The following is a 48247-nucleotide window of genomic DNA, read 5'->3' on the forward strand; positions in this document are numbered from 1 at the left end:
CCCCACTGTGTTGGCGCCGGCACTCGGCGCACCCCCGGCAATCGACAACCTGCGCCAGCTCACCGGTGGGGCCAGCCGAACCACCTGGGCGTTCCACGCCGTCATCGGCGAGGCCAGCCGATCGCTGATCCTGCGCACCGGGCCGCCCGACGACCTGCACGCCAGCATGGAACTCGAAGCGCGCGCCCAGGCCGCTGCCGCGGCGGCCGGCACGCCCGTCCCGCATATCCTGGTCGCCGACAATTCGACTGCCGCGCTTGGCAATCCGTTTCTGATCTGCGACGAGATCGCGGGCGAGACCATCGTCCGTCGCATCCAGCGCCAGCTCGACGATCAGGGCCGCGCGAGCCTGCTTCAGCAGTGCGCGCAGGCGCTGGCCGCCATTCACCGTGCCGACGCGCATGAGCTGGACCTGGCCTGCGAAGACCCGCTAAGGCAATGGCGCGAGCGCCTCGATGCGATGGGCGACACCACCGCCACCTTCGAGTTGGGGTTTCGCTGGCTGACCCGCCATCAGCCGCCGCCGTCGGGCCTGGTGCTGGTGCACGGCGACTTCCGGATGGGCAATCTGATCGTCGACGGATCCCGGCTGGCGGCCGTCCTGGATTGGGAGCTGGTACACCTCGGCGCGGCTTACGAAGACCTGGCCTGGTTCTGCATCCGGGCGTGGCGGTTCGGTGCCCCGGCCAGCCAGGGGGCTGGTGGCCTGGGCAGCATCGAGACCTTTCTTCGCGGCTACGAAGACGCCGGCGGCACCGCCGTCGATCGCGCGGCGTTTCGCTGGTGGATGGCGCTGGCCACGCTGCGCTGGGGCGTCATCTGCCGCTTCCAGGCGGAGCGGCACCTGAGCGGGCAGGCTCGCTCGGTGGAGTTGGCGACCATTGGCCGGCGGGTCTGTGAGACTGAGTGGGACCTACTCGACCTGCTGGACGAAGAAATCTCATGAGCCTGGACAGGCACGGCATTCACGGCCGCCCGACGGCTGCCGAGCTGGTCGCGGCGGTCGCCGAGTTCCTCGAAACCGACGTCCGCGAAGCGACCGACGGACAAGTGAACTTTCACGCCAGGGTGGCCGCCAACGCCTTGCGCATGGTCGAGCGTGAGTTGCTCGATGCCGGTGAACCGGCCGCCCGCGCGGCGCTTGCCAGCCTGGGCGCCGATGACCAAGCCCAGCTCGCCGCCGCCATCCGGGCGGGTCAGTTCGACGATCGGCTTCCGGACGTTTTTGCCTGCTTGCGGACTGTGGTGCTACATCGATTGGCGATTGCCCATCCTGGATACGCGCAGGGTTGAGCGACCGGATACTGATCGGGCAGAGAGGAGCAGGGACATGGCGGGGGTCGAGATCAACATCGTCGACGAAGTGGCCGACCGGCTGTTCACCGCCATCGAGAACGGTGACCGAGCGGCGGTGGCTCAACTGTGGGACGACGGCATCGCGGTGTGGCGAGTAGGCACCGCCCGCGATAACGACAAGGCCCGCGCGCTGCGGGTCATCGATTGGTTCATCGGGGTCACCAGCCGGCGCAGCTACCAGATCCTCGACCGGGTGCTGTTCGACGACGGGTCCGTCCGGGGCTTTGTGCAGCAGCACATCCTGCAGGCCACGGGTCATGCCGGCGAGTCGATCTCGCTGCGGGTGTGCATCGTGATCAAGTTGGGCGCAAACGGTCTGATCAGCCGGATCGACGAATATTTCGACCCAGCCGGGATCGCCCCGCTGCTCGAAGGCGGCGATGCCGGCGATGGAGTTTCGACGCGGGCGGTGAGGTGAGCCATGACGACGCTGGAAACATTGCTGAACGATCCCGACGCGGCCGGCGTCTGGAACCTGGTTCCGGACAAGTCGACCGTCGCATTCAAGATCAAGAACATGTGGGGGCTGGTGCCGGTCAAAGGCCGGTTCACCGAGTTCAGCGGCGACGGGCAGCTGACTGCCAAGGGCGCCGTCTTCGGCCGGGTCGACATCCGTGTCGCGTCCTTGCAGACCGGCATCCGCCGGCGCGACCGGCACCTGCTCTCCGCCGACTTCTTCGACGCAGAACGCTTCCCCGAGATCAGCGTTGTCGTCACCGGTCTCCAACCGTCCACCGGCAACGCCGCAGACCTGAGGACAAGCTTCACCATCAAGGGCGCTACCGCCGAGGTGCCGCTGCCGGTCACCGTCACCGAACTCGCCGACGGCTCGATCCGGGTTGCCGGGGAAACCAAGATCGATCGATTCCAGTTCGGCGTCGACTGGGACATGCGCGGCATGATCGGCGCGGAGGCGACGGTACGAACAGAAGCCATCTTCGTGCGGGCGCCCCAGTAGGCCAGGCGCCCCAGTAGGCCAGGCGCCCCAGTAGGCCGGGCGTCGTCCCAGTACGATCTGCACCGTGCCCGCCTCCAACGACACATTGCGGATCCTCGTCTACAGCAACAACGTCCAAACCCGCGAACGCGTGATGCAGGCACTGGGCAAACAGCTGCACCCGGAGCTGCCCGAGTTGAGCTACGTCGAGGTTGCGACCGGCCCGATGGTGCTGCGCACCATGGACGAGGGCGGCATCGACCTGGTCATTCTGGACGGTGAGGCCACCCCGACCGGGGGCATGGGAATCGCCAAGCAGCTCAAAGACGAACTCGAGACATGTCCGCCGATTCTGGTGCTCACCGGCCGGCCCGACGATGCCTGGCTGGCCACCTGGTCGCGCGCCGAGGCAGCGGTGCCCCATCCCATCGATCCGATTGTGCTGGGCCGCACGGTGCTCGGACTGCTGCGCGCTCCCGCGCATTAACGGAACGGTGGCCTTCTGGCCCCACGCCGGCGCCGGTCCGCCCCATCCGTCACATCATTTCCACCAGTCACGGGAAAGGTCGGGTGCATCGGCTCACAGATGTGCTAGCGCCGGCGCTAGCGCTTTCCGGAACCGATTAATAGCGCCCGCGCCGGTGCGGAAGTGACACCTGTGACTACGGCAGTGAAGGCCCATAGCTGCGAGGGCGGCTCACGTTTACGCCCGAGATCAATCAGTCGAATGCTTCCGCGCGCATCTTGACGTCAGGCAATGCGGGCCTGTGTGGCTGATGTGGCCTCGGACGGGGCCCTGCACCGATGAAATCCGGTGCATCGATGCGCAGCCGAGCACCCGCAGCCAAAGCCCCACCCCGGGCACGTGCTCCGAGCGTCGCGACGCTATGTTGAAGGTCACTGTGACGGCTCAAAAACCCGGTCCGTCACAGCAGCCCGGTCACCCGCCCGGCCGCTGCCAAGCGGCCCGTACGACGGATCATGGAGCGAGTTGAACGTCTACATACCCATCCTGGTGCTGGGTGCGATCGCGACCGCGTTTGCCGTGGGCTCGGTTGCGATCGCCAGCCTGGTCGGCCCATCGCGGTACAACCGCTCCAAGCAGGCCGCCTACGAATGCGGGATTGAGCCGACCGACAGCCCGGTCAGCGGCCCGCAGGCGACCAGCGGCCAGCGGTTCCCGGTGAAGTACTACCTGACCGCAATGTTGTTCATCGTCTTCGACATCGAAATCGTGTTCCTTTACCCCTGGGCCGTCAGTTTCGACGCGCTGGGGATGTTCGCGCTGGTCGAGATGGTGATTTTCATGCTGACGGTTTTCGTGGCCTACGCCTACGTGTGGCGGCGCGGGGGCCTGACGTGGGATTGAGGTAAGCATGGGCCTGGAAGAACAGCTGCCCGGTGGGATTCTGCTGTCAACTGTCGAGAAGGTCGCGGGTTACGTCCGCAAGAACTCGTTGTGGCCGGCGACCTTCGGGTTGGCCTGCTGTGCCATCGAGATGATGGCAACCGCGGGACCGCGCTTCGACCTCGCGAGGTTCGGAATGGAGCGGTTCTCCGCCACGCCCCGGCAGGCCGATCTGATGATCGTCGCGGGCCGGGTCAGTCAGAAGATGGCGCCGGTGTTGCGCCAGATCTATGACCAGATGGCCGAGCCGAAGTGGGTGCTGTCGATGGGCGTGTGCGCCTCCTCGGGCGGCATGTTCAACAACTACGCGATCGTGCAGGGCGTGGACCATGTTGTCCCGGTGGACATTTACCTACCTGGCTGCCCTCCGCGCCCGGAGATGTTGCTGTACGCAATCCTCAAGCTGCACGAGAAGATTCAGGAAATGCCGTTGGGCGTCAACCGTGAGCAGGCCATCGCCGAGGCCGAGCAGGCAGCGCTGGCCGCCAGGCCCACCATCGAGATGCACGGGTTGCTGCGATGAGCTCGCCGGATCAGGACCCGCAGGAGGCGACCACCCGCGCCGGATCGACCGCCGAAGTGGTCGACGTTCGCCGCGGCATGTTCGGCGTCCAGGGCACTGGCGACACCTCCGGATACGGACGGCTGGTGCGCGAGGTCGCCCTGCCCGGCGGCAGCCCCCGGCCCTACGGCAGCTATTTCGACGACATCGCCGATCGGCTGGCCGAGGCACTCAAGGGCGACGACCTCGAATTCGACGACGCCATCGAGAAAGTCGTGGTGTACCGCGACGAACTGACCCTGCATGTGCGCCGCGACCTGCTGCCGCAGGTGGCACGGCGGCTGCGCGACGAACCGCAGTTGCGCTTCGAGCTGTGCCTTGGCGTCAGCGGCGTCCACTACCCGCACGAGACCGACCGTGAGCTGCACGCGGTCTACCCGCTGCAGTCGATCACCCACAACCGCCGGCTGCGGCTGGAAGTGGCTGCGCCGGACGGTGATCCACACATCCCGTCGCTGTACGACGTCTACCCGACCAACGACTGGCACGAGCGCGAGACCTACGACTTCTTCGGGATCATCTTCGACGGTCACCCGTCGCTGACCCGAATCGAGATGCCGGATGACTGGCATGGACATCCGCAACGCAAGGACTATCCACTGGGCGGAATTCCGGTGGAATACAAGGGCGCACAGATACCTCCGCCCGACGAGCGCAGAGGCTACAACTGAGATGGAAGCCGAGCAAAGATGACCGAAACCGTCGTGGTCGCCGGCGGGCAGGACTGGAACGAGATCGTCGAGGCCGCCCGCAACGCGGATCCCGGTGAACGCATCGTCGTCAACATGGGCCCCCAGCACCCGTCCACCCACGGCGTGCTGCGCCTGATCCTGGAGATCGAAGGCGAGACGGTCACCGAGGTCCGCTGCGGAATCGGCTACCTGCACACCGGAATCGAGAAGAACCTGGAGTACCGCTACTGGACCCAGGGCGTCACCTTCGTGACCCGGATGGACTATCTGTCACCGCTTTTCAACGAAACCGCCTTCTGCCTGGGCGTGGAGAAGCTACTGGGCATCACCGACGAAATACCGGAGCGCGTCAACGTCATCCGAGTGATGATGATGGAGCTCAACCGGATCTCCTCGCACCTCGTCGCATTGGCCACCGGCGGGATGGAACTGGGCGCGATGACCGCAATGTTCATCGGCTTCCGGGGGCGCGAATACATCCTCAACATCTTCGAATTGATCACTGGTTTGCGGATGAATCACGGCTACATCCGGCCCGGCGGCGTGGCTCAGGACCTGCCGCCCGACGCGGTCAGCAAGATCGCGGATTCCCTCGAGCCGCTGCGGCAAGCACTGCGCGACATGGGTGATCTGCTCAATGAGAACGCCATCTGGAAGGCGCGCACCCAGGACATCGGCTATCTGGACCTCGAAGGATGCATGGCGCTGGGCGTCACCGGCCCGATCCTGCGTTCCACCGGGTTGCCGCACGACCTGCGCAAGAGCGAACCCTATTGCGGCTACGAAAACTACGAATTCGACGTGATCACCGACGAGGGTTGTGATGCCTACGGGCGCTACATCATTCGCGTCAAAGAAATGTCGGAGTCGCTAAAGATCGTCGAGCAATGCCTGGACAAGTTGCGGCCGGGCCCGACCATGATCGAGGACCGCAAGATCGCCTGGCCGGCCGACCTGAAGGTGGGCCCCGACGGCATGGGCAACTCGCCCGAACACATCGCCAAGATCATGGGCAGCTCGATGGAGGCGCTGATCCACCACTTCAAGCTGGTGACCGAGGGCATTCGCGTACCGGCTGGCCAGGTTTACGTGGCGGTCGAATCGCCGCGCGGAGAGCTCGGCGTGCACATGGTCAGCGACGGCGGGACCCGCCCCTACCGGGTGCACTACCGCGATCCCTCGTTCACCAACCTGCAAGCGGTGGCGGCGATGTGCGAGGGCGGGATGGTCGCCGACCTGATCACCGCGGTCGCCAGCATCGACCCGGTCATGGGCGGGGTGGATCGATGACCGGACCGCAAGGCCAGCCGGTGTTCATCCGGCTCGGCCCGCCGCCGGACGAGCCCAACCAGTTCGTCGTCGAGGGCGCCCCGCAGTCCTATCCGCCCGACGTGCGGGCGCGGTTGGAGGTCGACGCCAAAGAGATCATGGGTCGCTACCCCAGCAAGCGGTCGGCGTTGCTGCCGCTGCTGCACCTGGTCCAGTCCGAGGACTCTTACCTGACCCCGGCCGGTTTGGAGTTCTGCTCCGACCTGCTGGGACTGACCGGCGCCGAGGTCTCGGCGGTGGCCAGCTTCTACAGCATGTACCGGCGCGGCCCCACCGGTAACTACCTGGTCGGCGTCTGCACCAACACGCTGTGCGCCGTGATGGGCGGCGACGCCATCTTCGAAAGCCTCAAGGACCATCTGGGCATCGGCAACGACGAGACGACCGACGACGGAACCGTCACCCTGCAGCACATCGAATGCAACGCCGCCTGCGACTACGCACCGGTGGTGATGGTCAACTGGGAATTCTTCGACAACCAGACCCCCGAGTCCGCGCGCGAACTCGTCGACTCGCTGCGCTCCGGCGAGCCCAAGGAGCCCACCCGCGGCGCTCCGCTGTGTGCCTTCCGGGAGACGTCGCGCATCCTGGCCGGCCTACCCGACCCCCGGCCCGACCAGGGCCAGGGCGGCGCCGGCGCGGCCACACTGGCCGGACTGCGGGTCGCGCAAGAAAACGGCATGGAGGCACCGGAGCCACCGACGGCGCCGGAGACCAAGTCGCAGGAGCAGTCATGAGCGGCCAGGCCACCCCGTTGACCCCGGTGATCACCCGCTACTGGGACGACCCCGAGTCGTGGTCGCTGGCGACCTATCAACGCCACGACGGCTATAAGGCCATGGCGAAGGCGCTGGAGATGGAGCCCGACGCAGTACTGGGCACCGTCAAGGATTCCGGGCTGCGCGGGCGTGGCGGCGCGGGATTCTCGACCGGGACGAAGTGGTCGTTCATCCCGCAGGGCGACACCGGCCCGGCCGCCAAGCCGCACTACCTGGTGGTCAACGCCGACGAGTCGGAACCCGGTACGTGCAAAGACATTCCGCTGATGCTGGCCACGCCGCATGTGCTGATCGAAGGCGTCATCATCGCCTCCTACGCCATCCGGGCCAGCCACGCCTTCATCTACGTGCGCGGCGAAGTGCTGCCGGTGCTGCGCCGCCTGCAGAACGCGGTGGCCGAGGCGTATCAGGCCGGCTTCCTGGGCCGCGACATCAACGGTTCGGGTTTCGACCTGGAGCTGGTGGTGCACGCCGGCGCCGGTGCCTACATCTGCGGTGAGGAAACCGCGCTGCTCGACTCGCTGGAGGGCCGGCGCGGCCAGCCGCGGTTGCGGCCGCCCTTCCCCGCCGTGGCCGGCCTTTACGGCTGCCCGACGGTGATCAACAACGTCGAGACGATCGCCAGCGTGCCGCCGATCATTCTCTACGGCGTCGACTGGTTCCGGTCGATGGGCAGCGAGAAATCGCCTGGCTTCACGCTGTATTCGCTGTCCGGACACGTCACCCGACCGGGCCAGTACGAGGCCCCGCTGGGCATCACGTTGCGTGAGCTGCTCGACTACGCCGGCGGCGTGCGCGCGGGGCATCGGCTCAAGTTCTGGACCCCGGGCGGGTCGTCGACGCCGCTGCTCACCGACGAGCACCTCGACGTCCCGCTGGACTACGAGGGCGTCGGCGCGGCCGGCTCGATGCTGGGCACCAAGGCGCTGGAGATCTTCGACGAAACCACCTGCGTGGTGCGCGCGGTGCGCCGCTGGACCGAGTTCTACGCGCACGAGTCCTGCGGTAAATGCACGCCCTGCCGGGAGGGCACCTTCTGGCTGGACAAGATCTACGAGCGGCTGGAAACCGGCAAGGGCACCTACGAGGATCTCGACAAGCTGCTGGACATCTCCGACGCCATTTTGGGAAAGTCGTTCTGCGCCTTGGGCGATGGCGCCGCCAGTCCGGTGATGTCGTCGATCGAGTACTTCCGCGACGAGTACGTCGCGCACGTCGAAGGAGGCGGGTGCCCGTTCGACCCCCGAGACTCCATGCTCACCCCAGACGGAAAGGCATGACACCGAAGATGACCACCACTTCTGGTGCGGCGAAAACCGAATCCGGCGGCGTCAGCCAGCCGGAAATGGTGGCGCTGACCATCGACGGCGTCGAGATCAGCGTTCCCAAAGGGACTTTGGTGATCCGCGCGGCCGAGCTGATGGGCATCCAGATCCCCAGGTTCTGCGACCATCCATTGCTCGACCCGGTCGGGGCGTGCCGGCAGTGCCTGGTCGAGGTCGAGGGCCAGCGCAAGCCGCTGGCGTCGTGCACCACCGTCTGTACCGACGACATGGTGGTGCGCACCCAGCTCACCTCGGAGGCCGCCGACAAGGCCCAGCACGGCGTGATGGAGTTGCTGCTGATCAACCATCCGCTGGACTGCCCGATGTGTGACAAGGGCGGCGAATGCCCGCTGCAGAACCAGGCAATGTCCAACGGCCGCGCCGATTCTCGCTTCACCGACGTCAAGCGCACCTTCGCCAAGCCGATCAACATCTCGTCGCAGGTGCTGCTGGACCGCGAGCGCTGCATTCTGTGCGCCCGGTGCACCCGGTTCTCCGAGCAGATCGCCGGAGACCCGTTCATCGACATGCAGGAACGCGGTGCCCTGCAGCAGGTCGGCATTTACGCCAACGAGCCGTTCGACTCCTATTTCTCCGGCAACACCGTGCAGATCTGCCCGGTGGGGGCGCTGACCGGAACCGCTTACCGGTTCCGGGCCCGCCCGTTCGACCTGGTATCCAGCCCCAGCGTCTGCGAGCACTGCGCCTCCGGTTGCGCGCAACGCACCGACCACCGTCGTGGCAAGGTGCTGCGCCGCCTCGCCGGCGACGACCCCGAAGTCAACGAGGAGTGGAACTGCGACAAGGGCCGGTGGGCTTTCACGTATGCAACCGAGCCCGACGTGATCACCACTCCCCTCATCCGCGAAGCTGACGGTTCGTTGCAACCGGCGTCATGGGCCCACGCCATGGTGGTCGCTGCGCAAGGACTTGCGGCCGCGCGCGGGCGCAGCGGTGTGCTGGTCGGTGGACGGGTCACCTGGGAGGACGCCTACGCCTACGCCAAATTCGCCCGAATCGTGCTGGACACCAACGACATCGACTTCCGCGCCCGTCCACACTCGGCCGAGGAAGCCGACTTCCTTACGGCCCGCATCGCCGGCCGGCCGGTGACCGTCAGCTACGGCGACTTGGAATCGGCCCCGGTGGTACTGCTGGTCGGCTTCGAGCCGGAAGAGGAATCGCCGATCGTGTTCCTGCGGCTGCGCAAGGCCGCCCGCAAGCACAACATGCCGGTGTACGCGGTCGCACCGTTTACGACCCGCTCGCTGACCAAGATGTCCGGGCGGTTGGTCAAGACCGCTCCGGGCGCCGAGCCGTCCACACTGGATGGTTTGGCGAGCGGTGAAATTGGGGAGCTGCTGTCCAAGCCCGGCGCGGTCATCATGGTAGGAGAACGCCTGGCCACGGTGCCCGGCGGACTGTCCGCCGCCGCGCGGCTGGCCGATGCCACTGGAGCCCGGCTGGCGTGGGTGCCGCGGCGGGCCGGTGAGCGGGGTGCGCTGGAGGCCGGCGCGCTGCCCACGCTGCTGCCCGGCGGCCGTCCACTGGCCGACGACGCTGCCCGCGCACAGGTCAGCGCCGCGTGGCACGTCTCCGAATTGCCTTCCGCCGCTGGACGTGACGCCGACGGCATCGTGGCCGCAGCGACTGACGGCAGCCTGGGCGCGCTGCTGGTCGGCGGCGTGGAACCGGCCGACTTCGCCGACCCGGACGCGGTGCTGGCCGCGCTGGACGCGGCGGGCTTCGTGGTCAGCCTGGAGCTGCGGCACAGTGCCGTCACCGAGCGCGCCGACGTGGTATTCCCGGTCGCGCCGACCACTCAGAAGGCCGGCACGTTCCTCAACTGGGAGGGCCGCTACCGCGGCTTCGCCCCCGCCCTGCGTGGCACCACCCAGCAAGCTGCCCAGTCGGACCACCGGGTGCTCGACGCGCTGGCCGACGAAATGGGCGTCTACTTGGGCTTCTCCACCTTCGAGACGGCCCACCAGGAGCTGTCCGCACTCGGCCCCTGGGACGGCGAGCGCCCCGCGAGCCCGCACGTCGCAGCCCCCGAGCCGGCTCGACCCGAGTCCGGCGAGGCAGTTTTGACCGGCTGGCGGCAGCTACTCGACGCCGGCCGCCTACAGGACGGCGAGCCGCATCTGGCCGGTACCGCGCGGGCGCCGATTGTGCGGTTGTCGGCCGACACCGCGGCCGAGATCGGCGCCGCCGACGGAGACGAGGTCACCGTCAGCACGGCCCGCGGCTCGATCACATTGCCGCTGACCATCACCGACATGCCGGATCGGGTGGTGTGGCTGCCGCTGAACTCACCGGGTTCGGCGGTGCACCGGCAACTGGGTGTGACACTGGGCAGCGTCGTGCAGATCGGGGTGGATTCATGAACCTGAACGCCTTTGGACACGACACCTGGTGGCTGGTGCTGGGCAAGTCGCTGGCCATCTTCGTCTTCCTGATGCTGACGGTGCTGGTGGCGATCCTGGCCGAACGCAAGCTGCTGGGCCGGATGCAGCTGCGCCCTGGCCCCAACCGGGTAGGTCCGAAGGGTGCGCTGCAGAGCCTGGCCGACGGGATCAAGCTGGCGCTGAAGGAGAGCATCACTCCGTTCGGCATCGACAAGTTCGTTTATTTTGCGGCACCGGTCATTTCGGTGATTCCCGCATTCACGGCCTTCGCCTTCATCCCGTTCGGTCCCGAAGTGTCGGTGTTCGGGCACCGCACCCCGCTGCAGCTGACCGACCTGCCGGTCGCGGTGCTCTTCATCCTGGGTCTGTCGGCGATCGGGGTGTACGGCATCGTGCTGGGCGGGTGGGCATCTGGTTCCACCTACCCGCTGCTGGGCGGTGTGCGCTCCACCGCCCAGGTCATCTCCTACGAAGTCGCGATGGGGTTGTCGTTCGCAACGGTCTTCCTGTTCGCCGGCACCATGTCGACGTCGAAGCTGGTGTCCGCGCAGAACGGGGTCTGGTACGTCTTCTTGTTGCTGCCGTCGTTCGTGGTCTACCTGGTTTCCATGGTCGGCGAAACCAACCGGGCGCCGTTCGATCTGCCGGAAGCCGAGGGCGAGCTGGTCGCGGGTTTCCACACCGAGTACTCGTCACTGAAGTTCGCGATGTTCATGCTGGCCGAATACGTCAACATGACAACGGTTTCGGCGTTGGCCGCGACCATGTTCCTCGGCGGCTGGCATGCGCCCTGGCCGCTGAACATGTGGGCGGGAGCCAACACCGGCTGGTGGCCATTGCTGTGGTTCGTCGCCAAAGTATGGACCTTCCTGTTCATGTACTTCTGGCTGCGGGCCACCCTGCCCCGGCTGCGTTACGACCAGTTCATGGCGCTGGGCTGGAAGCTGCTGATCCCGGTCTCGCTGGTCTGGGTGATGATCGCCGCGGTCATCCGCACACTGCGCAATCAGGGCTACCAGCATTGGACCCTGCTGCTGGTGATCAGCAGCATCGTCGTGGCCACCGCGCTGGTGTTCTCGCTGCGCAGGCCGTTCAGCGCCCCCAGTCCGCGCGCCCGCGCGCGGGCACAGGCCGAGCAGCGCCGGACCGGTCCCAAAGGCACCGAAAGCGTCAGTACCGCACCGGCATTCCCGACACCGCCACTGCCGGCGCAGCAAGCGAGCAAGGAGACAGTACGTGCCTAAGTTCCTGGACGCCGTAGCAGGCTTCGGCGTGACGTTCGGATCGATGTTCAAAAAGACCATCACCGAGGAGTATCCCGAGAAGCCGGGTCCGGTCGCGCCGCGCTACCACGGCCGTCACCAGCTCAATCGGTACCCCGACGGCCTGGAAAAGTGCATCGGCTGCGAGTTGTGCGCCTGGGCGTGCCCGGCCGACGCCATCTACGTCGAAGGCGCGGATAACACCGAGGAGCAACGGTTTTCCCCGGGCGAACGCTACGGACGGGTGTACCAGATCAACTATCTGCGCTGCATCGGCTGCGGCCTGTGCATCGAGGCCTGCCCGACCCGGGCGCTGACCATGACCAACAACTACGAGATGGCCGACGACAACCGCGCGGACCTGATCTACGAAAAGGACCGGCTGCTGGCCCCGCTGGAGCCGGAGATGACCGCGCCGCCGCACCCCAGAGCGCCGGGCGCCACCGACAAGGACTACTACCTGGGCAACGTGACCGCACACGGCTTGCGCGAGACACAAAGCACCGCAGCCCAAGCCGGAACCCAAGCCGGACCCCAAGCCGGTGAAGCTCAGTGATCGCGACACTCGCGACAGACGTCATCGTCCGCACCTCCACCGGTGAAGCGGTGGCGTTCTGGGTGCTGGGTGCGGTGGCCCTGATCGGGGCGATCGGCGTGGTGCTGTCGGTCAACGCCGTCTACTCGGCGATGTTCTTGGCCATGACGATGATCGTGTTGGCCGTGTTCTACATGATCCAGGACGCGTTGTTCCTGGGCGTGGTTCAGGTCGTCGTCTACACCGGCGCGGTCATGATGCTGTTTCTGTTCGTGCTGATGCTCATCGGCGTGGATTCGGCGGAGTCACTGAAGGAAACGCTGCGTGGACAGCGCGTAGCCGGGGTGCTGACCGGGGTCGGGTTCGGCGTCCTGCTCATCGCCACGATCGGCAACGTGGGCACCGGCGGGTTCGTCGGACTGACCACCGCTAACGCCAACGGAAATGTCGAAGGTCTTGCGGCACTGATCTTTTCGCGTTACCTGTGGGCGTTCGAGTTGACCAGCGCGCTGCTGATCGCCGCGGCGGTGGGCGCGATGGTGCTGGCCCATCGGGAACGCTTCGAGCGCCGCAAGACCCAGCGTGAACTTTCTCAGGAGCGGTTCCGTTCCGGCGGACGGCCCACTCCGCTGCCCAATCCCGGTGTCTACGCGCGCCAGAACGCTGTCGACGTGGCTGCGCTGCTCCCCGACGGCTCCTACTCGGGATTGTCGGTCTCGAAGATCCTGCGGACACGCGGCGCCGACGGCCTGGAAGTGAAGGCGACTCCGCAGGCTGAATCAGACACCGGCGCCGAACCGGATCGCCTACCCGTGCAGGGCGGTGCCTCGTGAATCCGGCCAACTACCTTTACCTTTCGGCGCTGTTGTTCACCATCGGGGCGGCGGGTGTGCTGTTGCGCCGCAACGCCATCGTGATGTTCATGTGTGTCGAGCTGATGCTCAATGCCGTCAACCTGGCGTTCGTCACCTTCGCCCGGATGCACGGGCACCTGGACGGTCAGATGATCGCGTTCTTCACGATGGTGGTCGCCGCCTGCGAGGTCGTCGTCGGCCTGGCCATCATCATGACGATTTTCCGTGCCCGCAAATCGGCGTCCGTCGACGACGCGAACCTACTCAAAGGCTAGAAACGCCACGATGACTGACTACACCTGGCTGCTGGTGGCGCTGCCGCTGGCAGGTGCCGTGATCTTGCTGTTCGGCGGCAGACGCACCGATGCCTGGGGGCATTGGCTGGGTTGCGCCGCGGCCCTGTCGGCATTCGGGGTCGGCGCCACGTTGCTGGCCGGCATGCTCGGCCGCGACGTGCCAAACCGCGCCATCCACCAGAAGGTGTTCAGCTGGATCCCGGTCGGCCAGCTGCAGGTCGACTTCGGACTGCAGATCGACCAGTTGTCAATGTGTTTCGTGCTGTTGATCACCGGCGTCGGCTCGCTGATTCACATCTATTCGGTGGCCTACATGGCTGAAGACCCGGACCGGCGCCGGTTTTTCGGCTATCTCAACCTGTTCCTGGCTTCGATGCTGCTGCTGGTCGTCGCCGACAACTACGTGCTGCTCTATGTCGGCTGGGAAGGCGTCGGCCTGGCGTCCTACCTGCTGATCGGTTTCTGGTACCACAAGCCGTCTGCGGCAACCGCGGCCAAGAAGGCATTCGTGATGAACCGTGTCGGGGATGCCGGTCTTGCACTGGGCATGTTCCTGATGTTCAGCACATTCGGGACTCTGTCGTACGCAGGGGTATTCGCCGGTGCCACGGGTGCTTCCCGTGGCACGCTGACCGCGATGGGTCTGCTGTTGCTGCTGGGCGCGTGCGCCAAGTCCGCGCAGGTTCCGCTGCAAGCCTGGTTGGGCGACGCGATGGAGGGTCCCACCCCGGTGTCGGCACTGATCCACGCGGCCACCATGGTGACCGCCGGCGTGTACCTGATCGTGCGGTCCAACCCCCTCTACAATCTCTCGCCCGACGCGCAGCTGGCCGTGGTCACCGTCGGCGCCATCACGCTGCTGTTCGGGGCGATCATCGGCTGCGCCAAGGACGACATCAAACGCGCGCTGGCGGCGTCGACGATCAGCCAGATCGGCTACATGGTGCTGGCTGCCGGCCTGGGCCCGGCCGGCTACGCGTTCGCGATCATGCACCTGCTCACCCACGGTTTCTTCAAGGCCGGCCTGTTCCTGGGGTCCGGAGCGGTGATCCACGCCATGCACGAAGAACAGGACATGCGACGTTACGGTGGCCTGCGTGCGGCGCTGCCGGTCACGTTCGCCACATTCGGCCTGGGCTACCTGGCGATCATCGGTGTGCCCCCGTTCGCGGGCTTCTGGTCCAAGGACGCCATCATCGAAGCCGCGCTGGGCGCCGGCGACACCCACGGATACGTGCTGGGTGGCGCAGCACTGCTCGGTGCGGGCATCACCGCGTTCTACATGACGCGGGTGATGCTGATGACTTTCTTCGGCGAAAAGCGCTGGGCACCAGGCCTGCATCCACACGAGGCACCCGCATTGATGACGTGGCCGATGATCCTGCTGGCCGTCGGGTCGGTGTTCTCCGGCGGGCTGTTCATGGCCGGCGGCAGCCTGCAGCACTGGCTCGAACCGGTCGTCGGCGTTCATGAAGAGGTCGCCCATGCCGTTCCGCGCCTGGTCACCACCGGGCTTGCGCTGGCCGTCGTCGCCATCGGGATCGTGGTGGCCTACCGGATGTATGGCGGCAAGGTGGAAATCCCCAGGGTGGCCCCGGTCGAAGTCTCGGTGCTGACCACCGCGGCACGCGCCGACCTGTACGGCGATGCCTTCAACGAGGAGGTGTTCATGCGCCCTGGTGGGCAGTTGACCAACGGGCTGGTCGCGGTTGACAACGCGGGCGTTGACGGCTCGGTCAACGCGTTGGCGGGGCTGGTGAGCCTGACCTCGAATCGGCTGCGGCGAATGCAAACCGGCTTCGCGCGCAACTATGCGTTGTCCATGCTGGCCGGAGCGGCCCTGGTGGTCGCTCTCCTGCTGGCGGTGCACCTGTGGTGAGCGGCAACATACCGTGGCTGACGGTGCTGTGGCTGGTGCCGCTGGCCGGTTCCGTGCTGATCATCGTGCTGCCACCGGCATGGCGGGAGCTGGCCAAATGGACCGGCCTGTTCGTCAGTGGGCTCACGCTGGCGGTGGCCATCGTCATCACGGTCGGCTTCGACACCACCGACGGCGCCCCTTACCAGTTCGTCGAAAGCCATAGGTGGATACCGGCATTCGGTGCCGGCTACACCCTCGGTGTAGACGGCATCGCGGTGGTGCTGGTGATACTGACCGCGGTGCTAGTCCCACTGCTGCTGGTGGCCGGCTGGCACGACGGGGGCGAGCGCACCCGCGGCGTACACGCCTACGTCGCCCTGACATTGGCGATCGAGTCGATGGTGCTGATCTCCGTCGTCGCGCTGGACGTATTGCTGTTCTACGTGTTCTTCGAGGCCATGCTCATCCCGATGTATTTCCTCATCGGCGGCTTCGGCCAAGGACCCGGACGGTCACGCGCCGCGGTGAAGTTCTTGCTGTACAACCTGTTCGGTGGGTTGATCATGCTGGCGGCGGTGATCGGGCTGTACGTCGTGACCTCGCAGCACGGCTCCGGCACCTTCGACTTCCAGCAGATCGTGACCGGGTTCCGTATCGGCTACTACCGCGCCGACCCCGCGGTGATCAAGGCGCTCTTCCTGGGCTTCATGTTCGCGTTCGCCATCAAGGCCCCGCTGTGGCCGTTCCACCGCTGGTTGCCCGACGCCGCGGTCGAGTCGACACCGGCCACCGCCGTGCTGATGATGGCGGTGATGGACAAGGTCGGCACCTTTGGCATGCTGCGCTACTGCCTGCAGCTGTTCCCCGGCGCCTCAACGTATTTCCGTCCGCTGATCGTTGGCCTGGCCATCGTCGGGGTGATCTACGGTGCGATCGTCGCTATCGGCCAGACCGACATGATGCGGCTGATCGCCTACACCTCGATCTCCCACTTCGGGTTCATCATCGCGGGCATCTTCGTGATGACGACTCAGGGTCAGAGCGGCTCGACGCTCTATATGCTCAACCACGGCCTTTCCACCGCGGCGGTGTTCCTCATCGCGGGCTTCCTGATAGCCCGGCACGGCAGCCGAACGATCTCCGACTACGGGGGCGTCCAGAAGGTGGCGCCCATCCTGGCCGGTACCTTCCTGGTATCGGCCATGGCCACCCTGTCGTTGCCCGGCCTGGCCCCGTTCATCAGTGAATTCCTGGTGCTGCTGGGCACATTCAACCGCTACTGGCTGGCAGCGGCATTCGGCGTCACCGCGCTGGTCCTGTCGGCCATCTACATGCTGTGGCTCTATCAGCGGATGATGACCGGGCCGGTGGCCAAGGGCAACGAACGGATCCGTGATCTGGTGGGGCGTGAAATGGTCGTCGTGGCACCGCTTATCGCGTTACTCTTCGTGCTCGGGGTCTACCCCAAACCGGTGCTGGACATCATCAACCCCGCGGTTGAGAACACCATGACGACTATCGGCCAGCACGATCCTGCGCCGCGCGTGCCGCCGGGTCAGGCCGCCCCCCGCCCAGCCGAAGGACCGCACCGATGACCCTGCCCAGCCCCAGCGTCGAGTATTTCCTGCTGTGCCCGATGCTCATCGTCTTCGGGGTCGCGGTGGTCGGCGTGCTGGTGGAAGCGTTCGTGCCACGAGGGGCCCGTTACCTCGCGCAGGTCACGCTTGCCCTCGGCGGTTTGATTGCGGCGTTCGTCGCCGTCATCTTCGTGGCCAGGTCGCTGGGGGCATCCGGGCGTTCCGCGGTGCTGGGCGCGGTGGCCGTTGATCGACCGACGTTGTTCCTGCAGGGCACTATCCTGCTCGTCGCGGTAATGGCCGTCATCTTCATGGCCGAGCGCAACGTCCGCATAACCGGGCAGACCAAAGTACCTGTGGCGGCGGGCCATTCGGGCGGTTTGGATTCGTTTACCCCGCAAGCATCCGCGGTGCCTGGCAGCGGCACCGAGCGTGAGGCGGAGCGGGCAGGAGCGGCCCAGACGGAGCTCTTCCCGCTGGCCATGCTGTCCGTCGGCGGCATGATGGTGTTCCCCGCGTCCAACGACCTGTTAACGATGTTCGTTGCGCTGGAAGTTCTTTCGCTGCCGCTGTACCTGATGTGCGGGCTGGCCCGCCACCGCCGCCTGCTGTCGCAGGAAGCGGCGATGAAATACTTCCTGCTGGGCGCGTTCTCGTCCGCCTTTTTCCTCTACGGCGTCGCGCTGCTCTACGGCGCGACCGGCACCCTGACGCTGCCGTTGATCCGCAAAGCTCTTGCGGCGCACGGCGATACCTCGCTGGCCTTGGTCGGCGTCGCGCTGCTGTCGGTCGGCCTGCTGTTCAAGGTCGGCGCGGTGCCCTTCCACTCCTGGATTCCCGACGTCTACCAGGGTGCTCCCACCCCGATCACCGGGTTCATGGCCGCGGCCACCAAGACCGCTGCGTTCGGCGCGCTGCTGCGGGTGGTTTATGTGGCGCTGCCGCCGCTGCACGACCAGTGGCGACCGGTGCTGTGGGCGATTTCGATCCTGACCATGACGGTGGGCACCATCACCGCGGTGAACCAGACCGACGTCAAGCGGATGCTGGCCTATTCGTCGGTCGCTCACGTCGGTTTCATCCTCACCGGCGTGATCGCCGACAACCCCGCGGGACTGTCGTCGACGTTGTTCTACCTGGTTGCTTACAGCTTCAGCACCGTCGGCGCGTTCGCCATCGTCGGCCTGATCCGCAATGCCGACGGAGTAGAGGACGCCGACCTCTCCCACTGGGCCGGGCTCGGGCAGCGCTCCCCGATTGTGGGCGTGATGATGTCGATGTTCTTGCTGGCCTTCGCCGGCATCCCGCTGACCAGTGGATTCGTCAGCAAGTTCGCGGTGTTCAAGGCAGCCGCCGAGGGCGGCGCCGTGCCGCTGGTGGTTATCGGTGTGGTTTCCAGTGGGGTGGCCGCGTACTTCTACGTGCGGGTGATCGTGCTGATGTTCTTCACCGAGGGCTCGGACGACACGCCGCATGTCCACGCGCCGGGTATCCTGAGCAAGGCCGCCATCGCGGTATGTGCCGCGGTCACAGTGGTTTTGGGCATCGTCCCGCAGCCGCTGCTCGACCTGGCCAACCAGGCCGCCCAGTTGCTGCACTGAGTTGACCCATGACCAGCGTTGCCAATCCTATTCCCGCACAAGATCTTTCCGGCATCGTCGGACACCGCTTCATTTACACCTACGCCAACGGCTGGCAGTACGAGATGTACGTCAAGAACGACACGACTATCGACTACCGCATCCACTCTGGACACGTCGGCGGGCGGTGGGTCAAAGACCAGCAGGTCAACCTGGTCCAACTCGACGACGACAGTTTCAAAGTGTCCTGGACCGAACCAACCGGGACCTGCGTGGCCGTCAACATCTTGCCGGCCAAACGTCGAATCCACGGTGTGATCTTCTTCCCGCAGTGGGTCCGCACACACGGTGAGCGCACGGTCTGCTTCCAGAACGAACATCTGGACCAGATGCGCGCCTACCGTGACCAAGGCCCCACCTATCCCATTTACGAGGTCCCCGAATTCGCTCACATCACGCTGTTCGAGTTCGTCGGAATCAACGACGAGACCATCATCGACACCGCGCCTCAGGATCTACCGCCGGGATGGTCCAATCGCACAAACTAGCCCACACCAGGCTTTTCGGCTGAGGGCTCAGCCCAGAAACGGGCGCGTGGCCAATACATAGATCGCCAGCACCGCCAATGGCGCCACCAAAGGCAGCCACGGCAACTGCAACGGGAATGCCGTTGCCACCAGCCCGGCGAAGGTAAAGCCCACGGCCGCAATGATTGTCGGTCCACTGCCCAAAACGGTGCCCACGGGCGTGCCGATGGCGTGCCGGCACACCAGGTAAGCCGCGGCGCACAGTCCGGACACCGCCGCGATCGTCGCAGGCGGACCGGACAGCACGATGGTGCCGACGGTCAGCAGCACCGCAAGCGTTGCGGCCGGACGGTAAGCCAGGCCCACGGCCGCCGCAAGCAGCGCTGCCACTCCGGCGGCAAACGCCGGCCCATGGGATCCGAGCGCGGCCGAACTGACCATGAGGAGCCCGAATGCCGCCGCCAGGGCACGGGCTCCGGGCTGGGTCGTGGTTGTCATGTCAGCGCTATCTCCGTATCCGGCGACGCCGGTCGGGCAACGCACCCATCGACTGCTCCAGGGTGTCCTCGCCGTGCCAGGCGATTACATCGACGCCGAGGGTGGCCATGTCGCGGTACATCGCGGAGCGTTGCAGTGCCCACATCCGGATCACCAGGGGCGCCTGTTCATCCTCGAAGGGCGAGCTGTCCAGAACGTCGACGGCCACCACGACGTGCCCGCGCTTGCGAAGGTCGATCAACGCCAGCGCGAATTCGGTGTCCAGCAGCGTGGAGAACGCGATGACGATCGCACCGGTGGGAATAGCCGCGCGCGGGGCCAGTGTCCCCGTTGTGCTTTCGAACCGGTCGCCCGCGTCGAGCACGGTATCGAGGATCCGATAGAACTGGCGCTGCCCGATGTCGGCGCCAAGCCATCTCGGGCGGTTGCCGCCGAGCGCGACGACCCCCGCGCGGTCGCCGCTTCGCAACGCGGACTGCACCACCTGGGCAGCGCCCCGCACGATTCGTTCGGTCGCCTCGGTCGCCGGGCCCGGCGGCTGCTGATAGGTGTCGATCAGCACCACCACGTCAGCGGCGCGGTCGGTCAATCGCTGCGTCACATGCAGCCGGCCACGGCGCGCGCTCACCGGCCAGTTCACCGCGCGTAGTTGGTCCCCGGGGACGTAGGGGCGGATGTCGGCGTATTCCACACCCGGGCCGATAAAGCGGGTGAGGTGGGTGCCCAAGCGGTCCAGGAGCTCAGTCTGTGGAATCGCCGTCGACTGCGGCGGCGTCAACGGAAACACGATGACGTGCGCGGCGTCAACTGTCCCGGTACCCGTCAGCAACCCCCCGCGCGCGACCACATCCACCCTCGCCCGGATCGGGTAACGGCCCCAGCGTTGCGCCACCGCCACAACAGATTTCCGGTCCGCCTCCTCGGCCACCTCGAGCTGCATTCCCTCGACGGCCAAGACGGTGAGTTCGACTCCCGACACTCCACGGGTTTCCGATGGTGAGCCGGCTTCATCCCTTTGCGGGGTGGCCCAGACGGTCACTCGCGCCGGCTCGGTTTCGAAGAGCCGCTGCGAGTCGGGCTCCCCGTGTACTCGTATCTTCTGCACCGGCCGCTGCCAGGTGATCGAGCACAACACACCGAGCAGAGGCGCCGCGAATGCGATCAGCTGCCAGCGGCCGCCGATAACCGCTGCGGCCAAGGCGAATCCGGCGCAGGTGGCGATTGCGCGGGTCAGTTTTGATGCCCGCCAGCATAACTCGACTTCCTGACTCTCGATCACGCCGGTCCCGCCCGGAGTCTCATTTCGTGCGCGGAACGGGCAAGCGCCGCAATAGTTCCCCGACCACGTCGGCGCCCTGAATCTTTCGCACCCACATCTCGGGCCGCAAGGTGATCCGGTGCGCCACCGCCGCCGTGGCGAGCGCCTTGACGTCTTCGGGGATCACATAGTCGCGGCCCAGCAGCAGGGCCCGGGCACGGGCGAGTTGGACCAGGTCGAGTTCGGCTCTGGGACTTGCGCCCACCGCCACCTGCGGATGATGCCGGGTCGCGTTGGCCAGCGAGACGACATAGTGCAACACGTCCTCGTGCACGGTCACCTGCTCGACCGATTCGCGCATGGCCAGCAGATCGTGGGCGTCCACGACCTGATTCACCGTCGCCTCGGCCGACCCGCGTTCCAGGCGGCGGCGCAGCATCGCGGTCTCGTCACTCTCGGAGAGGTAGCGCAATTCCAGCCGGATCGCGAACCGGTCCAGCTGTGCCTCCGGCAACGGATACGTGCCCTCGTACTCGATCGGGTTGTCGGTGGCCAGGACGATGAAAGGTGTTGACAGTTTATGGGTTTGGCCGTCGATACTTACTTGGCCTTCGGCCATCGCCTCCAGCAACGCGGCCTGGGTCTTGGGCGGTGTGCGGTTGATCTCGTCGGCGAGCAGCAGGTTGGTGAAAATGGGCCCGGCGCGGAATTCGAAATGGCCCGACTGCATGTCGTAGATGGTCGAGCCGAGCAGGTCCGCGGGCAGCAGGTCGGGCGTGAACTGGACCCGGGTGAATTGCAGGCCCAACGCGGAAGCGAAGGATCGGGCGATCAAGGTCTTGCCGAGACCGGGCAGATCTTCGATCAGCACGTGGCCGCGGGCAAGGACCGCGGTGAGGATGAGCGTGAGCGCGGAGCGCTTGCCGACCACGACCCGTTCGATTTCGTCGAGCACCGCCTCGCAATGGGAAGTGGTTTTACTGGGCGCCCAAGCGGCCGGCATAGTCATATCTCGGTGGCGCCTCTCATCACACTTGCTCCAACCTGTGCAGGATCTCTTCGAACGTCGCCCGGCCGGGGCCCGGGGCGCGGTCACCGGTACGAGTGACGTTGTTCGGATTGACCCATTCCCATAATTCGGGGCCGAACAGCATCCGGCCGGTCGCATGAAACGCCGTGGGGTCCTTGGCCTGTCCATGGCCGGTGGCGATCTCGAAGCGCCGGGCCAGCATTGGACGCAAATGCCGGTCCCAGTCCGCGCGGGTGGACTCCGACCACCGGATCGTCGTCTCGGTGGTGGCCAGCCAGCGGCGCAACCCGTCGCCGAGATCGTCGGGATCACCGTCGATTTCGGGTCCGGCCTGGTGTCCCACCAGCCGGCGAACGTTGAGTAGCACCAGGGCCACCGCCGCCCCAGCCCCCGCCAGCACGAACCGACGGTCCTGCAGGATCAGCGCCAGCAACTCGATCCCGATAATCAGGCAAGCCCCTAGGGCGATAAGCCTTTTCATGCGTTACCCCGGATGCCGGTCCGCGGTGCGAGTTCATCGAGAACCAGCCTGAGCACCCGCAGCGCCACCTCGCGGTGGCCTTCGTTCATCACGTGCGGGCTGAACCGGGCCTCCGCGAACAGGTTTACCAGTTGCACTGCGTTATCGACATGCAGCGCATGGTGTTCGACGGCGCGGGCCAGCACCTCGGTGGCGGTGTCGAAGTCCTGAGGGACGGCATCGGGGACATTCGCGAGCTCACGTTCCATCGCCGCATAGCAGGCGATGATCGCCTCTCGCGGTTCGCGGCTGAGGTCGGCGATCTCGGCAAGCCCGACTTCGGCCGCTCGCACCAGGGATTCCGAATCCGGCTGCGGCGCCACTTTTTCGACATAATCGTCGACGACGGTCGCCGGTGTGGCCGCCTGCCGGCGCCGTCGTGACATCAGGATCGCTCCGGCGACGATGATGAGCATCATCGGAAGCGCACCGGCCAGCAGGACTTTGAACATGTCGCCCCCGCCCTGGGGCGAGTTTTGCACTGGCGCCGGCGACGGTGTTGCGGTACCGGTGGCCGGCGCGGAAGCGGTCGGATTCGTGGTACTCACCGAGGAACTGACGTCATGCGGCGCGGATAACCGGGCCAGCAGCAATGCGATCAACAGCCAGGCAACGATCACCGCGAATCCGATCAGCAACACGCGCCAATTCGCTCGTCCCCTGCCGCCGCCGAGCATCTCGGGCAGATTGCGCGTGTGCGGCGCCACCGCCTGTGGATCTCGCAACCGTGCAATGACCGCCATCGCCACCAGCGCCAGCGTCACGCTCAATATCGCCACGATGATCATCAGCGCCGCACGATTGCCGATCAGCTCGTTGCGTGTCGAACGATCATGGGCCGGAAGGTATCCGCGCAAGGCAGCAGCTACGAGCAGCAACAGCACTATCAGGACAACGACGCGCCCCGTGGGCTTCTCAGTCACGAGGCGGCCAATACCGGCTTGCGCGCGAGGATCCGGCGCAGGGTTGGCTTGCAGTTGCGCCGGCGCCGCACCGAGGCAGGCGATCGCCCCATAGCGGAAGGCTAGCGGCGCTGACCCACTCGGGTCTAGTTCGCTTAGGTCGTGGCGGCGGCAGCAGTTGTCGGCGGCGTCGTGTATAGTCGAACACATGTTCGAATCATTGACGTATCTGGATCCCGCCGCCGACGAGGCCGCGTTGATTGCGCGTATCGCCGAACTCGAACACGCCAAGTCCGCGGCCGCCGCGACCCAGGCCCGCGCGGCGGTCCAATTGGAGACGGCGCGACGGGCCGCCGAGGCCGACGCCGGGGTCCCCGCCGCGCGGCGTGGGCGCGGGGTGGCCAGCGAGATCGCGCTGGCCCGCCGCGACTCTCCGGCGCGCGGTGGCCGGCATCTGGGGTTGGCCAAGGCGTTGGTGCACGAGATGCCGCACACCCTCGCCGCGCTGCAATCCGGGATGCTCTCCGAATGGCGGGCCACGTTGATCGTGCGTGAGTCCGCCTGCCTGGAAGTGGACGATCGCCGCGCGCTGGACAAGGAGTTGTGCGCAGACCCCGCCACTCTGGACGGCATGGGGGATGCGCGGATCGCCGCGGCCGCCAAGGCGATCGCCTACCGGCTGGACCCGCACGCCGTGGTCGAGCGCGCCGCCAAAGCCGAGGCCGACCGCACGGTCAGCATCCGCCCAGCCCCGGACACCATGACCTATGTGAGCGCGCTGTTGCCAGTCGCCCAGGGCGTTGGGGTGTATGCGGCGTTGCGCCGCGCCGCCGACACCACCTTCGATGGGCGCTCGCGCGGGCAGGTGATGGCCGACACCCTCATCGAGCGCATCACCGGCGTGGCCGCCGCGGTGCCCGCCCCGATCGCGGTCAATCTGGTGCTCACCGATGAGACCCTATTCGGTGGCGCCAGGACGCCGGCCGAGGTGAGCGGTTATGGGCCCATCCCCGCGGCTGTGGCCCGCACCCTGGTGGCCTCGGCCGTCACTGATCGACGCTCGCGCGCCACGCTTCGACGGCTCTACGCCCACCCACGCAGCGGGGCACTGGTGACGATGGAATCACGGGCACGACGCTTTCCGCGCGGGCTCGCCAAGTTCATCGAGTTACGCGACCAGCGATGCCGCACCCCCTACTGCGACGCCCCGATCCGACACCGCGACCACGCCCGACCCTGGGCCAAAGGCGGACACACCACCGCCGAAAACGGGCTCGGATGCTGCGAGCGCTGCAACTACGCCAAGGAAGCCCCCGGCTGGCAAGTCACGACCAACACCGAAAACCACACCCACACCGCCGAATTCGCCACACCCACCGGCGCACACTACCGATCCACCGCCCCACCACTACCCGGTCATCTCAAAATCGACATCAGCGAAGTCGAAACCGCCATCGGCATCGCGATGATCGACTTACACGCCGCCTGACAATTAATCCAGCGTGAACGGCCGAAAGCTGCCGTCGAGGACCTGGTGATGGCCAATCGTGCGTCCGGTGACCCGGGCCGGATCGACCAGTACCAGTTCCACCGCTGCTTGCGCGAATTCCTCAGCCGGCGCGGTGTCGACGAATTCGCGCGCGTAGTAGGACAAGCCCGGCGTCATGATCGGCTTCGACGGCGACAGCGCATTCACCGCGATGTTGTGATCGGCGAGATCGAACGCCGCGCACTGGGTGAGATGCTCGAGCGCGGCCTTGGAGCCGCCGTAACCCGGCAGCACACCGGCGCTGCGGTCGGGATAGGGCCCATCGCCGGGCATGCGCGATGCGACCGAGGTGATGTTGACGATCGAGCCGCCACCCGCGGCGATCATGTCGGGACAGACCAGCTGCATCAGCTCGTAGGCCGCGAATACGCCGATGTCGAAATGCCGCCGGTATGCGGCCAACGGTGTGCTGACGAACCCCGGCCAGCCAGGTTTGCCGCCGATCGGCTTGGCCGGCTTGGCTTGCCCCTCCGTGCCGCGCGCCGGCCGGCCGGGCGCGGTGAACGCCGCGTTGTTGATCAGAATCGTGATGGGGCCCAACGCATCTCGCGTGGATGCCACCAATCCGGCGACATCGTCGCGGTCGGTCAGGTCGGCCCGCACCGCCACCGCGCGTCCGCCTGCCGCCTCGATGTCCGCAACGGTCTCGCCAATGGTGCCGGGCAATCGGTCGTCCCACACCTGTTCGGTACGGCCGGCGACGGCCACCGCCGCGCCGTCTGCGGCGAGCGCCAGCGCGATCGCGCGGCCCAGCCCGCGGCTGCCGCCGGTGACGATCGCGGCACGGCCCGCGAGCCGCGGGCGCGCCGACGTCATCGGGTCACCCCGTGCACCAGGATCGCGGCAGTCTGTTCCACCCAGGCCTCGTCCAGCTTTTCGTCGGGGCGCAGCAGCATCCGCAGCATCGTCGTTCCCCCAATCAACTCGATCAACCGGTCCGGATCCACATCTGGATGCGCCTCGCCGCGGTCGACGGCTTCGCGCAGTCGCACCCGCACCGCGGTGAACAGGTCCGCGAAGCGCGACATCACCCGGGCGTTGAGCTCGGCATCGGCCGTCATGTCGGCCACCAGTCCCGGCAATGCGGCGCGGACCACCGGGGTGGTGAAGACATCTCGCGTGGCCTCGATCATCATCCGGATGTCCGCGGCGATATCACCGGCCGGAGCCTCCAGCGCCGTGGGCGCGACTGGGAACGCCGCCTCGTGCACCAACTCGGCCTTGCTCGACCATCGCCGGTACAGCGCCGATTTGGTGGTTCCGGCGCGCTCGGCGACGGCGGCCAGACTGAGGTTCGAATATCCGATCTCCACAAGCAGTTCCGCGGTCGCGGCCAAGATAGCCGAGTCGATGCGCGGATCGCGGGGCCGCCCGGCGCCGGGGGCCTTGTCAAGGGAGGACGGGTCTGCTTTCATAACGCTACCTACCGTATCGTAATTACCTCGCGAAGGAAGCACCCGTGCCCAACGAACCCGCTGTCGAAGATGTGGGCCGCATGCAGCGCTCCAGCCGGGACACCACCGCCGTCCCGAGCCTGATGTCGCGATGGCTGTCGACGGTACTGCCCGGCGGCGTGACCCCCGAGGTGACCGTGGAAAGCGGCGTCGACTCCACGGGCATGTCGTCGGAGACCATCATCCTGACCGCCCGCTGGCCGGAGAACGGCCAACCGGTCGAGCAGAAGCTGGTGGCCCGGGTCGCCCCCACCAAAGAAGACGTGCCGGTGTTCCCGACCTACCGCCTCGACCACCAATTCGACGTCATCCGGAAGGTCGGCGAACTGACCGACGTCCCGGTCCCCCGGGTGCGCTGGATCGAGACCACCGGCGAGGTGCTGGGCACGCCGTTCTTCCTGATGGACTACGTCGACGGCGTGGTGCCGCCGGACGTCATGCCGTATACGTTCGGCGGCAACTGGTTTGCCGACGCGCCTGCCGAGCAGCAGCGCAAGCTACAGGACGGCTCTGTCGAGATACTGGCCACCTTGCATTCAATCCCTCATGCAGAGCAGGTATTTGGCTTCTTGACCCAGGGACTGCCCGGTGATACCGCGCTGCGCCGGCACTTCGGCTGGGTGCGGTCGTGGTATGACTTCGCGGTGCCCGACATCGGCCGATCACCGTTGGTGGAGCGCAGTTTGCAATGGCTACAAGACAATTGGCCCGACGAGGCCGCCGCCCGGGAGCCGGTACTGCTGTGGGGTGACGCTCGGGTAGGCAACGTCTTGTACCGCGACTTTGCGCCGGTGGCGGTGCTGGACTGGGAAATGGTGACGCTGGGTCCGCGTGAGCTCGACGTTGCGTGGATGATCTACGCGCACAAGGTGTTCGAGGAACTCGCCGGCTTGGCCGGGCTGCCGGGCCTGCCAGATGTCATGCGTGAAGAAGACGTCCGCGCCACCTACCAGCGGCTCACCGGCGTGGAACTCGGTGACCTGCACTGGTTTTACGTGTACTCCGGCGTCATGTGGGCGTGTGTCTTCATGCGGACCAGCGCGCGCCGCATTCACTTCGGCGAACTGGCCAGGACCGACGACCCAAACTTCGTCGAGTCGCTGTTCTACCACGCCGCCTTGATGAAACGTCTTATCGGAGAGGATCACTGATGCTAGGCCCACTTGACGAGTACCCCGTACATCAGGTCCCCCAGCCGATCGCCTGGCCGGGCTCGTCGGACCGCAACTTCTACGACCGCTCCTACTTCAACGCCCACGACCGCACCGGGGACATCTTCGTGATCAGCGGCATCGGCTACTACCCCAACCTCGGCGTGAAGGACGCGTTCTTTCTTGTCCGCCGCGGAGATACCCAGACGGCGGTGCACCTTTCCGACGCCATCGACCAGGACCGGCTGAATCAGAACGTCAACGGCTACCGTGTTCAGGTCATCGAGCCGCTGCACAAGGTGCGGATCGTTCTCGACGAAACCGAGGGCATTGCGGCCGATCTCACCTGGAACGGCCTGTTCGACGTGGTCCAGGAGCAACCGCACATCCTGCGCTCGGGGAACCGGGTGACGCTGAACGCGCAGCGATTCGCCCAGCTCGGCAGCTGGAGCGGGCGGCTCGTGGTCGACGGCGAGGAGATCACCGTCGATCCCGCGACCTGGATCGGCAGCCGCGACCGGTCCTGGGGCATCCGGCCCATCGGTGAGCCCGAACCGGCGGGCCGGCCCGCCGACCCACCGTTCGAGGGCATGTGGTGGCTCTATGTGCCGATCGCGTTCGACGACTTCGCCATCGTGCTCATCATCCAGGAGGAGCCCAGCGGTTTCCGCTCCCTCAACGACTGCACCCGAGTGTGGCGCGACGGGCGCGTCGAGCAGCTGGGCTGGCCGCGGGTCAAGATCCACTACCGCTCCGGCACCCGCATCCCGACTGGGGCCACCATCGACGCAACCTCCCCCGACGGCACCCCGGTTCACTTCGACGTGGAGTCCAAGCTGCCGGTGCCGATCCATGTCGGCGGCGGCTACGGCGGCGACTCGGACTGGTTACACGGGATGTGGAAGGGCGAGAAGTTCGTCGAGCGGCTGACCTACGACATGACCGACCCGGCGATCATCGCCAGGTCCGGCTTCGGCGTCATCGATCACGTCGGCCGGGCGGTATGCCGCGACGGCGACAACGAACCCGTGGAGGGTTGGGGCCTTTACGAGCACGGCGCGCTGGGCCGCCACGACCCCTCCGGCTTCGCCGACTGGTTGACGGTCGCTCCATAGCAAGGACACGAAAAGGCTTGGCTTAGGCCCGCATTCGGGGCCGTCACCGGAGTTGGTCGATGATCGCGGCCAGCGTCGCCGTGCCGATCGGCGTCGGTTGGTACAGGCAGACCGTGTCGGAGACGCCGTCGACGCGGTCCCGGATGTACGCCGCGATTTCGGCGGGTGTGCCGCATGCCGCCAGGGTCCGCATGATGTCGTCGGAGATCAGACCGCCCATCTCCTGCCAGCGCCCCTGCTTGGACATCGCATTGAGTTCGGGCTGCAGGTCCTCCCAGCCGTGTGCGGCCAGCACCGGCCGGTACGCCGGCGTGGAGCCGTAGAACGCCAGCAACCGCCGGGTCCCCGCGGCGGCCGATTCCTGTTCCTCTTCGGTCTCGCCCGCCGACACGATGATCTCGGGAACGACGGTGAAGTCCTCCGGCCACCGGCCGCGTGCCTGCAACCCGGCACGCACCGCCGGCATCGTGGACTCGCGCAGGAACCGCTTGGACCCGAACGGCATCACCAGGAGACCATCGGCATGCTCGGCGGTGGCGCGGGTCAACTTCGGCCCCAGTGCACCCACGTAGATCGGCGGCGGACCGTAGGGGTTCGGCCCGGGGCTGAAGGTGGGCGTCATCAGCGTGTGCCGATAATAGTCGCCGTGAAAGTCCAAGCGGCCCCCGGAGTTCCATGCTTCGAAGATCGCCCGTAACGCTCCGATAAGTTCGGTCATGCGGGCGACCGGGTTGTCGAATTGAGCCCCGAACCGCTTCTCGATCTGCGGCCGGATCTGGGTACCGAGGCCGAGAAAGAACCGTCCGCCGCTCAGCAGCTGGTGATCGTTGGCCTGATGGGCCAAATGTATCGGGTTACGCGGAAAGGCGATCGCCACATTCGTCAGGAGGTCCAGGCCGCCCACCGTGGCCGCCAGCGTCAGCGGCGCGAACACGTCGTGCGGCCCCTCGAAGGTGGCAACACCGCTGGCACCGGCGTCGCGCAGTTCCCGCGCGCGCTCGGCGGCATCGGTGAGCCCGTACAAAGCGGTGAAGACTTTAACGCGCCCAGGCTACTCAATGGGCCGCTAATCGCGGCCCGATGCCCTTCCCAACCTGATTAAAGGCCACACCAACCGATGAAATGCGGTTCACTATAGGGCGTGACAAACCCGCCGTGGATTGTCGACGTTGCGGTGGTGGGCGCCGGCTTCGCCGGACTAGCCGCGGCCCGCGACCTCAAACAGCAAGGCTACGACGTGCTGGTGTTCGAAGGTCGCGACCGAGTGGGCGGACGCTCCTTCACCGGCAGCGTCGCCGGCTTGCCCGTCGATATGGGTGCCGCCTTCGTTGGCCCGACCCAGGACGCCGTCCTGGCCCTGGCGGCCGACCTGCAGGTCGGCACCACACCGACCTACCACAACGGCAAGAACCTTATCCATTGGCGTGGCTGGGCACGCCCGTATCGCGGGACCATCCCGAATCTTTCGCTGACCGGACTGCTCGACATCGCCCGCTTGCGTTGGCAATTCGATCGAATCTCCCGGACAGTGCCCCGCGCCGCGCCGTGGGATGCGCGCCGCGCCCGCGAGCTGGACGAGCTCTCGCTGGCCGGGTGGTTGCGCTCGGTGCGGGCCACCGCGTCGTCGCGCACGCTGATGGCCATCATGGCTCGGGTGACTTGGGGGTGCGAGCCCGACGAAGTTTCCATGCTGCATGCCGCCCGCTACACGCACGCCGCCGGCGGCCTGGACCGGTTACTCGACGTCGAAAACGGTGCCCAGCAGGACCGGTTCCCGGGCGGCACGCAGCAGATCGCGGAGGCAGCGGCGGCCGAACTCGGCGCAGCCGTGGTGCTCAACGCACCGGTCCGGCGCATCGACCGGCACGGCGCCGGCGTGACGATTACCTCCGACCGGGGTCAGGCCGAAGCCGGATTCGTCATCGTCGCCGTCCCGCCTGCCCACCGCATGTCCATCGAGTTCACTCCGCCGTTGCCCAGCGAGTACGAGCAGCTCGCCACGCACTGGCCACAGGGCCGGCTCAGCAAGGCCTACGCCGCCTACCCGACCCCGTTCTGGCGGGCCAACGGCTTCTCCGGCATGGCACTGTCCGACGAAGGCCCGGTGTTCATCACCTTCGACGTCAGCCCGCACGCCGACGGGCCGGGGATCCTGATGGGCTTCGCCGACGCCCGCGCCTTCGACTCGCTTCCCGACGAGGAGCGCCGCCGCAACTCCCTGCGCTGCTTCGCGTCGTTGTTCGGCGACGACGCGCTCAAGCCCCTCGACTATGTCGATTATCGTTGGGGCGCCGAGGAATTCGCGCCAGGAGGCCCCACCGCCGCGGTGCCGCCGGGATCGTGGACCCGATACGGTCAGTGGTTACGTGAACCGGTCGGACCGATTCACTGGGCCGGCACCGAGACCGCCGAGGAATGGACCGGGTACCTCGACGGCGCCGTCAGGTCCGGCCAGCGTGCGGCCGCCGAGGTGTCTGAACTGCTGTGAGGGCGGCTACGAGCTGATCCGCCGAATGCGCGGGTGCCCGCTCACCGATGCGGCCAGTGTCCTCAGCTGGCGGTTCACCTCGTCGTGCCGTTCCAGCATCGAGCAGTGGCCGCCGGGCAGTTCGACCAGGCCGACGACGTTGGGCGCGGTGCGCGCGATCCGGCGGGACTGGCTGATCGGGGTCAGCCGGTCGCGTTCGCTGCCGATGACCAACGTCGGCACCGTCAGTCCGTCAAGGCTGAGATACCGCGCGCCCAGGGACTCGACGAGCATCCTGGCGCAGCCGCCACGACCCGCGGGCGGCGTCTGCGCGAAAAGCTCGTAGATCACCCTCGCCGCACTGGGATCCGCGTCGGCCGCGACCGCCAGCATGGCCACCACATAGCGGCTGGGCAGCTGGGCCACGCCCGGCAGCGGGAACCCGCCGAAGACGCTGACCAGACCTCGTCCGGCCAGTACCCTCGCCGGCGACAGCTCTCGCGGAACCGACAGGAATCGCACCTTGCGCAACAGATCACCGGTGGTTGTGTTGATCAGCGCGACGGCGTCGGCGCGGCCGCGAACCTTGTCGCGGTAGGTCTGCGACCAGGCGGCGATCGTGATACCGCCCATCGAATGGCCGGCCAGCACCGCCCGCTCGCCCGGAGCCAACGTAGCCTCCAGCACCGAATCGAGATCGGACGCAAGGAGTTCGAGGCTGTAGCCGCCCCGCTTCGGGATACCACTTCGCCCGTGGCCGCGATGGTCGAACGCGATCACCCGGTAGTCGGCGGAAAGGTCAGCGATCTGGTACGCCCAAGCGCGGATGGCACAGGTGATGCCGTGCGTCAGCACAATCGGGTAGCCATCGGGCGGCCCGTACACCTCCGTGTGCAGCGGGGTGCCGTCCGTTGCGCGCACGGTCAGCGTGTGATCAGGGATCAGGGGGCCGGGCACACGGACTTTGGTTGGGGTTGTTATACCACCCCGGGTTGACTGCCGAGCATCCATCGTCGCTCCCCCCTTGAACACGGCCCCGTTGCCCGTTCTCCGGATGTTCGCGAGTTTAACCCCAAATCAACGACAAACTCCGAGAATCACCAGAGAGAACGGTGCGGATTCCGGGACGGCCGTGCAACATGACACTCGTGTCCCCGATTTCTGCCGTTAACGCTCCAAAGCCTTGGCGCAGGCATCGAGGATCGCCAGGAAGCTGGATCGGAGCACCGGGCGGCTGACCGCTTCCAGCAGCTTGCCCCCCGCCCACGCCGGGTGGGTGTAGTTGGTCAGCCAGTCGACGCGGGTGCTGTCGCCGGATGCGGTGAACGTCAGGGTGCCGCCCTCGTGATTGAACGGAGGAAACGAGCGCACGATGAGGTATGTGTAGCTGCGCGGCCGGTCGTAGGCCGTGATGTCTTCCCGGAACCAGGTACCCGCACCGGTCACTTCCCGCACCGAGCCCGCGCCGGGCCCCGACGAGCCTTTGGCATAACCGGCCTTGAAAACCAATGGGGCGGCAGCCAGATTGGCCGGGTCGGCCAGCCAGTCGAAGACCTGTTCTACGGGTGCCGCAATCGTGCGCTCCAAGTGAATTTCGACCATCATTCTCCTGCCCCGTCGGCGTTTACCACGCACATGCTAGACGCACACCAAACTCAGCCGCCCCGGCTGCGCTGTGTCCCTTGGCCATCGGCGGATCACCGGCCCCGTCCCCGAACGCTACCGTTCCGGACGCGGCTGCGACCTGGCCGCCTTTGCCGCCGCGCGCAGACTGCGGTTGGTGGATCGCAAGTCCGCGTTGTCGTCTTCGAGGTCGAGGATGCGGGCGATGCCGGCCAGGTTGATTCCGGCATCGACCAGTTCACTGATGCGTTGCAGCCGGGCCAAGTCGTCGGCACTGTAGCGGCGGGTTCCCCCGTCGCTTCGAGCCGGCGTGAGCAGTCCGTAACGTTCGTACAGGCGCAGCGATTGCACCGGGATGCCGGACAGCTCGGCGGCTACCGAGATGCCGTACACCCCGCGGTCGGAGGCCGGCCCAGCGCTGGCGTCCACACGATCGGTCATCGGGTTTCTCCTGAATCACTCGCAGAAAACCTGTTTATCATACTTGCGCTCTAATGTCGATAATGGTATAAGAAATCTATGTCATTAGACAGAGGTAATGACACCACCACAAGACAGCAGATTGGAGTGAAAGGTGACCGCCATGTTGATGCGTACTGACCCATTCCGTGAGCTGGACCGTTTCGCCCAACAGGTGCTGGGCACGGCCGCCCGCCCGGCAGGCATGCTGATGGACGCCTGGCGTGAAGGAGAGAAGTTCGTTGTCGAGTTCGACCTGCCAGGCATCAATGTCGACTCGCTGGACATCGACATCGAGCGCAACGTGGTGACCGTGCGCGCCGAGCGCCCCGGCCTCGACCCCAACCGGGAAATGCTGGCCACCGAACGGCCGCGCGGCGTGTTCAGCCGCCAGTTGGTGCTCGGTGAGAACCTCGACACCGAGAAGATCCAGGCCGCCTACAACGAAGGTGTCCTGCGGCTGACCATTCCGGTAGCCGAGAAGGCCAAGCCGCGCAAGATTTCTGTCGACCGCGGCAACGGGCACCAGGCGATCGGCGACGCCCAGAAGCGGGAGGTCATAGACGCCTGATCGCGCGGATGGCAACGCGGCGGCCGCGATCGTAAGGACGGTCGTGGCCGCCGCCGCATTCCGAAAGGAACGATCCGCGATGAGCTATGAATTCAACGGTCAGTCGGCCGATGTCGAGCAAGCATTGGCCGGCGGCGCCCCACAGCGAGTCGGCTGGTTCCGGTTCTACTTCGCCGACCAGCGTTGGGAATGGTCCGAGCAGGTGCAGCGGATGCACGGTTACGAACCGGGCAGCGTCATCCCGACCACCGAACTGGTACTGGCACACAAACATCCGGACGACCGAGAGCGGGTCGCCGCCACTATCGACGAAATTCTGCACAGCAACGGCGCATTCAGCACGCGTCATCGCATCATCGACACGCGGGGAAATGTGCATCACGTCGTCGTGGTCGGTGACCCGCTGTATAGCGATCGCGGAGACGATCACCCCGCGAACGATCACCACGCCGACGGCGACCCACCGATTGCCGGGACACAGGGTTTCTATGTCGACGTGTCCTCGTTCCCCGAACAAGCCGACGAGGATCTCGTCACGGCCAGATTGACCGAGATCGCGGCCAACCGGGCCGGCATCGAACAGGCCAAGGGCATGTTGATGCTGATTTACGGCATCGACGACGAATCGGCGTTCAATCTGCTCAGACGGCTGTCGCAGGAGACGAACGTCAGGTTGCGACCGCTCGCCGAACAGATCGCTGAAGACTTTCGCGCGGCCGGCCCGGGCACGATCTCCCGATCGGCGTTCGATCAACTGCTGCTAACCGCCCACTTACGCGCCCGGCGGTGAAAGTCGTTGTCCGTCAACAGCTCTTCGACATGCTGAACGGCTTCGGGAAACCAAATTGACGACGGGTAAGCCGGTAGCGGTGAAGCGGTCATCGTGCCCCGCTGTTTGATCGCACGCAATGCGAAGTGAGCCGCTCATAAATGGTCAGCAATTCGAACGCTGTCCGGTCCCACGTATAGCGGGACGACACGCGATTCCGGCCCGCCGCACCCATGCTCCGGAAGTAAAACTGTTGGGTGGAAAGACTCCTCAGTGCTCCGACCAATTCCGCGGGACGGTTCGGGGACAACACCAACCCTGTAATGGCGTGCACGACGACGTCACTGAGCGCCCCAACGGGCAGCGTGACGACTGCTACTCCACTGGCCATGGCCTGCAAAGCTGTCGTCGCGCGCACCGGCCGGCGTGGTGTGCAGGCAAGCACATCGGTAGATCGCAGTAACCTCGGCAGCTGTTCGCCGGCGACAGTACCCACAAAATGGACCCGGTCGGCCACACCCAAGTTTGCGGCGAGTTGTTCCAACTCGGTTCGCGCCTGGTCGTGAGACTGGTCGGTCACGTCGGTTTCCGCGACAATCAGCTCGGTCCCGGGAACCGCGGGCAGAGCCCGAATCACCATGTCGAATCCGTTGCACGGCAGCGGGTTCGGCGCGAGGCACAAAATGCGATGCAAGTCGCTATGGGCAAGCGCCGGTCCGACGGGACTGTACCGGAGAACGTCGACACCGCCCGCCATGACGGACAGTCGGGCGCGGCTGTGACGCAACCTGGCCAGCACGGCGACATCTGCGTTGCTCTCACCAGTCACCCATGCCGCGTTGCGAGCCAACAACGGCTCGATGCGTTCGCGTTCGGCGTTGTCGTCCGTGACATCGAAAGAGCTTGAGCGCGATGTCGCGGCCAGACTTCGGAAAGTCTGGACGACCGGAAGACCTTGCGGCCGGGCGGCCAGTTGAGCGGCTAAGCCACCCAGCCAGCCATACGCGTGCACGACGTCGGGTTGGTCTGCTGACCACCGTCGTTCGAGGGTGACCGCCCAATCTCCGACCAAGGGCAACAGGTCGCGATACGACTGTTGCCTGCTGGGCCCTCCGTACAACGGGACGATTCGGTAGTTGTGCTTAGCGGTTTTCCGGGTGTGGCGACCAGTTGTTTGCCGGAGGTAGGCGGTGATGTCCTGACTTTGTGCCGCGAGAGCTGTCCATAGCTGCGCGAAATCCTCACCTTGCAAGTTGTCCGCGCTGACGATCGCAATCTTCATTGCCAACTCCCTTCGCGCGTCACCGCGACTTGGCGGCGCAATACCGCGAGAACGCCAGGTGTCGCTTACCCCGGCGTGATATCCCGCGAAACGCGAGAACTTGCCGTTTCGTCTGCTAGCAGGACGCCTCGCCTGGCGGATCGCACGTGCTCCGGTTTGGCCTGGACGAATGGTGGCTACTCGAAGTGGTCGGACAACCGGCATGGCCAGACAACAAGCAGACACACAGGTAAGGGGACGAGCCGTGGGCGCCGACCACACCTCTAATAATCCGAAACACGGGGACGATCCGAAACAGCGGGACTTGGAGCCCTCCCGGGTGCGGCGGGACACCGGATACCTGACCACCCAGCAAGGGGTGCGGGTTGACCACACCGACGATGCGCTGACGGTCGGCGAACGGGGACCGACGCTGCTCGAGGATTTCCACGCTCGCGAGAAGATCACCCACTTCGACCACGAGCGCATCCCGGAGCGCGTCGTTCATGCGCGCGGTGCCGGCGCTTACGGCTTCTTCGAGCCGTACGACGATTGGCTGGCCGAATACACCGCGGCGAGATTTTTGACCACACCGGGCACCCGTACTCCGGTGTTCGTGCGGTTTTCGACCGTCGCCGGATCGCGCGGCTCGGCCGACACCGTGCGCGACGTTCGCGGATTCGCCACCAAGTTCTACACCGAGCAAGGCAATTACGACTTGGTAGGCAACAACTTTCCCGTCTTCTTCATCCAGGACGGCATCAAGTTTCCCGACTTCGTGCACGCCGTGAAGCCCGAGCCGCACAACGAGATCCCGCAGGCGCAGTCGGCGCACGACACGTTGTGGGACTTCGTCTCGCTGCAACCGGAGACGCTGCACGCGATCATGTGGCTGATGTCGGACCGGTCGTTACCGCGCAGCTACCGGATGATGCAGGGCTTCGGTGTCCATACCTTCCGGCTCGTGAACGACCGCGGCGAGGGCACGTTCGTGAAGTTCCATTGGAAGCCGCGGCTGGGAACGCATTCGCTGATCTGGGACGAGGTGCAGAAGATCGCCGGAAAGGACCCCGACTACAACCGGCGCGACCTGTGGGAAGCGATCGAGGCCGGCCAGTATCCGGAATGGGAGCTGGGCGTGCAGCTGGTGGCCGAAGCCGACGAGTTCAACTTCGACTTCGACCTGCTCGACGCGACGAAAATCATTCCAGAAGAACAGGTTCCGGTGCGGCCCGTCGGAAAGATGGTGCTGAACCGCAACCCGGACAACTTCTTCGCCGAGACCGAGCAGGTTGCGTTCCACACCGCGAACGTGGTCCCCGGCATCGACTTCACCAACGATCCGCTGTTGCAGTTCCGCAACTTCTCCTACCTAGACACTCAGTTGATCCGATTGGGTGGCCCCAACTTCGCGCAGTTGCCCGTCAACCGGCCGGTGGCCGAGGTGCGCAACAACCAACAGGACGGGTACGGGCAGCATGCGATCCCGCAGGGGCGATCCAGCTACTTCAAGAACACCATCGGTGGCGGATGTCCGGCGCTGGCCGACGAAAACGTATTCCGCCACTACACGCAGCGGCTCGACGGCGAAACCATGCGCAAGCGCGCCAAGTCTTTCGAAAACCACTACAGCCAGGCGCGGATGTTCTGGAAGAGCATGTCGGCCGTGGAGGCCGAACACATCGTTGCGGCCTTCGCCTTCGAACTCGGCAAGGTCGAGGTGCCCGATATCCGTAAGGCGGTAGTGGCGCAACTCGTTCGCGTGGACCACGATCTGGCCACCCAGGTGGCCGCAAAGCTCGGGTTACCCGAGCCGCCGGAGGAGCCGGTCGATGACTCGGTGCCCGCGTCGCCGGCGCTGTCGCAGATCGCGGTCAGCGACACCATTGAGTCGCGCAAGATTGCCGTGCTGGCTGCTGATGGCGTGGATGTCGTTGGGGTGCAGCGGTTTAAGGAATTGATGGATCAGCGGGGCGCCATCGTCGAGGTGTTGGCGCCGGTTGCCGGTGGCAACTTGAGCGGTGGCTCAGGCGGCGAGCTGCCGGTGGACAGGGCGTTCACGACGATGGCTTCGGTGCTCTACGACGCGGTCGTGGTGGCGTGCGGACCGCAATCGGTGGCCACCCTCGCCGGCGACGGCTACGCTGTGCATTTCGTGACCGAGGCCTACAAGCATCTCAAGCCGATCGGGGCGTTCGGCGCCGGGATCGACCTGCTGCGCGAGGCGCATGTGAATGCCGGCCTCGCCGATGGCACCGAGGTGGTGAGCGACCAATCCGTCGTCACGACGGGGGCCGCGGCGGACACCTTGCCGGACGAGTTCGTCGACCGATTCGCCGCCGCCCTGGCCGAGCACCGCTGCTGGGAGCGGCGCACGGACCCGGTACCGGCCTAAGAGTTGCCGCGTCGCGGGTTTGACCCCCTCCGGGCCCGGGCACCCTGGCACCGTTGTCCCATCACAGGAGGTGACGATGCCCAACTCGTCGATCAAGAACGAGAAGATGTACCGGGAGCTGCGCAAGAAAGGCGATTCGAAAGAGAAGGCCGCGCGGATTTCCAATGCGACCGCGTCGCGCGGGAAATCCTCGGTGGGCCGCAAAGGCGGCAAGGCCGGGTCCTACGCGGACTGGACTGTCCCGCAACTGAAGAAGCGGGCCAAAGAGCTTGGGATGTCAGGCTATTCATCGCTGACTAAAGACAAGCTGATCACCAAACTCCGTAATCACTGAGCGGTGATGCCGAGCCGCTGCGCCAATACCAGAAAGGCGACGGCGTAGTCGTTGTCGGCGGTCTGGGCACTGACCAGATCCCAGTCCACCCGTTCGCGGATGGCCCGCACGGCCGGCAGCAGCTTGGCGAAGTCGCAATGGTGCTCGCCCAGCGAACGCAGCTTTTGGATCAGCACCGTGGTCGGCGGCAGCACCGGCATACCGATCGCCAGTACGTCGCGCTGCTCGGCGCTGTCCAAGGTGGCTCGATCGACGGGCACGCCGTTGACCCGGTAAAGCACGTCGACCACCGTGTCACCGGTGCGCGCCTTGAAAAGCCAGTCCTCCGGCGGGTGCTCGACGGAGAATCCAGCATCGCTGAGCGTGGCCTCGGCGGCGGTGACGTCCGACTCCGCGACCACCAGATCGACATCGTGACAGGGTTCGGGCGCGCCGTAGGCCCACAGCGCGTAGCTGCCGGCGAGCGCGAAATGTGGTCCGTGCTCTTTCAATGCCGACGCGGCACCACGTAACGCCTCGCGCAACGGGGCGCAGTACGCCGGCGAATCGGTGCGCGTCTCGACAGTTGCCATCGTGGATAGGTCATACCCCGGCGCCGGGTTGGGCAACCTGGCCGACCGTTTCCCCGCTGTTCAACTCGTTTCCCTGCTGTTTAAGCGGTTGCGGAACGGGCAATCCGCAGCTATGTCGGCCCCAGCCATCCGGATCTGCTTACCGGGCGGAGGACGAACACATTCACGGCGCCGACATGGGTTTCAGCGCGCGGGCATATTGGCTGGTCGGCGGACTTTCCGCGCGCCCGGGCCCGGGACCCGCCCCGTTTCGCCCACCAGCTGGCGAACCGGGGCGAACAGCGACGGGAGGTAGCGTGTGACCGCCGGTCTGGTACGGCACTGGCTGGAATCGGGGCGACTGGAGTTGCCTCTGCCCGCTTCCGGGCGCACCGCAGAGCGCTGGCAGCGGCTGGCGCTGCTGGCCGAGGAGGACATCGTGGCGGCCCGAATCGCCGAGGCCCATGTCGATGCCGTTGCCATCCTCGACGAATTGGGCGGCAAGCCACCGGAGCCGGGTCAGCTGTGGGCGGTGTGGGCGACCGAGTCTCCCGATGCGGTTCTGAACGCCACCGAGATCGCCGGGGGTACGTTCGCACTCAACGGGACAAAGGTGTGGTGCGCCGGCGCCGGCTTTTGCACCCATGCGCTGGTGACCGCCCGGATCGAGAATGGGCAATACGGCCTGTTCGCCGTCACGATCACCGATCCGGCCGTCAAACCCTTGCCGAGCACCTGGTGGAATGCCGGAATGGCCGGCAGCGACACCCGGCCGGTCCAGTTCAGCAACGCCCATGCGGTCGCCGTCGGCGACCCCGGTGACTACCTGAGCCGTCCCGGCTTCTGGCATGGCGCAATCGGCGTGGCGGCTTGCTGGCTGGGCGGTGCCCGCCGCGTCGCCAATCCGCTGTACCGTTGCGCCAGTAGCGAATCGGCCGACGCCTACTCGCTCGCTCACCTGGGCGCCGTGGACGCCGCACTTGCCGCCGGCGAGGCGATTCTGGGCTCCGCGGCGGCGCAGATCGACTCCGATCCATTCGACCGGGCCGGCATCGCTCAGCTGGTGGCCCGTCGCGCCCGAACCGTGGTGGAACATGCGGTCGACGAAGCCATCACCCGCACCGGCCGCGCACTGGGGCCGGGCCCGCTGTGTCAGGACGGCCGGCACGCCCAGCGGGTGGCCGACCTCACCATCTACGTCCGCCAAAGCCACGCGGAGCGGGATCTGGCCGAGCTTGGACGACTGGCCGGGCGGCCGTGCTGATGACGGCTCGAGCATGGTTAGCACTCAGTCCAAACGATGAATTGAATTGTACTGGACGACAAGGCTTTTGGTGCCACTGATGCGGAACCGGCGGAGCCTGCGCCGTCCTGAGGTACTCTGGGAACCAGCCCATTCGGTGCCTCCGAGTGGGCGCTGAACGTAAACGCCATGCCGCGCAATGCTTTAGCATCCTGGCGCTCGTGCTGCAGCGACTGCTCGCGATGAGAGAGGTGATATTCCGATGGGCAGCCGACTACCCGACACCTACTTCGACCGGATATACGCCGGCGACGCCGACCCGTGGCACTCGACATCGCGCTGGTACGAAAAGCGCAAGTACGCGATCACCATGGCGATGCTGCCAAATCGCCGCTACCGGCACGCTTTCGAGCCTGGGTGCTCAATTGGGACACTGACCGCCATGCTGGCGTTGCGCTGTGATCACATCACGGCGGTGGATGTGGCCGGTGCTGCCGTCAGCGTCGCCAATGAGCGGCTGCGCGCTGCCAGGTTGCGCGGCCAGGTGACCTTGGCGAGGGCCTCGCTGGACGCAGAGTGGCCCCCCGGACCGTTCGACCTGGTGGTGCTCAGCGAGGTCGCCTACTACCTGGACGCGGACACATTGGCCGCGGTGTTGCGGCGGGAGTGCCCCCGGCTGCTGCCCGGAGCCACCGTCATCGCCGCGCACTGGCGGCGCGCCGTACCCGGCTATCCGCTCACCGGGGACAAGGCCCACACCATCATCGCGGCCACACCCGGATTGACCCCGCTGGGGTGTTACCGCGACAGCGATGTCGTCATCGAGGTTTTCGATACCGGCGACGGGCTTTCGGTGGCCGCCCGCGACGGAGTGCCGGGGGCCCTCGGGTAGCCATGCGGGTGGCGACCTTCAATATCCTGCACGGCCGCACCGTCGGCGACGGGGTGGATCCGGCGCGGCTGCGCGACTGTGTGCGCCGCCTTGATCCCGACATACTCGCCCTGCAAGAAGTGGACTGTGACCAGCCGCGGTCCGACCGGGCCGACCTCACCGCGCTCGCGGCCGACGCCATGGGCGCCGTGGCGCACCGGTTCGTGGCCGCGATCTCCGGGACACCGGGCGCCACCTGGATGGCCGCTACCGGTGACGAGCAGCCCGGCACGGCCGCCTATGGGATCGCGCTGCTGTCCCGGTTTCCGGTGGACAGTTGGCAGGTGGTGCGATTGCCGCGAATTCCGTTGCGCTTTCCCATGTATCTGCCCGGACCCGACCGGGTGATGATCGTCGACGAGGAACCGCGGGCGGCGGTCATCGCGCAGCTGCGCACCCCGCTTGGCGCGCTCACGGTGGCGAACACGCATTTGTCGTTCGTGCCCGGCTGGAATCGACGCCAGCTGCGACGGTTGATCCGCGACCTGCGCGGCTTCCCGGGCCCGCGCCTGCTGACCGGCGATCTCAATCTCACACTTCCGGCGGTGCGCCGCTGGTCGGGCATGCGACCGCTGGCGGTGGCCGCGACCTTTCCCGCGGTCAATCCCAACCGTCAGCTCGACCACATCCTGACCGATGACCGCCGTCTGCGAGGCACTGCCGCCGAGACCGAGCCGATGTCGATTTCCGATCACAGGCCGCTCGCGGTGGACCTCGAGCGGGTGTAAGCCGCTCAGTCTCTAGACATTTGATGCCAACTCGGCGATGCGAGTGGAGTCCAAGTTGTCCAGCAGGTCCTGCGGGTCAGCGAATATCGTTGCAGCACCGGCTGTCTGCAACTCCGCGCCGGAAATACCGCCACTCAGCAAGCCGATGCACCGCAACCCCGCGGCCAGCGCGGCGCGCGCGTCCCAGACGGCGTCGCCGACGAACACAGCCTGTTCTGCGGTCACGCCGGCCCGGTCCAGTGCGACTTGCAGGATCCCGGGTTCCGGCTTGGCGGTATCGACGTCGTGCGACGACGTCGTCGCGGAGATGACCTCTTCGCAGTTGAGTACCTTGCGCAGCACCTCCAACTCGTCTTCGGGGGCCGAGCTGGCCAGCACGACCTGCAAACCGAGATCGGCGACACGGCGCAGCAAATCGCGTGCACCCGGCAACGGCGCCAGCAACGGGGTGAGCTCACGGTAGTACCGGCTGTGCGCGTTACTGAGCCGCTCCTGCACGTCGTCGGACGCATTGCCGGACAGGGTGCCGACCAGCTTCGAGCCGTCCATGCCGATACTGCGGTGGATGCGCCAAGCCGCAACCGCTATTTCTTCGTCGTCGAAAGCCCGCTGCCAGGCATGGACATGGAGGTAGTTGGAATCAACGAGCGTTCCGTCCACGTCGAACAGGACGGCGGGGACGCCGTGGCTGGGGTTCTGCTGCCGCGCAGGGTCCGCGGCGGGGTGATTCATCTAGTTGCTCGTTTCTGCCTAGGTTTTTGTCGCGGGCGCATGGAACAACGCTGCGCCCTAGCCTGCGCCGGCGAGTCGTCTGCGGACGCGCTCGACGTCATCCGGTAACGGCATCGCTTGAGTGATGCGGGTGATCTCGACCCCGACGTCAGCGGTGTCGACCCGCCGCCGGCCGTTGGCGACGAGTTGCCATACGATCGCGGTGATTTCGTCTTCGGAAACGCGGCGCGGCAATAGCGCAAACAGCGGCACGTAGCCCGGCATGCCCGTCGGGTGACCGGCCCGTAGAAAGCCAACGGCGCTGCGTACACGGTCGACCAGGCCCATCGCACAACCTTCCCCGATATCGGTTGCGGCACAACGAGATTCGTTGGCGGGCCCGGTCCTCGAGGTCCGCGATGGTATCGCGATAGGTGAGGACCGGACCCGACAAACTACTGGTGACCTTTCTGGCGCTCTTCGGCGGCTTTCGCACCACCACGCGCAGATTCAGCCTCGGCCTCTTTCTTGGCCGCATCGCGCTGCGCGTCGGCCTTGTCCTGCTGCGCCTGCCCTTCCTTGCGGAGGTCGTCGCTGCCGGTCACGGCTCCGCCGACTTCCTTGATCTTGCCCTTGACACCCTCGACGACTCCCGAGACGCCTTCGGCCGGTCCGCTCTTTTCATCCCCCATGGGTATGTCCTTCCGTGGTAGCGAGCTTGTATTCGTTGGCCGCGAACCTGGTTCCGGCACAACGCGGCCGATATCGAATCGGTCGCAGGTACCGACTTCCCGCGGCCGGGCCCGTCAAACAATTTCCGCGTGACGAGGCCAGTTCTTCCTGGTCAGCGCGGTGGCCCAAGGGCATCCGGTGGCCCTCGTTTGGACGGCGAATTCCCGGGTATCTGCAAACTTCGGCGGGGCTTGGCCGGGCCGGCGCGCAGAAATGTGCGAGAGGGGGGCTGTCACACGATCACGATCGCTGTCATCGGAGCCAGCGGCACAGCCGGAGCCCGCGTCGTTGCGAGGCTGAAGGGCCGCGGCGTCGCCGTGGTCGGGATTGCCCGCGCGTTCGGCGTCGACCTCGTCAGCGGCCACGGCCTGACTGAGGCACTGGAGGGTGTCGACGTCGTGATCGACGTCTCGAACCCGATGCCGGCCGATGGCGATTCCGACATCGTCGACACCGTCACGACGGCCACGCGCAACCTGGTCGGGGCGTGCGCCGCGCAGGGGGTCCAGCGCGTGGTCGCGCTGACCATCGCCTGCATCGAAGATCCCGCCTTCGACGAATTCCCTTACTACGTGGCCAAACGCGCAGCCAAGGAGATAACGCTGTCCAGTCCGGTCCCGGCGACCATGGTGTCGTCCACCCAGTGGTTCGAGTTCGCCACCAATCCGGCCGCAGTGACGTTCAACGAGCGCGACGTCCTCGTCGAGGACTGGATGATTCAGCCCATTGCCGCCGATACCGTCGCCGACGTCCTGGTCGAGACGGCTCTGGGTCAGACGCATCCCCCGATCACCGTCACCGGTCCGCGTGAGGTCCGCTTGCCGCAACTGACGTCGAAACTACTCAGTCACTACGGCGATGACCGCCGGGTACGCGCTGTGGAACCCGCGCTACCTGCGCTCGGCGCAGGGGCGCTGCGTGCTCCCGGCCACGCGATAGTCCTGGGCCCTGATCTGGACGGCTGGCTGGGCACGGTCCCACCCGACGGCGAAGGAAACCGCACCGGCAGCGAGCGGGTGACCACGGAAAACAGATGATTTCACAATCGTGCTCGTAGGAAATTGTTGCTGGCACGTATAAGGGCCGGAAATTCGGGTATCACGACCTACGTGAGTGGGGAAGCTGTGCGCTCGGGTCAAACTGTGGTCGTCACGGGGGCCAGTGGCGGAATCGGACGCGCTACAGCCAGAGCGTTCGGCGCACGCGGCGCGCAGGTCGGCTTGGTCGCCCGGGGCGAGAAAGGGCTGGCCGCCGCGGCCAGTGAAATCGAGGCGGCCGGCGGCAAAGCCCTCGTGATACCTACCGACGTGGCCGATCCTGAGCAGTGCGAGGCGGCCGCCGAGGAAGCCGAACGGGCGTTCGGGCCCATCGACGTATGGGTCAATGTTGCCTTCACGTCGGTCTTTTCGCCCTTCTGGGAGATCACCCCCGCAGAATTCCGCCGCGTCACCGAGGTGAGTTACCTCGGCTACGTCTACTCCACCATGGCGGCACTGCGGCGAATGAAACCCCGGAACGCGGGCACCATCGTGCAGGTCGGCTCCGCGCTCGCCTACCGTGGAATTCCGCTGCAAAGCGCCTACTGCGGTGCAAAGCACGCGATTCAGGGGTTCCACGAGGCCCTGCGATGCGAGTTGCTGCACGAGCGCAGCAAAGTTCGCGTCACCATGGTGCAGATGCCGGCGGTCAATACCCCCCAATTCTCCTGGGTGCTGTCGCGGCTGCCCCGTCAGGCCCAGCCGGTTCCCCCGATCTACCAGCCCGAGATCGCCGCCCGCGCAGTGCTGTATGCGGCGGACCATCCCAGGCGGCGCGAGTATTGGGTGGGCGGCAGCACGGTTGGGACGTTGGCCGCCAACGCAATAGCTCCCGGCCTGCTCGATCGCTACCTCGCCCGAACCGGCTTCGACTCGCAGCAGACCGAAGATCCGCGCCCGCCCGACCAGCCCGCCAACCTGTGGGAACCCGCCGACGGCAGCGAGGGTCGCGACTTCGGCGCGCACGGCATCTTCGACGACCAGTCCACCGGCCGCAGTGTTCAGCTGTGGGCCTCTCAGCATCATGGCCTCCTCGGTGGTACCGGGACGGCGGCCCTTGCCGCCGCGGCCGGGATGGCTGTGCGGCAGTTGCGACGATGGCGCCGATGACTGCGCGCACTGGCCGATCCAACGTCTGATTTGCATCGATCGTGTGAATTGCTCTGGCTAGGAGGGAAATCAATGTCCAAACAAGAAGTCAGCGACTACCTGCTGGAGCGATTGCGAGCCTGGGACGTCCAGCACGTCTTCGCCTATCCCGGAGACGGCATCAACGGCATCCTCGCCGCCTGGGGGCGGGCAGACAATCAGCCGATGTTCATCCAGTCACGCCATGAGGAGATGAGCGCGTTCGAAGCGGTCGGCTATGCGAAGTTCACCAACCGTGTCGGGGTGTGCATGGCCACGTCGGGACCCGGCGCGGTGCATCTGCTCAACGGTCTGTACGACGCCAAACTCGACCACGTGCCGGTGGTCGCCATCGTCGGGCAGACCAACCGGAGCGCCATGGGCGGGTCCTACCAGCAGGAGATCGACCTGCTGAGCTTGTATAAGGACGTCGCCAGCGACTACGTCCAGATGGTCACCGTCCCAGAGCAATTACCCAACGTCCTGGACCGCGCCATCCGGGTGGCGCTGACCCAGCGCGCCCCGACCGCACTGATCATCCCGGCCGACGTCCAGGAGCTGCCGTACTCCGCTCCCACGCACGCCTTCAAGATGGTGCCGTCCAGTTTGGGCGTCGAATGGCCCGCCATCGCCCCCGACGACGCCGCAATCGCGCGCGCCGCACAAGTTCTCAACGAGGGCAAGAAAGTCGCCATGCTGGTGGGAACCGGCGCGCGCGAAGCTCGCGAGGAACTCGTCGAGGTTGCCGAGTTGCTGGGCGCCGGCGCCGCCAAAGCGCTCCTGGGCAAGGACGTGCTGTCCGACGAATTGCCTTGGGTCACCGGCTCGATCGGCCTGCTGGGCACCCGGCCGAGCTATGAGATGATGCGCGACTGCGACACCCTGCTGACGGTGGGATCCAGCTTTCCCTACACCCAGTTCCTGCCCGAGTTCGGGCAGTGCAAAGCGGTGCAGATCGACGTCGACGCGCGAATGATCGGAATGCGCTACCCGTACGCGATCAACCTGGTTGCCGATGCGAAGGCCGCACTCAAGGCCCTGATTCCCCATCTGCACCGCAAGGAAGACAGGTCGTGGCGCGAGGGCATCGAGGCCAATGTGGCGCGCTGGTGGGAAACCATGGCGATGGAAGCGGATGTCAGCGCCCACCCGGTCAACCCGCTGCGGCTGTTCTCCGAGCTCTCCTCCCAGCTACCCGACAACGCGATCATCACCGCCGACTCCGGCTCGTCCGCCAACTGGTACGCGCGAATCCTGCGGTTCCGCGGCAATATTCGCGGTTCGCTGTCGGGGAACCTGGCGACCATGGGGCCCGGCGTGCCGTACGCGATCGGCGCGAAATTCGCTCACCCGCAACGGCCGGTCATCGCGTTCGCCGGCGACGGCGCCATGCAGATGAACGGCATGGCCGAACTGATCACGATCAAACGGTACTGGCAGCAGTGGGACGATCCGCGCCTGATTGTGGCCATCCTGCACAACAACGACCTCAACCAGGTCACCTGGGAGATGCGGGCCATGGCCGGCGCACCGAAATTCGTGGAATCCCAAGCACTTCCCGACGTCGACTTCGCCGGGTTCGCCGCCGGCCTGGGGCTCAACGCGTTGTCTGTCAAGGATCCCGACGAACTCGGCAAAGCCTGGCGCGAGGCCCTGTCGGCGGACCGGCCCACCGTGCTGGACGTCTACACCGACCCCGACATGCCTCCGATTCCGCCGCACGCCACCTGGGAACAGTTCAAGGCCGCCACCGCCGCAGTGTTGGGCGGCGACGAGGACCGGACCGGCTTCATCAAGGTGGGTCTGAAAACCAAGGCGCAGGAGTTCCTGCCGCACAAGAAGAAGTAACGCCGGCTCAGCGGCGCCGGCTGCTTGCGCTGCGCAGGTCCTCGACGAACGACTTGTAGAACTCGTCGCGGTCTCCGCTGCGATCGCGCAACACCGCGGACGGGTGAACGGTGGCCACCACGACAGGCTCGGCCGGCAGTCGCACGTCGATGTCCGTGGGTAGCCGCGTGGCCTCACCGCGGTGGGCCGACACCCGAAATGCCTTCCCCAGCAACGATTGCGCGGCGGTGGCACCGAGGCACACGATCACCTCCGGTTGCACCGCCACGATCTCGGCGATCAGCCAGGGCTGACATGCGACGACCTCGGTACGGCCCGGCTTCTGATGGATCCGGCGTTTGCCGTCTTTGCGGGTGAACTTGAAATGCTTGACGGCGTTGGTCTGATACGTCGATGCCGGATCAATTCCCGCGTCGTCGAGGGCACGAGCGAGTAGGCGGCCCGCAGGTCCCACGAAGGGCATGCCCGCGCGGTCTTCCTGATCGCCCGGCTGTTCGCCCACCAACATCATCGCCGCCCCGGCCTTTCCCTGACCGAAGATCAATCGCTAGAGTCGTTGCAGGCCGCGGCCGAAACTTGCCGGGGCTGCCCGCTTTTCGAGAACGCCACGCAAACGGTCTTCGGTCAGGGAAAGGCCGGGGCGGCGATGATGTTGGTGGGCGAACAGCCGGGCGATCAGGAAGACCGCGCGGCC

The 48247-nt window shown here is 66.2% G+C and carries 50 protein-coding genes and 1 pseudogene (1 of these 51 only partly in view); 34 read left to right on the forward strand and 17 right to left on the reverse strand.

What is annotated here, in order from left to right:
- The 20 genes from A5791_RS19855 to A5791_RS19950 form a co-directional block, all read left to right on the forward strand.
- On the forward strand, positions 1-946 hold the 3' portion of the coding sequence (locus tag A5791_RS19855; protein ID WP_067240421.1) for a phosphotransferase family protein. Its footprint begins 32 nt before the window's first position; the window shows 946 of its 978 coding nt (coding positions 33-978); its start codon lies beyond the left edge, outside the window; it ends in the stop codon at positions 944-946.
- The gene (locus tag A5791_RS19860; protein WP_067240423.1) at positions 943-1293 is read left to right on the forward strand and encodes a DUF6285 domain-containing protein; all 351 of its coding nucleotides are present in this window, start codon (positions 943-945) and stop codon (positions 1291-1293) included. Before A5791_RS19855 ends, A5791_RS19860 begins: the two co-directional genes overlap by 4 nt.
- 37 nt (positions 1294-1330) lie before the next feature.
- Positions 1331-1774, forward strand: coding sequence for a nuclear transport factor 2 family protein (locus A5791_RS19865; protein ID WP_067240424.1), 444 nt, complete (start codon positions 1331-1333; stop codon positions 1772-1774).
- Positions 1775-1777: 3 nt separating this feature from the next.
- Complete coding sequence (locus tag A5791_RS19870) at positions 1778-2314, forward strand: YceI family protein (RefSeq protein ID WP_067240425.1); 537 nt, start codon at positions 1778-1780, stop codon at positions 2312-2314.
- A gap of 64 nt (positions 2315-2378) precedes the next feature.
- Positions 2379-2780, forward strand: a complete 402-nt coding sequence (locus A5791_RS19875) for a response regulator transcription factor (protein ID WP_067240426.1) — start codon at positions 2379-2381, stop codon at positions 2778-2780.
- 504 nt (positions 2781-3284) lie between these two features.
- Complete coding sequence (locus tag A5791_RS19880) at positions 3285-3662, forward strand: NADH-quinone oxidoreductase subunit A (protein WP_067240428.1); 378 nt, start codon at positions 3285-3287, stop codon at positions 3660-3662.
- 7 nt (positions 3663-3669) lie between these two features.
- Positions 3670-4224, forward strand: coding sequence for an NADH-quinone oxidoreductase subunit B family protein (locus A5791_RS19885; protein ID WP_067240430.1), 555 nt, complete (start codon positions 3670-3672; stop codon positions 4222-4224).
- Positions 4221-4934: an NADH-quinone oxidoreductase subunit C gene (locus A5791_RS19890; RefSeq protein WP_067240431.1), complete on the forward strand. Its 714-nt coding sequence runs from the start codon at positions 4221-4223 to the stop codon at positions 4932-4934. Before A5791_RS19885 ends, A5791_RS19890 begins: the two co-directional genes overlap by 4 nt.
- An 18-nt stretch (positions 4935-4952) precedes the next feature.
- Positions 4953-6245 carry an NADH dehydrogenase (quinone) subunit D gene (gene nuoD, locus A5791_RS19895; protein ID WP_067240432.1) on the forward strand — a complete coding sequence of 431 codons (1293 nt, stop codon included), beginning with the start codon at positions 4953-4955 and terminating at the stop codon, positions 6243-6245.
- On the forward strand, positions 6242-7021 hold the full coding sequence (nuoE, locus tag A5791_RS19900) for an NADH-quinone oxidoreductase subunit NuoE (protein WP_067240433.1): 780 nt from the start codon (positions 6242-6244) through the stop codon (positions 7019-7021). The genes nuoD and nuoE overlap by 4 nt, the downstream gene beginning before the upstream one ends.
- The gene (nuoF, locus tag A5791_RS19905) at positions 7018-8343 is read left to right on the forward strand and encodes an NADH-quinone oxidoreductase subunit NuoF (protein WP_067240434.1); all 1326 of its coding nucleotides are present in this window, start codon (positions 7018-7020) and stop codon (positions 8341-8343) included. The genes nuoE and nuoF overlap by 4 nt, the downstream gene beginning before the upstream one ends.
- An 8-nt stretch (positions 8344-8351) precedes the next feature.
- A complete protein-coding gene (locus A5791_RS19910; protein WP_067240435.1) occupies positions 8352-10775 on the forward strand; it encodes an NADH-quinone oxidoreductase subunit G in 2424 nt (807 codons plus the stop codon).
- A gap of 2 nt (positions 10776-10777) precedes the next feature.
- Complete coding sequence (nuoH, locus tag A5791_RS19915) at positions 10778-12040, forward strand: NADH-quinone oxidoreductase subunit NuoH (RefSeq protein WP_156661522.1); 1263 nt, start codon at positions 10778-10780, stop codon at positions 12038-12040.
- Positions 12033-12614 (forward strand): NADH-quinone oxidoreductase subunit NuoI, encoded by a 582-nt coding sequence (gene nuoI, locus A5791_RS19920; RefSeq protein ID WP_067240438.1) that lies wholly within the window; start codon positions 12033-12035, stop codon positions 12612-12614. The genes nuoH and nuoI overlap by 8 nt, the downstream gene beginning before the upstream one ends.
- A complete protein-coding gene (locus A5791_RS19925; RefSeq protein WP_067240439.1) occupies positions 12611-13426 on the forward strand; it encodes an NADH-quinone oxidoreductase subunit J in 816 nt (271 codons plus the stop codon). Before nuoI ends, A5791_RS19925 begins: the two co-directional genes overlap by 4 nt.
- Positions 13423-13722, forward strand: a complete 300-nt coding sequence (nuoK, locus tag A5791_RS19930) for an NADH-quinone oxidoreductase subunit NuoK (RefSeq protein WP_047313174.1) — start codon at positions 13423-13425, stop codon at positions 13720-13722. Before A5791_RS19925 ends, nuoK begins: the two co-directional genes overlap by 4 nt.
- Positions 13723-13732: 10 nt before the next feature.
- Positions 13733-15622 carry an NADH-quinone oxidoreductase subunit L gene (gene nuoL / locus A5791_RS19935; protein ID WP_067240440.1) on the forward strand — a complete coding sequence of 630 codons (1890 nt, stop codon included), beginning with the start codon at positions 13733-13735 and terminating at the stop codon, positions 15620-15622.
- Positions 15619-17199, forward strand: coding sequence for an NADH-quinone oxidoreductase subunit M (locus A5791_RS19940; RefSeq protein ID WP_067240567.1), 1581 nt, complete (start codon positions 15619-15621; stop codon positions 17197-17199). Before nuoL ends, A5791_RS19940 begins: the two co-directional genes overlap by 4 nt.
- Positions 17196-18782, forward strand: a complete 1587-nt coding sequence (gene nuoN, locus A5791_RS19945) for an NADH-quinone oxidoreductase subunit NuoN (RefSeq protein ID WP_067240442.1) — start codon at positions 17196-17198, stop codon at positions 18780-18782. The genes A5791_RS19940 and nuoN overlap by 4 nt, the downstream gene beginning before the upstream one ends.
- 8 nt (positions 18783-18790) lie before the next feature.
- A complete protein-coding gene (locus A5791_RS19950) occupies positions 18791-19309 on the forward strand; it encodes a phenolic acid decarboxylase (RefSeq protein WP_067240443.1) in 519 nt (172 codons plus the stop codon).
- A gap of 27 nt (positions 19310-19336) precedes the next feature.
- On the opposite strand, the gene A5791_RS19955 is transcribed toward A5791_RS19950, so the two are convergent.
- From A5791_RS19955 to A5791_RS19975, 5 genes are read right to left on the reverse strand one after another with little or no spacing between them, the layout of a single operon-like run.
- Entirely contained in the window at positions 19337-19786 is a 450-nt protein-coding gene (locus A5791_RS19955; protein WP_067240445.1) for a hypothetical protein, read from the reverse strand.
- A gap of 7 nt (positions 19787-19793) precedes the next feature.
- The gene (locus A5791_RS19960; protein WP_067240447.1) at positions 19794-21065 is read right to left on the reverse strand and encodes a DUF58 domain-containing protein; all 1272 of its coding nucleotides are present in this window, start codon (positions 21063-21065) and stop codon (positions 19794-19796) included.
- 19 nt (positions 21066-21084) lie between these two features.
- Positions 21085-22053, reverse strand: coding sequence for a MoxR family ATPase (locus tag A5791_RS19965; protein ID WP_067240448.1), 969 nt, complete (start codon positions 22051-22053; stop codon positions 21085-21087).
- 19 nt (positions 22054-22072) lie between these two features.
- Positions 22073-22555, reverse strand: coding sequence for a hypothetical protein (locus A5791_RS19970; RefSeq protein ID WP_067240450.1), 483 nt, complete (start codon positions 22553-22555; stop codon positions 22073-22075).
- Positions 22552-23517: a DUF4129 domain-containing protein gene (locus A5791_RS19975; RefSeq protein WP_067240451.1), complete on the reverse strand. Its 966-nt coding sequence runs from the start codon at positions 23515-23517 to the stop codon at positions 22552-22554. Before A5791_RS19975 ends, A5791_RS19970 begins: the two co-directional genes overlap by 4 nt.
- Before the next feature lie 187 nt (positions 23518-23704).
- Here A5791_RS19975 and A5791_RS19980 point away from each other — a divergent pair, with 187 nt between their 5' ends.
- The gene (locus A5791_RS19980; protein ID WP_067240453.1) at positions 23705-24985 is read left to right on the forward strand and encodes an HNH endonuclease signature motif containing protein; all 1281 of its coding nucleotides are present in this window, start codon (positions 23705-23707) and stop codon (positions 24983-24985) included.
- A gap of 3 nt (positions 24986-24988) precedes the next feature.
- On the opposite strand, the gene A5791_RS19985 is transcribed toward A5791_RS19980, so the two are convergent.
- Together A5791_RS19985 and A5791_RS19990 are read right to left on the reverse strand one after the other, a co-directional pair.
- Positions 24989-25861: an SDR family NAD(P)-dependent oxidoreductase gene (locus A5791_RS19985; protein WP_067240456.1), complete on the reverse strand. Its 873-nt coding sequence runs from the start codon at positions 25859-25861 to the stop codon at positions 24989-24991.
- Positions 25858-26460, reverse strand: a complete 603-nt coding sequence (locus tag A5791_RS19990; protein ID WP_067240458.1) for a TetR/AcrR family transcriptional regulator — start codon at positions 26458-26460, stop codon at positions 25858-25860. The genes A5791_RS19985 and A5791_RS19990 overlap by 4 nt, the downstream gene beginning before the upstream one ends.
- A gap of 44 nt (positions 26461-26504) precedes the next feature.
- Between A5791_RS19990 and A5791_RS19995 the strand changes: the two genes are divergently transcribed.
- Together A5791_RS19995 and A5791_RS20000 are read left to right on the forward strand one after the other, a co-directional pair.
- Positions 26505-27650 carry a phosphotransferase family protein gene (locus tag A5791_RS19995; RefSeq protein WP_067240460.1) on the forward strand — a complete coding sequence of 382 codons (1146 nt, stop codon included), beginning with the start codon at positions 26505-26507 and terminating at the stop codon, positions 27648-27650.
- Positions 27650-28765 (forward strand): hypothetical protein, encoded by a 1116-nt coding sequence (locus A5791_RS20000; RefSeq protein ID WP_067240462.1) that lies wholly within the window; start codon positions 27650-27652, stop codon positions 28763-28765. Before A5791_RS19995 ends, A5791_RS20000 begins: the two co-directional genes overlap by 1 nt.
- Before the next feature lie 43 nt (positions 28766-28808).
- Here the strand turns inward: A5791_RS20000 and A5791_RS20005 are convergent, their stop codons facing one another.
- Positions 28809-29789 carry a TIGR03617 family F420-dependent LLM class oxidoreductase gene (locus A5791_RS20005; RefSeq protein ID WP_067240464.1) on the reverse strand — a complete coding sequence of 327 codons (981 nt, stop codon included), beginning with the start codon at positions 29787-29789 and terminating at the stop codon, positions 28809-28811.
- A gap of 117 nt (positions 29790-29906) precedes the next feature.
- Here A5791_RS20005 and A5791_RS20010 point away from each other — a divergent pair, with 117 nt between their 5' ends.
- Positions 29907-31253, forward strand: a complete 1347-nt coding sequence (locus A5791_RS20010) for a flavin monoamine oxidase family protein (protein WP_067240467.1) — start codon at positions 29907-29909, stop codon at positions 31251-31253.
- A gap of 6 nt (positions 31254-31259) precedes the next feature.
- Here A5791_RS20010 and A5791_RS20015 read toward each other — a convergent pair whose 3' ends face one another.
- The 3 genes from A5791_RS20015 to A5791_RS20025 all read right to left on the reverse strand — a co-directional run bounded on the left by A5791_RS20015 (position 31260) and on the right by A5791_RS20025 (position 33296).
- Positions 31260-32243: an alpha/beta fold hydrolase gene (locus tag A5791_RS20015; protein WP_067240469.1), complete on the reverse strand. Its 984-nt coding sequence runs from the start codon at positions 32241-32243 to the stop codon at positions 31260-31262.
- A gap of 156 nt (positions 32244-32399) precedes the next feature.
- On the reverse strand, positions 32400-32834 hold the full coding sequence (locus A5791_RS20020) for an SRPBCC family protein (RefSeq protein ID WP_067240569.1): 435 nt from the start codon (positions 32832-32834) through the stop codon (positions 32400-32402).
- A gap of 117 nt (positions 32835-32951) precedes the next feature.
- Positions 32952-33296, reverse strand: a complete 345-nt coding sequence (locus A5791_RS20025) for a helix-turn-helix transcriptional regulator (protein ID WP_067240471.1) — start codon at positions 33294-33296, stop codon at positions 32952-32954.
- A gap of 142 nt (positions 33297-33438) precedes the next feature.
- Between A5791_RS20025 and A5791_RS20030 the strand changes: the two genes are divergently transcribed.
- Both A5791_RS20030 and A5791_RS20035 read left to right on the forward strand, forming a co-directional pair.
- Positions 33439-33885, forward strand: coding sequence for an Hsp20/alpha crystallin family protein (locus tag A5791_RS20030; RefSeq protein ID WP_067240473.1), 447 nt, complete (start codon positions 33439-33441; stop codon positions 33883-33885).
- A gap of 79 nt (positions 33886-33964) precedes the next feature.
- Entirely contained in the window at positions 33965-34675 is a 711-nt protein-coding gene (locus A5791_RS20035) for a PAS and ANTAR domain-containing protein (protein WP_067240571.1), read from the forward strand.
- 88 nt (positions 34676-34763) lie between these two features.
- Here A5791_RS20035 and A5791_RS20040 read toward each other — a convergent pair whose 3' ends face one another.
- Positions 34764-35936 (reverse strand): glycosyltransferase, encoded by a 1173-nt coding sequence (locus tag A5791_RS20040; RefSeq protein WP_067240475.1) that lies wholly within the window; start codon positions 35934-35936, stop codon positions 34764-34766.
- 202 nt (positions 35937-36138) lie between these two features.
- Between A5791_RS20040 and A5791_RS20045 the strand changes: the two genes are divergently transcribed.
- Positions 36139-38310, forward strand: coding sequence for a catalase (locus A5791_RS20045; protein WP_082967025.1), 2172 nt, complete (start codon positions 36139-36141; stop codon positions 38308-38310).
- A gap of 76 nt (positions 38311-38386) precedes the next feature.
- On the forward strand, positions 38387-38644 hold the full coding sequence (locus A5791_RS20050; RefSeq protein WP_067240573.1) for a Rho termination factor: 258 nt from the start codon (positions 38387-38389) through the stop codon (positions 38642-38644).
- Here the strand turns inward: A5791_RS20050 and A5791_RS20055 are convergent.
- Positions 38638-39216, reverse strand: a complete 579-nt coding sequence (locus A5791_RS20055; RefSeq protein ID WP_067240479.1) for a nucleotidyltransferase — start codon at positions 39214-39216, stop codon at positions 38638-38640. The genes A5791_RS20050 and A5791_RS20055 overlap by 7 nt on opposite strands.
- A 298-nt stretch (positions 39217-39514) precedes the next feature.
- Between A5791_RS20055 and A5791_RS20060 the strand changes: the two genes are divergently transcribed.
- The 3 genes from A5791_RS20060 (at position 39515) to A5791_RS20070 (ending at position 42097) form a co-directional block, all read left to right on the forward strand.
- Positions 39515-40459 (forward strand): acyl-CoA dehydrogenase, encoded by a 945-nt coding sequence (locus tag A5791_RS20060; protein WP_067240482.1) that lies wholly within the window; start codon positions 39515-39517, stop codon positions 40457-40459.
- 241 nt (positions 40460-40700) lie between these two features.
- Entirely contained in the window at positions 40701-41330 is a 630-nt protein-coding gene (locus tag A5791_RS20065; protein WP_067240484.1) for an SAM-dependent methyltransferase, read from the forward strand.
- 2 nt (positions 41331-41332) lie between these two features.
- On the forward strand, positions 41333-42097 hold the full coding sequence (locus tag A5791_RS20070; RefSeq protein ID WP_067240487.1) for an endonuclease/exonuclease/phosphatase family protein: 765 nt from the start codon (positions 41333-41335) through the stop codon (positions 42095-42097).
- Between the two features lie 12 nt (positions 42098-42109).
- Here A5791_RS20070 and A5791_RS20075 read toward each other — a convergent pair whose 3' ends face one another.
- The 3 genes from A5791_RS20075 to A5791_RS20085 form a co-directional block, all read right to left on the reverse strand.
- Positions 42110-42829, reverse strand: coding sequence for an HAD family hydrolase (locus A5791_RS20075; RefSeq protein ID WP_067240489.1), 720 nt, complete (start codon positions 42827-42829; stop codon positions 42110-42112).
- Positions 42830-42886: 57 nt separating this feature from the next.
- Positions 42887-43156, reverse strand: a complete 270-nt coding sequence (locus tag A5791_RS20080) for a DUF3349 domain-containing protein (protein ID WP_067240492.1) — start codon at positions 43154-43156, stop codon at positions 42887-42889.
- A 107-nt stretch (positions 43157-43263) separates the two neighbouring features.
- The gene (locus tag A5791_RS20085; RefSeq protein WP_067240495.1) at positions 43264-43500 is read right to left on the reverse strand and encodes a general stress protein CsbD; all 237 of its coding nucleotides are present in this window, start codon (positions 43498-43500) and stop codon (positions 43264-43266) included.
- Positions 43501-43779: 279 nt separating this feature from the next.
- Here A5791_RS20085 and A5791_RS20090 point away from each other — a divergent pair, with 279 nt between their 5' ends.
- The 3 genes from A5791_RS20090 (at position 43780) to A5791_RS20100 (ending at position 47553) form a co-directional block, all read left to right on the forward strand.
- Positions 43780-44577 carry an SDR family oxidoreductase gene (locus A5791_RS20090; protein ID WP_067240575.1) on the forward strand — a complete coding sequence of 266 codons (798 nt, stop codon included), beginning with the start codon at positions 43780-43782 and terminating at the stop codon, positions 44575-44577.
- A gap of 105 nt (positions 44578-44682) precedes the next feature.
- Positions 44683-45687, forward strand: coding sequence for an SDR family oxidoreductase (locus A5791_RS20095; RefSeq protein WP_082967033.1), 1005 nt, complete (start codon positions 44683-44685; stop codon positions 45685-45687).
- Between the two features lie 72 nt (positions 45688-45759).
- Positions 45760-47553, forward strand: a complete 1794-nt coding sequence (locus A5791_RS20100; protein ID WP_067240500.1) for a thiamine pyrophosphate-requiring protein — start codon at positions 45760-45762, stop codon at positions 47551-47553.
- Between the two features lie 7 nt (positions 47554-47560).
- On the opposite strand, the pseudogene A5791_RS20105 reads toward A5791_RS20100, so the two are convergent.
- Positions 47561-48094, reverse strand: a pseudogene (locus A5791_RS20105) (UdgX family uracil-DNA binding protein); the annotation flags it as partial.
- Between the last annotated feature and the right edge of the window lie 153 nt (positions 48095-48247).

This window comes from Mycobacterium sp. 852002-51163_SCH5372311 (genome assembly GCF_001667115.1).
Lineage (GTDB): Bacteria > Actinomycetota > Actinomycetes > Mycobacteriales > Mycobacteriaceae > Mycobacterium.

What these genes read in the sequence shown, in the direction of transcription:
- A5791_RS19860 (WP_067240423.1), top strand. Translation starts at nt 943, where the DNA reads ATGAGCCTGGACAGGCACGGCATTCACGGCCGCCCGACGGCTGCCGAG.
- A5791_RS19865 (WP_067240424.1), top strand. Translation starts at nt 1,331, where the DNA reads ATGGCGGGGGTCGAGATCAACATCGTCGACGAAGTGGCCGACCGGCTG.
- A5791_RS19870 (WP_067240425.1), top strand. Translation starts at nt 1,778, where the DNA reads ATGACGACGCTGGAAACATTGCTGAACGATCCCGACGCGGCCGGCGTC.
- A5791_RS19885 (WP_067240430.1), top strand. Translation starts at nt 3,670, where the DNA reads ATGGGCCTGGAAGAACAGCTGCCCGGTGGGATTCTGCTGTCAACTGTC.
- A5791_RS19890 (WP_067240431.1), top strand. Translation starts at nt 4,221, where the DNA reads ATGAGCTCGCCGGATCAGGACCCGCAGGAGGCGACCACCCGCGCCGGA.
- nuoD (WP_067240432.1), top strand. Translation starts at nt 4,953, where the DNA reads ATGACCGAAACCGTCGTGGTCGCCGGCGGGCAGGACTGGAACGAGATC.
- nuoE (WP_067240433.1), top strand. Translation starts at nt 6,242, where the DNA reads ATGACCGGACCGCAAGGCCAGCCGGTGTTCATCCGGCTCGGCCCGCCG.
- nuoF (WP_067240434.1), top strand. Translation starts at nt 7,018, where the DNA reads ATGAGCGGCCAGGCCACCCCGTTGACCCCGGTGATCACCCGCTACTGG.
- A5791_RS19910 (WP_067240435.1), top strand. Translation starts at nt 8,352, where the DNA reads ATGACCACCACTTCTGGTGCGGCGAAAACCGAATCCGGCGGCGTCAGC.
- nuoL (WP_067240440.1), top strand. Translation starts at nt 13,733, where the DNA reads ATGACTGACTACACCTGGCTGCTGGTGGCGCTGCCGCTGGCAGGTGCC.
- nuoN (WP_067240442.1), top strand. Translation starts at nt 17,196, where the DNA reads ATGACCCTGCCCAGCCCCAGCGTCGAGTATTTCCTGCTGTGCCCGATG.
- A5791_RS19950 (WP_067240443.1), top strand. Translation starts at nt 18,791, where the DNA reads ATGACCAGCGTTGCCAATCCTATTCCCGCACAAGATCTTTCCGGCATC.
- A5791_RS19955 (WP_067240445.1), bottom strand. Translation starts at nt 19,786, where the DNA reads ATGACAACCACGACCCAGCCCGGAGCCCGTGCCCTGGCGGCGGCATTC.
- A5791_RS19965 (WP_067240448.1), bottom strand. Translation starts at nt 22,053, where the DNA reads ATGACTATGCCGGCCGCTTGGGCGCCCAGTAAAACCACTTCCCATTGC.
- A5791_RS19970 (WP_067240450.1), bottom strand. Translation starts at nt 22,555, where the DNA reads ATGAAAAGGCTTATCGCCCTAGGGGCTTGCCTGATTATCGGGATCGAG.
- A5791_RS19980 (WP_067240453.1), top strand. Translation starts at nt 23,705, where the DNA reads ATGTTCGAATCATTGACGTATCTGGATCCCGCCGCCGACGAGGCCGCG.
- A5791_RS19985 (WP_067240456.1), bottom strand. Translation starts at nt 25,861, where the DNA reads ATGACGTCGGCGCGCCCGCGGCTCGCGGGCCGTGCCGCGATCGTCACC.
- A5791_RS19990 (WP_067240458.1), bottom strand. Translation starts at nt 26,460, where the DNA reads ATGAAAGCAGACCCGTCCTCCCTTGACAAGGCCCCCGGCGCCGGGCGG.
- A5791_RS20000 (WP_067240462.1), top strand. Translation starts at nt 27,650, where the DNA reads ATGCTAGGCCCACTTGACGAGTACCCCGTACATCAGGTCCCCCAGCCG.
- A5791_RS20015 (WP_067240469.1), bottom strand. Translation starts at nt 32,243, where the DNA reads ATGGATGCTCGGCAGTCAACCCGGGGTGGTATAACAACCCCAACCAAA.
- A5791_RS20020 (WP_067240569.1), bottom strand. Translation starts at nt 32,834, where the DNA reads ATGGTCGAAATTCACTTGGAGCGCACGATTGCGGCACCCGTAGAACAG.
- A5791_RS20025 (WP_067240471.1), bottom strand. Translation starts at nt 33,296, where the DNA reads ATGACCGATCGTGTGGACGCCAGCGCTGGGCCGGCCTCCGACCGCGGG.
- A5791_RS20030 (WP_067240473.1), top strand. Translation starts at nt 33,439, where the DNA reads ATGTTGATGCGTACTGACCCATTCCGTGAGCTGGACCGTTTCGCCCAA.
- A5791_RS20035 (WP_067240571.1), top strand. Translation starts at nt 33,965, where the DNA reads ATGAGCTATGAATTCAACGGTCAGTCGGCCGATGTCGAGCAAGCATTG.
- A5791_RS20040 (WP_067240475.1), bottom strand. Translation starts at nt 35,936, where the DNA reads ATGAAGATTGCGATCGTCAGCGCGGACAACTTGCAAGGTGAGGATTTC.
- A5791_RS20045 (WP_082967025.1), top strand. Translation starts at nt 36,139, where the DNA reads ATGGCCAGACAACAAGCAGACACACAGGTAAGGGGACGAGCCGTGGGC.
- A5791_RS20050 (WP_067240573.1), top strand. Translation starts at nt 38,387, where the DNA reads ATGCCCAACTCGTCGATCAAGAACGAGAAGATGTACCGGGAGCTGCGC.
- A5791_RS20055 (WP_067240479.1), bottom strand. Translation starts at nt 39,216, where the DNA reads ATGGCAACTGTCGAGACGCGCACCGATTCGCCGGCGTACTGCGCCCCG.
- A5791_RS20065 (WP_067240484.1), top strand. Translation starts at nt 40,701, where the DNA reads ATGGGCAGCCGACTACCCGACACCTACTTCGACCGGATATACGCCGGC.
- A5791_RS20070 (WP_067240487.1), top strand. Translation starts at nt 41,333, where the DNA reads ATGCGGGTGGCGACCTTCAATATCCTGCACGGCCGCACCGTCGGCGAC.
- A5791_RS20075 (WP_067240489.1), bottom strand. Translation starts at nt 42,829, where the DNA reads ATGAATCACCCCGCCGCGGACCCTGCGCGGCAGCAGAACCCCAGCCAC.
- A5791_RS20080 (WP_067240492.1), bottom strand. Translation starts at nt 43,156, where the DNA reads ATGGGCCTGGTCGACCGTGTACGCAGCGCCGTTGGCTTTCTACGGGCC.
- A5791_RS20085 (WP_067240495.1), bottom strand. Translation starts at nt 43,500, where the DNA reads ATGGGGGATGAAAAGAGCGGACCGGCCGAAGGCGTCTCGGGAGTCGTC.
- A5791_RS20100 (WP_067240500.1), top strand. Translation starts at nt 45,760, where the DNA reads ATGTCCAAACAAGAAGTCAGCGACTACCTGCTGGAGCGATTGCGAGCC.